48 protein-coding genes and 1 pseudogene (2 of these 49 running past the window's edge) are annotated in these 57,671 nt (G+C 46.1%); 27 read left to right on the forward strand and 22 right to left on the reverse strand.

Annotation, left to right across the window (positions count from 1 at the left end):
• From BIW15_RS05360 to galM, 3 genes are all read left to right on the forward strand, one after another.
• Positions 1-718, forward strand: partial view of a UDP-glucose--hexose-1-phosphate uridylyltransferase gene (locus BIW15_RS05360; RefSeq protein WP_005485008.1) — the 3' portion only. Its footprint begins 335 nt before the window's first position; the window shows 718 of its 1,053 coding nt (coding positions 336-1,053); the start codon falls outside the window, past its left edge; the stop codon is at positions 716-718.
• A gap of 109 nt (positions 719-827) precedes the next feature.
• On the forward strand, positions 828-1,988 hold the full coding sequence (galK, locus tag BIW15_RS05365; protein ID WP_077280660.1) for a galactokinase: 1,161 nt from the start codon (positions 828-830) through the stop codon (positions 1,986-1,988).
• A 9-nt stretch (positions 1,989-1,997) separates the two neighbouring features.
• Complete coding sequence (gene galM / locus BIW15_RS05370) at positions 1,998-3,062, forward strand: galactose-1-epimerase (protein WP_179115227.1); 1,065 nt, start codon at positions 1,998-2,000, stop codon at positions 3,060-3,062.
• A 73-nt stretch (positions 3,063-3,135) separates the two neighbouring features.
• On the opposite strand, the gene BIW15_RS05375 is transcribed toward galM, so the two are convergent.
• The gene (locus tag BIW15_RS05375; protein WP_006742407.1) at positions 3,136-4,161 is read right to left on the reverse strand and encodes a LacI family DNA-binding transcriptional regulator; all 1,026 of its coding nucleotides are present in this window, start codon (positions 4,159-4,161) and stop codon (positions 3,136-3,138) included.
• Positions 4,162-4,373: 212 nt separating this feature from the next.
• On the opposite strand from BIW15_RS05375, the gene BIW15_RS05380 reads away from it, so the two are divergent.
• Positions 4,374-5,444, forward strand: coding sequence for a cellulase family glycosylhydrolase (locus tag BIW15_RS05380; protein ID WP_069495209.1), 1,071 nt, complete (start codon positions 4,374-4,376; stop codon positions 5,442-5,444).
• A 70-nt stretch (positions 5,445-5,514) separates the two neighbouring features.
• Positions 5,515-6,903 (forward strand): MFS transporter, encoded by a 1,389-nt coding sequence (locus BIW15_RS05385; RefSeq protein WP_077280661.1) that lies wholly within the window; start codon positions 5,515-5,517, stop codon positions 6,901-6,903.
• Between the two features lie 89 nt (positions 6,904-6,992).
• Here the strand turns inward: BIW15_RS05385 and BIW15_RS05390 are convergent, their stop codons facing one another.
• A complete protein-coding gene (locus BIW15_RS05390; protein ID WP_020835443.1) occupies positions 6,993-7,991 on the reverse strand; it encodes a substrate-binding domain-containing protein in 999 nt (332 codons plus the stop codon).
• A gap of 176 nt (positions 7,992-8,167) precedes the next feature.
• On the opposite strand from BIW15_RS05390, the gene BIW15_RS05395 reads away from it, so the two are divergent.
• Positions 8,168-8,500, forward strand: coding sequence for a tRNA-binding protein (locus BIW15_RS05395; protein WP_005456696.1), 333 nt, complete (start codon positions 8,168-8,170; stop codon positions 8,498-8,500).
• 145 nt (positions 8,501-8,645) lie between these two features.
• Positions 8,646-9,242, forward strand: a complete 597-nt coding sequence (locus BIW15_RS05400; RefSeq protein WP_015297197.1) for an outer membrane beta-barrel protein — start codon at positions 8,646-8,648, stop codon at positions 9,240-9,242.
• A 37-nt stretch (positions 9,243-9,279) separates the two neighbouring features.
• Here the strand turns inward: BIW15_RS05400 and BIW15_RS05405 are convergent, their stop codons facing one another.
• The gene (locus BIW15_RS05405) at positions 9,280-9,831 is read right to left on the reverse strand and encodes a gamma-glutamylcyclotransferase family protein (protein ID WP_025534310.1); all 552 of its coding nucleotides are present in this window, start codon (positions 9,829-9,831) and stop codon (positions 9,280-9,282) included.
• A gap of 185 nt (positions 9,832-10,016) precedes the next feature.
• On the opposite strand from BIW15_RS05405, the gene BIW15_RS05410 reads away from it, so the two are divergent.
• Positions 10,017-11,201, forward strand: coding sequence for an NnrS family protein (locus BIW15_RS05410; protein WP_077280662.1), 1,185 nt, complete (start codon positions 10,017-10,019; stop codon positions 11,199-11,201).
• A 76-nt stretch (positions 11,202-11,277) separates the two neighbouring features.
• On the opposite strand, the gene BIW15_RS05415 is transcribed toward BIW15_RS05410, so the two are convergent.
• The 5 genes from BIW15_RS05415 to BIW15_RS05435 form a co-directional block, all read right to left on the reverse strand.
• Complete coding sequence (locus BIW15_RS05415; RefSeq protein ID WP_005494158.1) at positions 11,278-12,225, reverse strand: CorA family divalent cation transporter; 948 nt, start codon at positions 12,223-12,225, stop codon at positions 11,278-11,280.
• Between the two features lie 281 nt (positions 12,226-12,506).
• Positions 12,507-14,066 carry a glycerol-3-phosphate dehydrogenase gene (gene glpD, locus BIW15_RS05420; RefSeq protein WP_069494376.1) on the reverse strand — a complete coding sequence of 520 codons (1,560 nt, stop codon included), beginning with the start codon at positions 14,064-14,066 and terminating at the stop codon, positions 12,507-12,509.
• Positions 14,067-14,244: 178 nt separating this feature from the next.
• A complete protein-coding gene (locus tag BIW15_RS05425) occupies positions 14,245-15,036 on the reverse strand; it encodes a DeoR/GlpR family transcriptional regulator (protein WP_005456614.1) in 792 nt (263 codons plus the stop codon).
• A gap of 159 nt (positions 15,037-15,195) precedes the next feature.
• Complete coding sequence (gene glpK, locus BIW15_RS05430) at positions 15,196-16,713, reverse strand: glycerol kinase GlpK (protein WP_005456578.1); 1,518 nt, start codon at positions 16,711-16,713, stop codon at positions 15,196-15,198.
• A 50-nt stretch (positions 16,714-16,763) separates the two neighbouring features.
• Positions 16,764-17,618: an MIP/aquaporin family protein gene (locus BIW15_RS05435; RefSeq protein ID WP_005456607.1), complete on the reverse strand. Its 855-nt coding sequence runs from the start codon at positions 17,616-17,618 to the stop codon at positions 16,764-16,766.
• Positions 17,619-18,513: 895 nt separating this feature from the next.
• Here BIW15_RS05435 and glpT point away from each other — a divergent pair.
• Positions 18,514-19,884 carry a glycerol-3-phosphate transporter gene (gene glpT, locus BIW15_RS05445; protein ID WP_005456512.1) on the forward strand — a complete coding sequence of 457 codons (1,371 nt, stop codon included), beginning with the start codon at positions 18,514-18,516 and terminating at the stop codon, positions 19,882-19,884.
• A 56-nt stretch (positions 19,885-19,940) separates the two neighbouring features.
• Positions 19,941-20,996 carry a glycerophosphodiester phosphodiesterase gene (gene glpQ, locus BIW15_RS05450; RefSeq protein ID WP_077280663.1) on the forward strand — a complete coding sequence of 352 codons (1,056 nt, stop codon included), beginning with the start codon at positions 19,941-19,943 and terminating at the stop codon, positions 20,994-20,996.
• Between the two features lie 75 nt (positions 20,997-21,071).
• On the opposite strand, the gene dapD is transcribed toward glpQ, so the two are convergent.
• The 3 genes from dapD to BIW15_RS05465 form a co-directional block, all read right to left on the reverse strand.
• The gene (gene dapD / locus BIW15_RS05455) at positions 21,072-22,103 is read right to left on the reverse strand and encodes a 2,3,4,5-tetrahydropyridine-2,6-dicarboxylate N-succinyltransferase (protein WP_024702408.1); all 1,032 of its coding nucleotides are present in this window, start codon (positions 22,101-22,103) and stop codon (positions 21,072-21,074) included.
• Between the two features lie 332 nt (positions 22,104-22,435).
• On the reverse strand, positions 22,436-22,732 hold the full coding sequence (locus tag BIW15_RS05460; RefSeq protein ID WP_005482297.1) for a YebG family protein: 297 nt from the start codon (positions 22,730-22,732) through the stop codon (positions 22,436-22,438).
• A gap of 128 nt (positions 22,733-22,860) precedes the next feature.
• The gene (locus BIW15_RS05465; protein ID WP_005482339.1) at positions 22,861-23,787 is read right to left on the reverse strand and encodes a LysR substrate-binding domain-containing protein; all 927 of its coding nucleotides are present in this window, start codon (positions 23,785-23,787) and stop codon (positions 22,861-22,863) included.
• A 109-nt stretch (positions 23,788-23,896) separates the two neighbouring features.
• Between BIW15_RS05465 and BIW15_RS05470 the strand changes: the two genes are divergently transcribed.
• The gene (locus BIW15_RS05470; protein ID WP_020835446.1) at positions 23,897-24,871 is read left to right on the forward strand and encodes a TDT family transporter; all 975 of its coding nucleotides are present in this window, start codon (positions 23,897-23,899) and stop codon (positions 24,869-24,871) included.
• Between the two features lie 76 nt (positions 24,872-24,947).
• Here BIW15_RS05470 and BIW15_RS05475 read toward each other — a convergent pair whose 3' ends face one another.
• Positions 24,948-26,771 (reverse strand): DUF3413 domain-containing protein, encoded by a 1,824-nt coding sequence (locus BIW15_RS05475; protein WP_025536553.1) that lies wholly within the window; start codon positions 26,769-26,771, stop codon positions 24,948-24,950.
• Positions 26,772-27,024: 253 nt separating this feature from the next.
• On the opposite strand from BIW15_RS05475, the gene recC reads away from it, so the two are divergent.
• The 3 genes from recC to recD all read left to right on the forward strand — a co-directional run bounded on the left by recC (position 27,025) and on the right by recD (position 36,665).
• Positions 27,025-30,516 (forward strand): exodeoxyribonuclease V subunit gamma, encoded by a 3,492-nt coding sequence (recC, locus tag BIW15_RS05480; RefSeq protein ID WP_077280664.1) that lies wholly within the window; start codon positions 27,025-27,027, stop codon positions 30,514-30,516.
• 327 nt (positions 30,517-30,843) lie between these two features.
• Positions 30,844-34,518 carry an exodeoxyribonuclease V subunit beta gene (gene recB / locus BIW15_RS05490; RefSeq protein WP_179115237.1) on the forward strand — a complete coding sequence of 1,225 codons (3,675 nt, stop codon included), beginning with the start codon at positions 30,844-30,846 and terminating at the stop codon, positions 34,516-34,518.
• On the forward strand, positions 34,518-36,665 hold the full coding sequence (recD, locus tag BIW15_RS05495) for an exodeoxyribonuclease V subunit alpha (RefSeq protein ID WP_077280666.1): 2,148 nt from the start codon (positions 34,518-34,520) through the stop codon (positions 36,663-36,665). The genes recB and recD overlap by 1 nt, the downstream gene beginning before the upstream one ends.
• A gap of 34 nt (positions 36,666-36,699) precedes the next feature.
• Here recD and BIW15_RS05500 read toward each other — a convergent pair whose 3' ends face one another.
• Positions 36,700-36,888 (reverse strand): hypothetical protein, encoded by a 189-nt coding sequence (locus BIW15_RS05500; RefSeq protein ID WP_011106047.1) that lies wholly within the window; start codon positions 36,886-36,888, stop codon positions 36,700-36,702.
• A gap of 348 nt (positions 36,889-37,236) precedes the next feature.
• Entirely contained in the window at positions 37,237-38,574 is a 1,338-nt protein-coding gene (argA, locus tag BIW15_RS05505) for an amino-acid N-acetyltransferase (RefSeq protein ID WP_005482311.1), read from the reverse strand.
• A 164-nt stretch (positions 38,575-38,738) separates the two neighbouring features.
• Between argA and BIW15_RS05510 the strand changes: the two genes are divergently transcribed.
• From BIW15_RS05510 to BIW15_RS05535, 5 genes are all read left to right on the forward strand, one after another.
• A complete protein-coding gene (locus BIW15_RS05510) occupies positions 38,739-39,194 on the forward strand; it encodes a DUF2850 domain-containing protein (RefSeq protein WP_005456510.1) in 456 nt (151 codons plus the stop codon).
• A gap of 260 nt (positions 39,195-39,454) precedes the next feature.
• Positions 39,455-40,558 (forward strand): murein transglycosylase A, encoded by a 1,104-nt coding sequence (gene mltA / locus BIW15_RS05520; RefSeq protein WP_005456533.1) that lies wholly within the window; start codon positions 39,455-39,457, stop codon positions 40,556-40,558.
• Positions 40,559-40,657: 99 nt separating this feature from the next.
• Complete coding sequence (gene tcdA, locus BIW15_RS05525; protein ID WP_005484934.1) at positions 40,658-41,467, forward strand: tRNA cyclic N6-threonylcarbamoyladenosine(37) synthase TcdA; 810 nt, start codon at positions 40,658-40,660, stop codon at positions 41,465-41,467.
• Between the two features lie 34 nt (positions 41,468-41,501).
• Positions 41,502-41,930 carry a cysteine desulfurase sulfur acceptor subunit CsdE gene (gene csdE / locus BIW15_RS05530; protein ID WP_025501545.1) on the forward strand — a complete coding sequence of 143 codons (429 nt, stop codon included), beginning with the start codon at positions 41,502-41,504 and terminating at the stop codon, positions 41,928-41,930.
• A gap of 309 nt (positions 41,931-42,239) precedes the next feature.
• Positions 42,240-43,160, forward strand: a complete 921-nt coding sequence (locus BIW15_RS05535) for a sensor domain-containing diguanylate cyclase (RefSeq protein ID WP_069540728.1) — start codon at positions 42,240-42,242, stop codon at positions 43,158-43,160.
• Between the two features lie 33 nt (positions 43,161-43,193).
• Here the strand turns inward: BIW15_RS05535 and csdA are convergent, their stop codons facing one another.
• The 4 genes from csdA to BIW15_RS05555 all read right to left on the reverse strand — a co-directional run bounded on the left by csdA (position 43,194) and on the right by BIW15_RS05555 (position 46,791).
• Positions 43,194-44,405, reverse strand: coding sequence for a cysteine desulfurase CsdA (csdA, locus tag BIW15_RS05540; RefSeq protein WP_077280667.1), 1,212 nt, complete (start codon positions 44,403-44,405; stop codon positions 43,194-43,196).
• Positions 44,405-45,004, reverse strand: a complete 600-nt coding sequence (locus BIW15_RS05545; protein ID WP_005456692.1) for a DJ-1 family glyoxalase III — start codon at positions 45,002-45,004, stop codon at positions 44,405-44,407. The genes csdA and BIW15_RS05545 overlap by 1 nt, the downstream gene beginning before the upstream one ends.
• Positions 45,001-45,891, reverse strand: a complete 891-nt coding sequence (panE, locus tag BIW15_RS05550) for a 2-dehydropantoate 2-reductase (protein ID WP_179115228.1) — start codon at positions 45,889-45,891, stop codon at positions 45,001-45,003. Before panE ends, BIW15_RS05545 begins: the two co-directional genes overlap by 4 nt.
• A 108-nt stretch (positions 45,892-45,999) precedes the next feature.
• The gene (locus BIW15_RS05555; protein ID WP_021449946.1) at positions 46,000-46,791 is read right to left on the reverse strand and encodes an outer membrane protein OmpK; all 792 of its coding nucleotides are present in this window, start codon (positions 46,789-46,791) and stop codon (positions 46,000-46,002) included.
• 323 nt (positions 46,792-47,114) lie between these two features.
• Here BIW15_RS05555 and BIW15_RS05565 point away from each other — a divergent pair, with 323 nt between their 5' ends.
• From BIW15_RS05565 to BIW15_RS05585, 4 genes and pseudogenes are all read left to right on the forward strand, one after another.
• Entirely contained in the window at positions 47,115-47,711 is a 597-nt protein-coding gene (locus BIW15_RS05565; RefSeq protein ID WP_005484933.1) for an LON peptidase substrate-binding domain-containing protein, read from the forward strand.
• Positions 47,712-47,803: 92 nt separating this feature from the next.
• Positions 47,804-48,494: pseudogene (locus tag BIW15_RS25255) on the forward strand (2-dehydropantoate 2-reductase); the annotation flags it as partial.
• A 41-nt stretch (positions 48,495-48,535) separates the two neighbouring features.
• Positions 48,536-49,120 (forward strand): RNA polymerase sigma factor, encoded by a 585-nt coding sequence (locus BIW15_RS05580; protein ID WP_005456530.1) that lies wholly within the window; start codon positions 48,536-48,538, stop codon positions 49,118-49,120.
• On the forward strand, positions 49,117-49,776 hold the full coding sequence (locus tag BIW15_RS05585) for a ChrR family anti-sigma-E factor (RefSeq protein ID WP_025509236.1): 660 nt from the start codon (positions 49,117-49,119) through the stop codon (positions 49,774-49,776). The genes BIW15_RS05580 and BIW15_RS05585 overlap by 4 nt, the downstream gene beginning before the upstream one ends.
• An 82-nt stretch (positions 49,777-49,858) precedes the next feature.
• On the opposite strand, the gene BIW15_RS05590 is transcribed toward BIW15_RS05585, so the two are convergent.
• The 4 genes from BIW15_RS05590 to BIW15_RS05605 form a co-directional block, all read right to left on the reverse strand.
• Positions 49,859-51,211: an MFS transporter gene (locus BIW15_RS05590; RefSeq protein ID WP_025788978.1), complete on the reverse strand. Its 1,353-nt coding sequence runs from the start codon at positions 51,209-51,211 to the stop codon at positions 49,859-49,861.
• A 71-nt stretch (positions 51,212-51,282) separates the two neighbouring features.
• Positions 51,283-51,828, reverse strand: a complete 546-nt coding sequence (locus BIW15_RS05595; RefSeq protein WP_005456634.1) for a peptidylprolyl isomerase — start codon at positions 51,826-51,828, stop codon at positions 51,283-51,285.
• Positions 51,828-52,397 carry a YajG family lipoprotein gene (locus BIW15_RS05600; RefSeq protein WP_069497863.1) on the reverse strand — a complete coding sequence of 190 codons (570 nt, stop codon included), beginning with the start codon at positions 52,395-52,397 and terminating at the stop codon, positions 51,828-51,830. Before BIW15_RS05600 ends, BIW15_RS05595 begins: the two co-directional genes overlap by 1 nt.
• A 36-nt stretch (positions 52,398-52,433) precedes the next feature.
• Positions 52,434-53,591, reverse strand: coding sequence for a methyltransferase (locus BIW15_RS05605; protein ID WP_077280670.1), 1,158 nt, complete (start codon positions 53,589-53,591; stop codon positions 52,434-52,436).
• A 274-nt stretch (positions 53,592-53,865) separates the two neighbouring features.
• On the opposite strand from BIW15_RS05605, the gene bolA reads away from it, so the two are divergent.
• The 4 genes from bolA to BIW15_RS05630 all read left to right on the forward strand — a co-directional run.
• Positions 53,866-54,174, forward strand: a complete 309-nt coding sequence (gene bolA, locus BIW15_RS05610) for a transcriptional regulator BolA (protein WP_077280671.1) — start codon at positions 53,866-53,868, stop codon at positions 54,172-54,174.
• Positions 54,175-54,647: 473 nt separating this feature from the next.
• Positions 54,648-55,988 carry a Na(+)-translocating NADH-quinone reductase subunit A gene (locus tag BIW15_RS05620; protein WP_069540720.1) on the forward strand — a complete coding sequence of 447 codons (1,341 nt, stop codon included), beginning with the start codon at positions 54,648-54,650 and terminating at the stop codon, positions 55,986-55,988.
• Between the two features lie 5 nt (positions 55,989-55,993).
• Positions 55,994-57,238 carry an NADH:ubiquinone reductase (Na(+)-transporting) subunit B gene (locus BIW15_RS05625; RefSeq protein ID WP_005456580.1) on the forward strand — a complete coding sequence of 415 codons (1,245 nt, stop codon included), beginning with the start codon at positions 55,994-55,996 and terminating at the stop codon, positions 57,236-57,238.
• Positions 57,228-57,671, forward strand: the 5' portion of a protein-coding gene (locus BIW15_RS05630) for a Na(+)-translocating NADH-quinone reductase subunit C (RefSeq protein ID WP_005456526.1). The gene runs 342 nt beyond the window's last position; the window shows 444 of its 786 coding nt (coding positions 1-444); it begins with the start codon at positions 57,228-57,230; its stop codon lies beyond the right edge, outside the window. Before BIW15_RS05625 ends, BIW15_RS05630 begins: the two co-directional genes overlap by 11 nt.

A 57,671-nucleotide genomic window follows, 5' to 3' on the forward strand; every position in this document is an offset into this window, starting at 1 on the left:
CTTCTCGCCAGATCACAGCAAAACCTTACCGGAACTACCAGTGGATAAAATTCGCGGCGTGATTGATACATGGAATGAGCAAATTGAAGAGCTCGGCAAAGAGTACGTTTGGGTTCAGGCGTTCGAAAACAAAGGCGAAACCATGGGCTGTTCTCAGCCTCATCCGCACGGTCAAATCTGGGCGAACAGCTTCTTACCAAATGAAATTGAGCGTAAAGAGCACAACCTAAAAGCGTACTACCAAGAGCACGGCAGCAACTTGCTGGTGGATTACGTACAAGCGGAACTCAAAGACGGCTCACGCATTGTGGTGGAAACCGAACACTGGCTGGCGGTGGTGCCTTACTGGGCTGCTTGGCCGTTCGAAACTATGTTGTTGCCGAAAACGCACATTCGTCGCATGAGCGAACTCAGCGATGAGCAACGAGACGATTTAGCGCGAGCGATTAAGAAGCTGACCAGCCGTTACGATAATTTATTCCAATGCTCTTTCCCTTACTCGATGGGCTGGCACTACGCGCCGTTTTTTGACCAAGGCACAGACATCGACCATTGGCAGCTTCATGCACTTTTTTATCCGCCACTACTGCGCAGTGCCACGGTTCGTAAGTTCATGGTGGGCTACGAAATGCTGGCAGAAAGCCAACGTGACCTCACCGCAGAGCAAGCGGCGCAGCGTCTGCGTGATGTGAGTGATGTCCACTACAAAGAATGCTAAGTCTTTAAATTGGACTGATTACGAATAACGGGATAGCGCGACTTTACAGATAGAAAGTTAGGCTCAACGCGCTATCCCACACAAATTACTATTTTAAGAGAACGTCCCTATGTCTGAACTTATCCAAAATGTGAAAGCGTCATTTGAGCAAGTGTTGGGCTACGCATCTAGCCATATTATTCAAGCGCCTGGTCGTGTTAACTTGATTGGTGAGCACACCGATTACAACGATGGTTTTGTCCTACCGTGTGCCATTAACTACCAAACGGTCGTGGCGGCGGCAAAGCGTGAAGACAATATCGTGCGTGTGGTGTCGGTCGATTACGGTAACGCAGTGGACGAATTCGATATCACGCAAGCCATTACCTTCCAGCAAGACAAAATGTGGGCGAACTACATTCGCGGCGTGGTGAAGTGTCTTCTGGCGCGTGGCTACCAGTTTACTGGGGCGGATATTTCAGTCAGCGGCAACGTGCCTCAAGGCGCGGGTTTGAGCTCATCGGCGGCGTTGGAAGTGGTGATTGGCCAGACGTTCAAAGTGCTGTTCAATCTTGAGATCAGCCAAGCCGAAATTGCGTTAAACGGTCAGCAAGCTGAGAACGAATTCGTCGGTTGCAACTGCGGCATCATGGATCAAATGATTTCAGCGGAAGGGCGTGAAAATCATGCGATGCTATTAGATTGCCGTAGCCTTGAAACTGAAGCAGTCTCTATGCCAGAAGACATGGCTGTCGTGATCATCAACTCGAATAAAAAACGTGGTTTGGTCGACAGCGAATACAACACTCGTCGTCAGCAATGTGAAGAAGCGGCGCGTATTTTCGGTGTGAAAGCTTTGCGTGATGTGACGATTGAGCAGTTCAACGAGAAAGTCGCTGAGCTGGATGAAATGGTGGCCAAGCGTGCACGTCACGTCATCACAGAAAATGATCGTACTGTGGAAGCGGCACAAGCGCTACGAGCACACGACATGAAGCGTATGGGCGAGCTGATGGCTGAGTCTCATGCCTCGATGCGCGATGATTTCGAAATTACGGTAAAAGAAATCGATACGCTGGTGGAGATAGTCAAAGAGGTGATCGGCGATCAAGGCGGCGTGCGCATGACTGGCGGTGGCTTTGGTGGTTGCATCGTGGCACTTGTACCGCCAGCACTGGTTGATGACGTGAAAGCGGCAGTTGAAGCGAAGTACCAAGCGGCTACGTGCTTAAAAGAGTCGATTTATGTTTGCCAAGCCCAAAATGGTGCGGGTTTGGTTGAAGTGCTGTAAGGAATGATGATGAAAGCCTATTTTCAACAACTAGAACAAGCGATGGCGCAAACGCCGTCGTTTGATGGCCAAACTGCGAATCTGATTCATTTGACCAACGCGAATGGTATGACAGCGTCGTTTATGGATATCGGTGCGACGTGGTTGAGTTGCACATTACCGGTAAATGGTGAAAACCGTGAAGTGTTGTTGCGCTCACCAAATATGGCTGAACACATGAAGCAAGACGCTTACTTCGGTTCCATTGTTGGCCGCTTTGCTAACCGAATTGCGAAGGGGCAGTTTGAGATAGACGGAGAGAAGTATCAACTTGGTATCAATAACGGTGAAAACTCACTGCACGGTGGCCTAGAAGGGTTTGATAAACGCCGCTGGAAGGTTGAAGAGCAAAATGATCAACAGGTCACTTTTTCACTTCGCTCCCCGGACGGTGACCAAGGCTATCCGGGAAACCTCGATGTGAAGGTGATGTACACGCTCACTGACGAGAATGAACTAGCTATCGTCTATGACGCTAAGACCGACAAAACATCGCCAGTGAATTTAACCAATCACGCCTACTTTAACTTGGCTGGTGAGGCGAACCGCGCGAAAAGTTTGGATCATACTTTACAGCTCAATGCTGGGCATTACTTGCCAGCGGATGCGGGGTTAATTCCTACCGGTGAACAAAAGCCAGTTTCGGGTACCAGTTTCGACTTCACCGAGCCAAAATCGATAGGCCAAGAATTTCTTGCCGAGCAAGATCAGAAAACTGCTGGTGGCTACGATCACGCCTTTGTCTTCATGCCTGAAGTGACCGATGGCGTATCTGTCGCTGCGGTTTTAATTGCACCAAAAGAAGATGTGGTGATGAAGGTGAAAACCACCAAGCCTGCCATCCAGTTTTATTCAGGTAATTTCTTAGCCGGTACGCCAGGTGCAAGTAAAACTTACGAACGCTATGACGGCCTAGCATTGGAAACGCAATACTTTCCAGACGGGCCAAACAAACCAGAATGGGGACTCAACAATGGGGTGTTGAGCTCTGGGGATTGCTATCAGCATCAAACTACTTATCAGTTTGAATTTTAGATAGCACTTCTACCCTTTGAACTTGCAGCGGCAGCGATGCTGCAACTCCAACGACTTTGGGTGTTATGGTGGGCTACATGCCCACCTTTTTTGTTTTTGTCGAAGAGGTTCGAACGATGAGCTCACCCTCTACTTTGCGTTTGTTAGAAAGCAACGGCTGCCCTTCAATCAGTGCCATCAACGATTCGATTGCGAGTTTACCCATGTCTGAGTAGGGCAGTTCAACCGACGTTAATGCTGGAAAGCTTTCAGAGGCGATTTGCTGATTATCGTAACCGACAACGGCAACATCCTGAGGAATCTTCAACCCCAACTCCGCTATCGCTTGGTAGCACCCCATTGCCATATAGTCGCTGCCACAGAAAATCGCTTCTGGCGGCTGCTCCATATTCAGTAGTGCCAGTGTTTGCTGGTGCGCTTCTTTTAGCGACCAGTTTGCATCGACTAAATACTCTGAGTTAGGAATGATGTCTGCATCAATGAGAGCCTGACGGTAACCATCGGCACGTTGCTTACTGGCTAGCATCCAACTTTCACCAGACAGCATGGCAATGCGACGATAACCTTGCGCTGTGAGGTGTGAAACTGCTTTGTAAGCTCCAATCATATCGGCCGGCAAAATACTTGGCGTTTCGGTGTGTTCTTCGTTGGTGCAGTTCAGCAGCACAGTCGGTAAGGAAGTTGTGACGCGTTGCTGCTCCAACTCTCGCGTCATACTGGATGCGTAAACCAAACCTGCGTAATCACCGCCGTTGATCTCCGACTCAATCTTGCTTGCCAACACTTCATCATGGCTGTAATTGAACGTCACCAAAATGTAGTCGTTCGACCACGCTTCTTCTCTCGCTGCATTGATGGCATCGATAAATGGGTCATAACTGGTTAAGCCGTTGATCACCAATGCGATCTTTTTAGGGCGTCCCAAAGCATGGGCAACCTTTTTGTTTTTGTAGCCAAGTGATTCTGCGGTTTCGAGCACTTTACGTTTGGTCGCTTCCGCGATTTTTACGGAAGTTGAGCCATTCAATACCAGCGATACGGTCGACTGAGAGACGCCAGCCGCCGCCGCAATGTCACTCATGGTGATTTTTTTAGCCATTCTGCTCTTTTACTTAATTTCGTTAGCTAAAGATATTAGCTAAAGATTAAGTTCGGATCATCCTTTAAAGATGAAGATCACAAAAGTAAGTCAGAGCAACTTAAAAGCTGTGATTTTCACCACGTTTATTCTTTGAGCTCCTAGTCATTAAATTATTAATTAATATATTAGCTAATATTATTAGTTAATAATTTAGCTTTAAGGTGAGTAAGATGAAAAGATGGTCGGAAGAGAAAGCGTGGCAATGGCAAAAAGAGCATGGCTGGCTACGTGGCTTTAACTATTTACCGCGCACAGCGGTTAACTGGAATGAGATGTGGCAAGCGGACTCCTTTGCTCCTGAGGTGATGGAACAAGAGTTAGCTTGGGCGCATGATGTGGGTTACAACACTTTACGTACCAACTTACCATTTATAGTTTGGCAAGCGGATCGCGATGGTTTACATGCGCGAATTGAGCGCTTTCTGGATATTTGCGAACGCAATCAAATCAAAGTGATGCTCACGCCGATGGATGACTGCGGTTTTTCGGGCGACCATCCTTATCTTGGTGAACAAAAAGCGCCAGTACCGGATTTGCACAATAGCCAAGCAGCAGCAAGTCCTGGTCGCAATGTGGTGATGGACAAATCTATGTGGGGTGAGGTCGAAGCGTATATTCGCGACATCATCTCTACCTACAAAAATGACCCTCGAATCGTTATTTGGGATCTCTATAACGAGCCAACCAACCGCATGATTTTCACCACTACGGGTGAGATCGCTTACGACGAAGAAATGGAAATCTTTAGTCATGAGCTGATGGAACAAGCGTTTGAGTGGGCACGTGAAGAAAACCCAACTCAGCCTCTCACCGTTGGCGCTTGGCATGCGCCAAGCATTCTTGACCGAAGCCTGCCGATTTATGAACACCCAACCGATCGCAAAGCGATGGAGCTATCGGACATCATTACTTTCCACGCTTACTTACCACTCGATCTGTTCCATAAAGCCGTTGAAATTGTAGAAAGCTACAACCGACCAATGATGTGTACTGAGTGGCTTGCTCGTCATGCGCAATCGTACATGCACGAACAGCTTCCGGTCTTTAAACAGAAAAACATTGGCTGCTACCAGTGGGGATTAGTGAAAGGAAAAACACAAACGCATCTGCCTTGGCCAGAGATAAAACGTAGCGATGCAAACTATGCGAGTCAATGGTTCCACGATCTGCTTGATGAGCAAGGACAGCCGTATGACGCAAGCGAAGTGCAATTGATCAAAACACTCGCAGAAGTGGATTAATTGCCTGTGAGCCGACTCTGAGAAATGGGTCGGTTTCTTATTTACAATAAAATCAATTGAGACGTGAACAATGACTACTCTACAAAACAAACTCACTAATAAGGAGCTGATGTCTTACTTCGGCTATGGGGTAGGCCAGTGCTTTAGCTTTGGTCTAGTCGGCTCTTTTATTCTTTATTTCTATACCGATATTTTGGGCATTTCTCCAATTGCGGCGAGTACGATTTTTTTGATTGCTCGTGTGTGGGATGCGGTAAACGATCCGCTCATTGCCGGATACATGGACACGTTAGACTCTCGCTTTGGTAAATTCCGCCCTTACATGCTGTTTACGCCGGTTCTGATTGTTCTGGTCACGGTGGCCGCTTTCTATAACATCGATGCTGATACATCGACAAAAGTGATGTATGCCGGTATCACTTACATTCTTTGGGGTACGCTTTACACCATTTCTGATGTGCCGTTTTGGTCTATGTCTTCTGTTATGACGGATGAACCACAAGAGCGAGCAAAAGCGGCAACTTGTGCCATGTTAGGGGTGAATGCGGGTATTGGTGCGACTTTGGTTGTGTTCCCAAAACTGAGCGCTTACTTCGCTGATGGCCGGGCAGATCAGGGTTACTTACCAGCTGTGACTGTGTTGATGATTGCGGGTTTGTTCTTCATGCTGAACGGTTTTTACAACACCAAAGAACGCATCTCGACGAAGAGCTGCGAAAAAGTTACTCTAAAACAAACCTTTCAAGCTGTTCGTAAAAACAAGCCGTTGTTTTTTATTCTGGCAGCGTTTTTCATGAATGTGTTTTTCAATCTAGTGAATGGCCTGTACATTTTCTTCTTCACATACAACATGGGAGATGCAGGGTTAGTCTCTCTGATTGGTACCATCACTTTGGTAAGTGCGATCGCATGTTTGGCTACGCCTGTGCTGACAAAGCGTTTCAAAAAACGTGACATCTTTATTGCGCTGTGTGTTTTAGAGATCATCGCTCGCATTGGGTTCTATTTTACTGGCTATGATAATCCAACGGTCGTGATGGCGTGGTTAGCGGTGATTACTGGCATCTTTATGATGACCAACCCTCTTATCTCGGCCATGATTGCAGACACAGTAGAGTATTCGTACTACCACAGTGGCAAACGTACCGCGGCGATCACGTTCTCGGGACAAACCTTTACAGGCAAACTTTCTGTTGCGGTAGCGGGCGGCTTAACGGGGTTAATCTTGACGATGATTGGCTATGTACCAAATGCGGCGCAAACGGAAACCGCGCTCAATGGCATGTTCTTCTGTATTGCGTTGCTACCCGCATTGGGAGCTCTAGTGCGCATCTTCATTATGTCTCGCTACACATTTACCGAAGACCAACATGCGATTTTACGAGAAAAATTACAGCGTGGTGAGTTTGCGGAAGGCGTTGACGTTAAGTCTGTAAAACCGCACGAAGCCTTGAGCTAGAATCCATATCGTCTCGACAAGTGCTCAAAGAAAAGCCCACTCAATAAACTGAGCGGGCTTTTCGTTTTCAATTTACAGATTATCCACCATCAACAACGCTCGACAGAGTTTCTTCGTACTAAAGTTGGGCTAAAAATAATGGTTTCATCTTCAACTTTTTCGTCACGAGACAGCGCCAAAGCCAAACGGGCGGCGCGTTCTGCCATCATCTCGATTGGGTAGCGAATAGTAGTCAAGCTAGGGTGAACAAAGCGGGCGATCAAGCCATCATCGAACCCGACCATAGAAACCTTACTTGGTACGTCAATGCCATTTTGATCTAACGCTGCCAGTGCGCCAGCGGCCATGTAGTCGTTGTAGGCCACCACTCCAGTAATCTCCAAAGATTTGGTTAACAGGTTGGTCATCGCAACTTCGCCACCATCACTGTTGGGTTCACCGTATTCGATGTAGCTTTTGGAGAGCTCAATACCATGTTCTTTCAATGCGGCTTGGTAACCTTGCAATCGCTCATCGGTATCTTCGATATCGTGGGATGAGGCAATACAAGCGATTTTGCGATGCCCGTGACGAATTAAATATTCTGTCGCGAGGAATGCTCCTTTGCGGTTATCAAGGGAAATACAACGTTCGGCCAGTTCTGGGATATGACGATTGATAAGCACCATACCTTTCACTTCTTGGGCGTAGCCAATTAGCTCCTCATCAGATAAGCCTTTCGAGTGGATGACTATTGCATCGCAACGGCTGTTGATCAGCAATTCTAGGGCTTGACGTTCATCTTCTGGATTATGGTAACCGTTGCCAATCAAGATATGTTTGCCATTTTCGCGCGCGACATTATCGACGGATTTGACCAGCGTGCCGAAGAAAGGATCGGACACATCACTCACCAACACACCCATGGTATTTGTGCTTTGACTCACCAGTGCGCGAGCTGCGGCATTGGGTCTGTAACCCAATTTGCTCATTGCTTTGGTGACCGACTCTACCGATGATTGACTGGCTTTTGGGGACTTGTTGATCACGCGAGAAACCGTTGCGACCGAAACACCTGCTTCTTTCGCGACATCCTTGATCGTTGCCATATAGAACCTTTAGTGGCTAAAAATTTTGACTGAAAGTATTAAACACCCATTGTGTAATAAGTGCAATTTGATAGAGGATTTGCTTTCGGAAATGAGATCTTTACCACTTGTATTTATTAAGCTTACTGATAGTGTAAACGTTATCTTTTTAGTAAAACTTTACTGGGGTTTTAATTATGGAAACTATCGCTTACTCTGATTTTGCCAAACTGGAAATTCGTACCGGAAAAATCATTGAAGTGGCTCGTCATCACAATGCAGACAAGCTGTATATTGTGCAAATTGATATTGGTGAAAAAACACTGCAAACCGTAACCAGCTTAGTGCCTTATTACACCGAGGAAGAGTTGATGGGCAAACAAGTGGTCGTGTTGTGTAATCTTGCCAAAGCCAAAATGCGCGGCGAAACCTCTGAATGTATGTTGTTATGCGCAGAAACGGATGATGAATCCGAAAGTGTGTTGCTAACGCCAGAAAGAGCGATGCCGACCGGGGTGAGAATTGTTTAGAGTTTAATCAAGCAAACGTTTTATTGTTCGTGTTTATGTTTTGTGTCTCATTTTATAAATAAATCAATAGATATATATTCAACTCTATTTATAATCTCCGCGCTTTTAAAACTGTTTAACAGTATGAAAAATATAGGAAATTATAATGAAAAAAGTATTGCCACTATTGGCTTTAGGTGCAGTGGTTGCTTCAGCGTCAGTTCAAGCAAAAGGTAACTGGTATGTTGGCGCAGATGTTCTTAACTCTGATCTTAAAGTTGAAGGACACTCTTACAGCTCTTCGGCGACTGGCTTGGGTATTGCAGTAGGTAAAGAACTGCAATTTTCAAAAAACTTCAAATTGGCTTTAGAAGGTGAATACGTTTACTACGGTAGCTTCGAAGAAAAAAAATCGGGTGCGGGTAATTGGTTAGAAGCGACAGTTGAAGGTTATTCGTTCAACCTTAATGCTAAACCTAAGTACCAATTCTCTGGTACCGGTTTTTATGTTGGTGCCGTCGTTGGTCTTGGTGTAACGGGCGTTGATTTGGAGACAAAGTCAAACCTTTCTAGCCTTACTGGCAAGACTGATGGCAGCGATGCTGGCTTTAACTATGGTGCTGAAGTGGGGTATGAATTTGCTTCAGGCCTGATTGTTTCTGGTGGCTACCGTGCTTCGACAGTAACCATTGATGTTGAAGGTGGCGGCGATCTCGAATTTGATTTTGACAGCCTTTACGTTGGCGTTGACTACAAATTCTAAGTTCGCGTATGCAAACATAGATACTAAAAAGGAGCCATTAGGCTCCTTTTTTGATCAGATTATCAATCAACTCATAATGGTGCTCTTGCACGCCTGCAAGGTTGCCGTATTTGGGTTGGTGGCGGTCATTTTCTTTCGCGTGGTGCCAGCCAATGGTGTGACGCACAAAATGCTCCGCAAATGCATGGGATACCTCCAAGCAACCTGCTAGCACGGTATCAACATAGCTTTGCATGATTGGGCTGTTTGCGCACGGTGGTAGTGGCTCGTCTTTTACGTAAACCCAAATCTCATGTCCTTGGTTAAAGTTCGCGTCCGTTTCGATTTGATCTGGCTGAATTTGAATACGATGATAGCCACGTTCACGGCGATCGAATTCTGCGAGAGCTTCTTCATTCACTTCGAGTAAAACGCCATTAACCTGTCCATTGCCTTGGTTCACAACCAGTGGAGACAGAGTGTAGCTGTCATCAATCTTTCCCCAGTAGCGAACCAGTCCATGAGCAATGACGGGAATGGCTTCTCCCGTTTGTCCTGTTAACTTGCGCGACGCGGAATTGATTAAACTGCCATAGCCAAATATGTACATCTTCGTTGCATCCTTTAACTCATTTTTGTGTCTTGGACTGTTTATACCTAACCAGCCCATGAAGCACAAACTTTACCCCTTAAGTATAATCTTATTTTTTAACATGTATTTTCTATGCATGTTTATGGTAGCATCAACATCGTAGTTGAGTTAACCAGCATCGAGAGACGCTTGAGGGCAAGATAATGCTGAACATCACCGATAAAAAAGTGGAAGAAAAAATCCCCGCATGGCTGCGATTAGGCTTTCGGCCGTTTTTTCTGTTTGGGTCGATTTACGCCATTGTTGCGATTGCGTTGTGGGTGTGGATGTTCCAAACCGGACAGCCAAACGCATTAGCTGTACCGGCATTGTGGTGGCACGTGCATGAAATGTTATTTGGTTTTTCGATGGCGATTGTGGTTGGTTTTGTATTGACTGCTGTACAAAACTGGACGGGCATTAATGGCACCAAGCATTACACACTTTTGGTCATATTTGGCTTGTGGTTAGCACCTAGAATATTGCTTTGGACGCCAGTACCCTTGTGGTTAACCAGCAGCATTGAAGCGGTATTTTTACTGTTTGTTACCTATGAGGTAGGCATTCGTGTTTATCGAGCCAAAGGGTGGCGTAATTTATTTTTTGTGCCTCTGTTCCTTTTGGCCATCTTTGCGAACTTTGCAAGCTACGCGACGATAAAAGGCATGCCGCCGTTTACTTCTTCTGCTGTGTGGCAGGCGATGTTGTGGTGGTTTACGTTGTTATTGTCGGTGATGGGTGGACGTGTGATTCCATTTTTTACTGCTCGTCGATTTAATTTCGAAAAAGCACAACCACTGCCGTGGTTAGATTGGTTCGCGAACTTGCCGTTGGTAATGCTATTTGTGCTGAGCTTTTTCCCCGTGACGTTTGCAGAACTAGGCAATCCGTTGATGCTGTTTGCAGGTGTTGCTCAGTTGGTGCGTTTTGTTCGCTGGAAACCTTGGTTAACCCTCAGCGAGCCTTTAGTGTGGTCGCTGCATGCAGCGTATTTGTGTTTGCCACTAAGCTTAATTTTGCGAAGCGCTTGGGGAGATGCATTTGCTAGCCATAACCTCATTCACCTGTTTGCGATAGGTGCGTTAGGCGGCTTGATTTTGGCGATGATCGCGCGTGTGACGATGGGGCACACCGGTCGCATGATCTACAAAGGGCCAAACATGAGCCTTGCGTTTGCGGCGATTACCGCGGCTGCTTTGGTTCGCAGTTTCGCCGTGATCTTTGACCCAGCGAACATGATGCTGTGGATTGATATCAGTGGCGGATTGTGGATTGTCGCGTTTGGGCTGTTTGTGTGGCGCTTTGGTATGATGCTCGTGACCCCTCGTGTGGATGGTCATCCTGGATAAAGCGTTTAGACTTGAGTGGTAAAAAAGAGGAGCGTGTCGCTCCTCTTTTGGTTTCTGCGCTTTACGGTTTTATCGCTTATTCATCATCCGTTTTGTTCGTGAACCCTAAGCGTTTGAACAGCAACCACTCTAGGCCAAAGATCACAATCAAAGCGATGCAGAACCAAGTGAACGCCATGGAGGATTCTACGCCCGGCATGCCACCAATGTTGATACCAAGTAGTCCTGTTAGGAAGCTGGTTGGTAAGAAAATGGTGGCAACTAAAGTAAACAGGTAACTGTTTTTATTGGTCTTCTCGTCTCGGTTGTGTTTGATTTCGTCTTGGAAAAGCGCTACTTCGCCAAGGTAAAATTCAATCGTTTCGTTGATGCGAGTAATGTTGTTATGCGCAAAGCGATATTGGTGAGGTCTTGATGTTACCAATTCTGACTCTGACTCGATCAAATCACGAATCGCATATTGCTGAGGGCGAATAAAACGTTTGATGGAAATAAGCGCCTTTTGTGCCGCAATGTGGTTGTATGTTGACTCATCATTGACGTCAAACTCGTTTAACGTTTCTTCGATGGTGTCGAGATACAAGTCGATTTTGCCGTTCAACCCTTCGATGATTTGATTCAGTAAGCTCGCCAGGCTTTTCGGCCCTTTGTGCTCTGCTAATGCTTGGCGAATTTCCATGATTGCACGTGATGGGATCTTACGAGTCGAGATCAGTGCGCCCTGAAAATAGAGAATACGGATACTGAGCATGTCTTCCGGCGACGCATTCTCGTTCATGTTGATGCCTCGTAAGATCAGCATGAAGTTATCGTCATCCAAAGGATGGAAAGATGGTCGGCTCTCGTCGGCTAACAGATGATCGACCGTCGCACGTGGTACGTGATTGTCCTCTAGCCAGCCACGAATATCGGGATGAAGCCTTTCACAGTGGTACCAATGATTCGGTTGAATGTGTTCCGCCGCTGTTGTTTCTTGAGTCGCCATTGGGGTTGAGAAATCCCAATGTTCAATCATAAAACCCATTTTCTTTTCCTTGTATGAGCCTATACCCCAATAATCCCCAGATGCTTAACTTAGCGAGAATGACTGAGCGCACTACACGCCGCAACTTTCTCACTCCTTCACATTGAAGTCATGGGGGATAATTATTCAAATGAGTATGATTGCATTTTACGCCAAATGTCTATGAATAATTGTTCTTATTGGTAAGCAAGTGAAGCAATAAGAACCGCACAGTAACAAGGGGAAACAAAAAGCCTGCAACGAGGCAGGCTTTGTCATAGGTGAGGGGGGGGAGGAGCTTTCTAGCTAACCTGAGAAAGGTTGACCACTTTTTGTTGCAACTTTTCTTTCAGGTAGTCGGCAAGTGCCTGTTTTTCTTCGTCGTTCATGTAAAGACCAAGTTTAGTACGACGCCATAAAATGTCTTCGTCGGTTAGCGCCATTTCATGATTCATCAAGTAATCGATCTCGCGTTGGTATACGCCGCCTGCTTGCTCTGAGAACGCTTGGCCAAGATCGGCTTCACTGGATGCGCCTTCCATCAAATCCCACGTTTGCGTACCAAACTGAGTCACATAGCGCAGAATCAGCGCTTGCGGTGCCCATGAGTATTTCACGTGAATTTGCTTCGCTAACTGTTCACGGGTGCAGCTAAAGTTACCACCTGGTAGCGTTTGATTTGCTGTCCAGTTACCACCCATTTGAGGTAGGTACGGTTCCAGTTTCTTCATCGCCGCTTCACCGAGTTTACGGTAAGTCGTTAGCTTGCCACCGAATACTGACAACAATGGTGCTTGGTCGTACTCTGCATCGAGCTCTAGCGTGTAGTCTCGTGTGATCGCTTGCGGTGAGTCAGACTCATCATCACACAGAGGACGTACACCACTGTAAGTCCAAACCACATCTTCACGAGTAAGCTGGTGGACAAAGTGTTGGTTCACGATGTCGATGAGGTAATCAACTTCGTCATCCGAGATCGCCACTTCACGTGGGTCACCTTTGTATTCCACATCTGTCGTACCGATGATTGAGAACTTATCTAGATAAGGAATCATAAATACGATGCGGTTATCTTTGTTTTGAAGAATGTAGGCTTGCGGTTCGTTGTGGATACGAGGAACAACGATGTGCGAGCCTTTGATCAAACGAATGTTGCGAGGGGAGGTTTGCTCCAATCCTTCATCAAAGAACTGTTTCACCCATGGACCAGCAGCGTTAACCAGAGCTTTCGCTTTGCGCTCGAAGCGTTGGTCTGTCGTTACATCATGGATAGTCACATGCCATACGCCGTTTTCACGGTGCGCTTTTTCAACGCGACAGTAGTTACGTACTTCGGCGTGGTTTTCACGAGCCGCCATAACGTTCAGCAAGACTAAACGAGCGTCATCAACCCAGCAGTCTGAGTATTCAAAACCGGTTTTCATTTCTGGTTTTAGCAAGCCAGATTTTGCAAGGTTGACGGTTTTACTGCCTGGTAGAGTTGTGCGTTTGCCCAAGTTATCGTAAAGGAACAGGCCACAGCGGATCATCCAAGCTGGGCGTAGGAATGGGCGATGAGGCAAACGGAAACGCATTGGTAGAGCGACGTGTGGTGCTTTACGTAGAATCACTTCACGCTCTGCGAGCGCTTCCGAAACCAAACGAAACTCGTAGTGTTCAAGGTAGCGTAATCCACCGTGAATAAGTTTAGAACTTGCTGAAGACGTTGCTGATGCAAAATCGTTAGCTTCATATAAACCGACACTCAAACCGCGGCCAGCTGCATCAGCTGCAATGCCAGCCCCGTTAATGCCGCCACCGATAACGATCAAGTCTAAAAGAGTGGATGAGCTAGTTGTGGAAGTATTTTTTTGTATACTCATGAATTTGACCTCTTGGTGAGCGAACGAGCATTTTAGAACATGATTTGATCCTAGCTCAGGTTTCGTTTGTGATCATCTATTATTTTCGTTTGTGAGCGTTTTGTGTGATTTGGGCATAAAAAAACCTCTGTCTAATTAAGACAGAGGTCATTTTGAGGTTCAAATTTGAGCGATTTATCTATTCGGCGTCTGCTGATGTTACATTCGCTTCGACCACTTCGAGGGGAATTGCGGCGTCTTTTAAGATCGCGAGAATTTCTTCTGGTGGCTGTTTGTTAGTAAATATCATGTTCAGTTGCGCGATGTTGCCCAGTTTCACCATGGCATTGCGACCAAACTTGGTGTGGTCGACGGCGAGAAATACGCTGCGGCTGTTGTCGATGATCGCTTGCTTCACGCGTACTTCGTGGTAATCAAAGTCCAATAGGGAACCATCAAAATCGATGCCACTGATGCCGAGAATGCCAAAATCTAGACGGAACTGTTTCACAAAATCGAGCGTCGCCTCGCCTACGATACCGCCATCGCGACTGCGGACTTCACCACCCGCTAAGATGACTTTGATCTCTGGGTTGGGGAAGAGAATGGTTGCCACGTTGATGTTGTTGGTGACTACGCGTAGTTGCTTATGGCTCTTAGTGAGCGCACGCGCGACTGCTTCTGGTGTTGTGCCGATATCAATAAATAGCGTCGCGCCGTCAGGAATGTGTTTCACCACCTCTTCTGCAATGACATCTTTTTCATTGAAGTTAAGCGCTTTACGCGTGTTGTAAGATGTGTTTTCTGAACTGAGAGGGATGGTTGCACCACCGTGATAACGACGAATTTTGTTGTCGTCTGCGAGTTCGTTGAGATCGCGTCGGATGGTTTGTGGGCTGACATTGAATCTTTCTACCAACTCATCCGTGCTGACATAGCCTTGTTTTTTCACCAGTTCAACAATCTGCTGGTGTCTAGGTATTTGCTTCACTTACCACTCCCTTGTGCATTGGTAACGGCCAATGCTTCAAATTCGAAGCGCTATTGTGCTCGAATTTGCGCGTTGTGAGAAGTAAAGGCAGGTAGGAATCGGGGATAAGACGCAAAAAAGAGCGCTCAAATGGCGCTCTTTGTTCGTTTGGGAGAAAAATTAATCGTCTTCGTCGTGCAGTTCAGACCAAGTTTGCGCACATTTCACAGCGCGTTTCCAACCTTTGTAACGACGGTTGCGTTTTTCTTCGTCATCATGCGGTTCGAACGTACGATCAAGCACTGCTTTATCTTGCAGCTCATCAATGCTGTTCCAGTAACCAACCGCTAAACCTGCCAGGTATGCAGCACCAAGAGCCGTTACTTCAGTCACTTGTGGACGGTGCACTTCTGTGTTTAATACATCCGATTGGAATTGCATTAGGAAGTTGTTTGCTACCGCACCGCCATCAACACGCAAGTTTGCGAGCTTGATGCCAGAGTCAGCTTGCATCGCATCCAATACGTCACGAGTTTGGTAAGCGATGCCTTCCAGAGTCGCTCGGATAATGTGGTTTGAGTTCACACCGCGAGTAAGGCCAACAATGGTGCCACGTGCGTAAGCATCCCAGTATGGAGCGCCAAGGCCAGTAAAGGCTGGTACTACATAAACGCCGTTCGATGTGTCCACTTTTGTTGCGAAGTATTCAGAATCTTCTGCACCGTTTAGGATTTTCAGTTCATCACGTAGCCACTGGATAGAGGCACCCCCCATGAACACTGCACCTTCAAGTGCGTAAGCTGGCTCGCCTTTCGGGCCACAAGCTAGTGTGGTAAGCAGACCATTCTTCGAGGTGACTTTCTCTTGGCCAGTGTTCATCAGCAAGAAACAACCTGTGCCGTATGTGTTTTTCGCTTGGCCAGCTTCCACACACATTTGGCCGTATAGCGCCGCTTGTTGGTCACCTGCAATCCCTGCGATAGGAATACGAGTACCGCCTTTACCACCGATGTTCGTTTTGCCGTAAATTTCCGAAGAGCGTTTTACTTCTGGCATCATTGATGCCGGAATGCCCATCTCATCCAACAGCTTTTGGTCCCAACATAGGTCGTTGATGTTAAACAGCATGGTACGTGATGCGTTGGTGTAGTCAGTAACGTGAACGCGGCCTTGAGTCATCTTCCATACTAACCACGTATCGACGGTACCAAACAGCAGTTTACCTGCTTCTGCATCTTCGCGTGCGCCTTCTACGTTATCCAGAATCCACTTCACTTTAGTGCCAGAGAAGTAAGGGTCAAGCACCAAGCCGGTGTTGTCGCGAACGTAATCTTCTAAGCCGCGGCTTTTTAGGTCTTCACAAATGTCTGCGGTGCGACGACATTGCCATACGATTGCGTTGTAGACGGGTTTGCCTGTTTCTTTGTTCCAGACGATGGTGGTTTCACGTTGGTTCGTAATACCAATAGCAGCTAATTGGTCGCTTCGGATGCCTGACTTAGCCAAAGCTTCAACTAATGTAGAGCTTTGTGTTGCCCAGATTTCCATTGGATCGTGCTCAACCCAACCTGCTTGTGGATAAATCTGAGTAAACTCTCGCTGAGCGACGCTTACGATATTGGCGTCGTGATCAAGAATAACAGCGCGAGAGCTTGTCGTACCTTGGTCGAGGGCAACAATGTATTTTTGCTCAGTCATGGTAAGAATCCTTTTGTTTCGTTATTTATATTTTAGTAATTGGCAAGCGGTTAAGCTCGAGCTTCTTCTGTTTCTTCTTCAGTATCACATTGGTTTGGAATGGTACAACCGTGACCTTGGCGAGGGAGGTATGCCGCGATCGCTTTTGGATATAACCAACCACCAAAGCAAGCACCCGCAATAGGAGCAAGAAGGGGAACGATAAAGTAAGGGATGTCTTTAGCGCCGGTCAGTGCGTAATCCCAACCTGCAAAGTACGCGAACAGTTTAGGGCCAAAGTCACGAGCTGGGTTCATCGCAAAGCCAGTCAGTGGACCAAGAGAACCACCAATAACCGCGATCAGAATACCAATCAATAATGGGTTCATCGCGCCACGAGCGGCACCGTTGTTTTCATCACCCAGAGCCAAAATGGCAAACATTAATACAGCTGTAATGACGAATTCCACAGCAAATGCGCCAAAGAAAGAAAGAGAAGCGTGTGGGTAAGTTGAGAAAATACCAGCCGTTGCAAGGGCGTCTTGGCTGCTACGTACAAAGTTGTGTGCGATTTCGTAATCGGTGAAAAGGTTGCTGTACAAGCTGTAAACCAAAGCGGCAGAGAAAAATGCACCTAACATCTGAGCGATGATGTACGGCACCACTTTCGCTTTATCGAAACCATGAAACATCGCTAATGCAATGGTTACGGCTGGGTTGATGTGTGCGCCTGAAACGCCGGCAGTACAGTAGATCGCGATGGAGACACCTAAGCCCCATACAATACTGATTTCCCATTGTCCAAAAGATGCGCCTGTTAATACTAAGGCTGCGACGCAGCCAACGCCGAAGAAGATGAGTAGTCCTGTACCGATGAACTCGGCCAAACATTCTCCGAGCAGAGAGGGGTGTTTGTTGGTTGTCATGTTAAGAGTCCTATAGTTATTTTTGCTTATCTAGCACGATAGTATTGTGCACATATAAACGTTTGCGAAAACAAACGAGCATTAAAAATGAGCGTTTGAGCATGAATTTGTTAACCAAACTCTTCGTTTTTGTTAAATGGCGCATCTTTTGACCAGAAAGGAAACTGATAGAAAGCTCTTTATAGGGATGAGTGAGTCATTTTCAGCGCTCAAATTACCGATGTGAAAACAAATGCACAACTGGTAAGAGGAGTTTTGTGAAGCTGGTTCGTCAATGGTGGATTATCGTTCAATAGTTTGTGTAAAAAGTAATCCCTAAGAGGTAGTTAAAGCCAGATACAGCAAAGGCTTTGGGGGAGATCCTGAAAGAAAATAACTAGAGCGCACGACGATAAAATCGGACTCGCGTAGAACGAGAGTATGATGTGGATTCTGCCTTCCCAAAGTGTGTTCATCGCGCTAAGTGTACGAAATGTGCACCTCAGTAGAACTTGGTTGTTTTTGGACTCTTTATTTCGTTTGAAACTAAACACCAAACTTTTCCTTCACTTTTGTTATTACTGATTTTTCCTTAGCTTAATGCGTCATGCCGCACCATTTATCTCGAATTTGTGTTCCTATTCGAGCCTTTATTTTGTTTAGTTTCGAATGTGAGTGATTAAATGTTCTTTTTTGATCAAGAAAAGATATTAACGAATTCTGAGTAAAGTTGAACGGCTGTCTAATTAATGGTGGCTAATTTGCTGTATTTACTAATAATTAATTCCTATGCAACATTTATCACAGAAATTAAATCCTAACCTCATACAATGCAGAAACTTTCGAACGAATGTTAATTTTGTTTCGTTCGCTCCTTTTGGGTTCTTTACCATCGCATATACATAATGAGGTTCCTATGTTTGGAATATTCAAACCTAAGGCGCACATTGATCGTCTATCCCCAGATAGCATTGATAGCACCTATTCTCGCCTCCGTTGGCAACTGTTCATCGGTATTTTTGTTGGCTACGCTGGCTACTATTTGGTTCGTAAAAACTTCAGTTTAGCGATGCCGTACCTCATCGAGGAGGGTTACAGCCGTGGTGACCTTGGTGTTGCTTTGGCGGCTGTTTCAATCGCTTATGGCCTTTCAAAATTTTTAATGGGCAGCGTGTCTGACCGTTCTAACCCGCGCTATTTCCTCAGTGGCGGTTTGTTGATGTCTGCTCTGGTTATGTTCTGCTTTGGCTTTATGCCATGGGCAACAGGCAGCATCACGGCAATGTTTATTCTTCTATTTTTGAACGGTTGGTTCCAAGGTATGGGGTGGCCTGCCTGTGGGCGAACCATGGTGCACTGGTGGTCACGTAAAGAGCGTGGTGAGATCGTTTCGGTTTGGAACGTAGCGCACAACGTGGGTGGCGGTTTGATTGGTCCACTATTCATTTTGGGTCTGTGGGCATTTAACGATGATTGGCGCACCGCATTTTATGTACCTGCATTTTTCGCCACTTTGGTTGCAGTGTTCATTTGGATGACGGTTCGAGATACGCCTCAGTCTTGTGGTCTACCGCCGATTGAAGAGTACAAAGATGACTACCCAGATGACTACGACAAGTCGCATGAACAAGAAATGACGGCGAAGGAAATTTTCTTCAAGTACGTATTCAACAATAAACTGTTGTGGTCGATTGCGATTGCAAACGCGTTTGTTTACTTGATCCGTTACGGTGTGTTGGACTGGGCACCCGTTTATCTAAAAGAAGCGAAGGACTTCTCGGTAGATAAATCGTCTTGGGCTTACTTCCTATACGAGTGGGCGGGTATTCCTGGCACGTTATTGTGTGGTTGGATTTCGGACAAGCTGTTCAAAGGCCGTCGTGCACCTGCAGGCATCTTGTTCATGGTATTGGTAACGTTGGCGGTATTGGTTTACTGGTTCAACCCTGCGGGCAACCCAACAATCGATATGATGGCTCTTATCGCGATTGGCTTCTTGATTTACGGCCCTGTCATGCTGATTGGTTTGTATGCACTTGAATTGGCGCCGAAAAAAGCAGCGGGTACTGCTGCTGGTCTAACTGGCTTGTTTGGTTACTTAGGCGGTGCGGTGGCTGCGAACGCGGTTCTTGGTTACACCGTGGACCATTTCGGTTGGGATGGCGGTTTCATCATTCTAATTGGTTCATGTATTACTTCTATCGTGTGTTTGACGTATGCGCTTCTAGGCGAACGCGCACACCACGAGCAAAAAGAGCGCGAAAAGGAACAAGAAGCGCTAGCGTAATATTTATTTAAAGAGGCAGTGGAATACTGCCTCTTCGCTTTATCAAGGATATAACAATGAAAACCAAGTCAGTATGTCTCACATTTTTAGCGCTTAGCCTATCTGCTGGCGCAATTGCAAAGCCGCTTGTTATCGCTCACCGCGGTGCTTCTGGTTATTTACCGGAGCATACTTTAGAAGCCAAAGCTTTGGCTTATGCAATGAAACCAGATTACATCGAGCAAGATGTCGTGATGACGAAAGACGACCAGTTAGTGGTGTTGCATGACCATTACTTGGATCGCGTCACGGATGTAGCGGAGCGTTTTCCTGATCGCGCACGCGAAGATGGTCGTTATTACGCGATTGACTTTACTCTGGCAGAAATCAAATCTCTGCGAGTCACTGAAGGGTTCAATATCGACGAAAACGGCAAAAAAGTCGCCGGTTATCCAACTCGATTCCCAATGTGGAAATCTGATTTCACTGTACCGACGTTTGCTGAAGAGATTGAACTGATCCAAGGCCTCAATAAAACGTTGGGTTACGACATCGGTATTTACCCAGAAATTAAAGCGCCTTGGTTCCATCGTCACGAAGGTAAGGACATTTCTAAAGCGGTGCTTAAAGTCTTGAAGCAGTACGGTTACGACTCGCAAGACGACAAAGTCTACCTGCAGTGTTTTGATGCGAATGAACTGCAACGCATTAACAGTGAGTTGATGCCAGTAATGGACATGGATTTAAAGCTCGTTCAGCTCATGGCTTACACCGATTGGAACGAAACTATGGTGTACAAAGGCGATACAGCAATGCCATACAGCTATGATTGGATGTTCGAAGCCGACGGCATGAAGAAAGTGGCGAGTTACGCCGAAGGTATTGGACCTTGGAAGCCGATGCTGGTGGATGATAAGTCCACCAAAGACAATATCATCATCAAGCCGTTGATGAAGGCTGCAAAAGACGCTGGCTTGCAAGTTCATCCATACACGTTCCGTGCCGATCCAGGACGTATTCCTGCGTACACGGACAGCTTTGAAGGCATGATGGATGTGTACTACAACCAAGTGAAAGTGGATGGTTTGTTTACTGACTTTCCAGATAAAGCAGTCAGCTTTTTAAATCAGTAATCAGCACTCACGCATTTTGCTTTAAGCTAAAAAAATCCCCCAACAGTTTCCTGCTGGGGGATTTTCGTATTCTTATTAGTTGTTTTTATGCAGTTCGCTGTTCAGTTCAACCGCGCTCTTGTTTGCAAGACACTCGATTTGACCTGTCACAGAGTTACGACGGAACAGTAGGTCAGAAACACCAGCAAGGTCGCGTGCTTTCACCACTTCGACTTCTTGACCTGCAGAATCTAGCATGCGCACTTTAGAACCAGCAGTCACGTACAAACCTGATTCGATAGTACAACGGTCACCCATTGGGAAACCAAGGCCTGCGTTCGCGCCTAGTAGTGAGTTTTCACCAATAGAAACCACAACTTTACCGCCGCCAGATAGCGTACCCATGATCGATGCACCGCCACCGATGTCTGAACCGTTACCAACAACCACGCCAGCAGAGATACGGCCTTCAACCATGCTCACGCCAGTTGTACCCGCGTTGAAGTTGATGAAGCCTTCGTGCATAACAGTTGTGCCTTCGCCAACGTGTGCGCCAAGACGTACGCGAGAAGTGTCTGCGATACGGACACCAGTTGGAACCACGTAGTCCACCATTTTAGGGAACTTGTCTACGCAATCTACGCTTAGCGTACGGCCAGCTAGGCGAGCTTCGATTTGACGCTCAGCCAGCTCAGGTAGGTCGATTGGGCCTTCGTTTGTCCATGCGATGTTGTGCAGCAGACCGAAGATGCCATCCAGTACTGTGCCGTGTGGCTTAACTAGACGGTTAGAGATAAGTTGAAGTTTTAGGAAGCCTTCAGCAACAGATTGTGGCTGTTCATCCGTAGCTAGAATAACCAGTACAAGCGGTTGTGCTGATTCTGCTGCTTTGGTTGCGAAAGATGCGTTTGCTGCATCGCCGTTTGCTTCGAATGCTGCCGCAAGTTCTACACTTTGTGCCGCAGAGATCTCGATAGCTTGGTTGCCTTGCTCGTAACCTGCTACTGCAGCCAGTGCGTTAACAAGTGTGTCGCTTGGGTTAAGAACTGGGTTTGGGAAAAACGCTTCGATGATTTTACCGTCGCGGTTTTTAGTTGCCGTACCAAAGGCTAGAGAAAAGAAAGCCATAGTTGATCTCCATGTGTTGAGTCTTGTGTCTCGTCTGTTCACTGACAAGAAATAATTACGTTGTCAGCCATCATAAAGAGTGTATTGGGGAGTTTAAAGGGGAGAAATGGAGAAAGTCCGTAGATGGATACCTTTTGTCTTTTCGGAGATATGTCTGTCTGATGAGAAATGTGGCTACGAGGTGGTCTATTGGGAGAGTTTTGCTGAAATTAAGAAAAGGCAGTTTCTTGTCTCGGGTCTAGAAAGAAAGGGCGTTCTTTCATTATGCTCTATGCTTTCAGGCATAAAAAAACGCCACAAGATGCGGCGTTATTTGAAGGGCAGTCATTGGATTATGCTGCGTCTTCTTGCTGTTCTTCTTCTACAGCTTCAAGCTTTTTTGCTTTCTTTGGTGCAGGTTTACGTTTTGCACCGATTGCGTAAAGCAACTCTTCTTTGTTTTGCGCAAGGAACATCGCAAGATCTTCTTGCTTGCCTTCGTCTTCTAGAAGTTCACTTTTACCTAGCAGTGTGAATAGTTCATCTGCCATATCCAGCATTTTGTCGTATGCGTCAGCTTCCGCTTTAGAGGTAAAAGTCATTTTCTCTTCTCCATTGCGTTCTACCACGTACTTGACGATTACAGCCATGGTTGGTCCCCTAATTTGGTGTATTGATACTGGCTTTTTATACAGTTTTTGACCAATCAAGTCTAGCCACAAGCCTCAGAATGAGAGACACGTACAACTAACTGACTAGCATTTAAACTATCTTGGTTTCACTTTGCGGATTTATTCCCCAAAGGAAGGTTGGTTGGTCGTTCCCAATCTTGGCAAAATTCGATAAACGTTTTGAGCAATGGGCTTTGATATTTCTCTTTATGAACCAGTAACCAGAAGCGGCGTTTCATATCTAAAGGCATGTCGAGCAGTTTTACACGACCGTCACGAATAGCAGGTTCTGCAGACAAGCGTGACAAGCAACCTAAGCCCAGCCCAGCAGATACTGAGTTGATCAACGCTTCGGTGGTATTGAGCTGAAAAGCTTCATGCCAATGTTCCAAGCGCGGCGCGACAACGCGCATAAAAAATTCGCGTGAACCAGATCCCGCCTCTCGCAATATCCATTCACTGTTTTCTAGCTCGGTTAAGTTTACTGGCCCTTCGTGCGCGGCTGGGTAATCGGGCGCGCAAATCACGCACATTTCATCTTCGCTAAACTGGGTGGACTGCAATTCAGGGTGAAGTGTTTTGCCTTCAATGAGGGCTATGTCTAACTCGTAATCGGTCAGCATGTCGCAGATTTGTGCGGAGTTAGAAATGAACAGGCTTTGAGAACGATGGTTCGTTTGCTGACGAAATTCGCTAAGCAAATAGGGCGCGACTTGGTTGCCAATGGTGTCGCTGGCACCAATGCGAAGTTGGCCCGATAGCGCTTGGTCACCATCGAAAATGCTCTCGATGTCTTTGGCTCGGTTGAGTAACTCATCCGCCAGTGGCAGTAGTTTTTGACCTTCTTGGTTCAAAATCAGTCGGTTATTAACACGATCAAATAAGTGATGGCCGATCTGCTTTTCTAATTCTGAGAGTGCCATGCTCACAGCGGCTTTCGATAAAAAGAGACTATCAGAAGCCGCTGTGAGCGTTTTGTGCTGCGTGATCGTCGTAAACACTTTCAGTTGTTTAAGAGAAATGTGACTTGCCATACCCCGCCGTTAAGTAATTCTGAACGTTTGTTTTAAATAATTAGATATATCGGAACGAAGTGCAAGCGTATTATACGTCCCATCAAGAGTGAGTCTGGTTGAGGTCATCATGATTCAAAGAACAAAAGCAAAAGTAATGGGAGCGCCAACTCCGATGGCGGGTTTGGCTCTTGGTATTGCAAGCTTAGGCTGGAGTTGGGAAAACTTCGCCGAATTACATGGCTACGGACAGTGGATTAGTGCGGGTATTGCGAGCGTATTGTTGGTTATATTGGCAACCAAGTTTTTGCTACATAACCATTTATTGAGAGAAGATCTTGCTCATCCGGTTGTGGGCAGCGTGGTTCCGACATTTGCGATGGGCACTATGGTGGTATCGAACTCTCTCGGCCATTTTTACCCATTGGCTGGTGATGTACTTTGGCTGATTGCAGTGGTTCTGCACATCGTGTTCTTGGTGAGCTTTGTTTACCATCGCGCCAAAGATTTTGAATTGCACCACATGGTTCCTAGTTGGTTTGTACCGCCAGTGGGTATCATCGTTGCGGATGTGTCTTTCTCTGGCAACCCGATGTTAGCACCAGTGGCACAAGGTGCATTGATGTTTGGTATGGTGGCGTATGCGATCATGTTGCCGATGATGATTTACCGTTTCATGTTTACCCATGAAATTCCGGATGCAGCGAAACCAACAATGGCAATCATGGCAGCGCCAGCAAGTCTATCATTGGCAGGGTACTTAACGGTCACTGCTACACCATCACCAGTGATCATCGCTATGCTATTTGGTATCGCGGTATTGATGACAGCCATCATTTACCTCGCATTCTTTAAATTGCTTAGACTGCCATTTAGCCCAGGCTATGCGGCGTTCACTTTCCCGATGGTGATCGGTGCGACGGCGCTGTTTAAAATGGCGAATTGGATGGAGTTGCAAGGATTGGCTGCGCACTATGTTCAACAAGTGCGAGCCTTAGCTGGTCTTGAGTTGATTGTGGCAACATTTGTTGTCTCTTATGTGGCTTTACAATACATCAACAACTTGTTGATTCAGCCACGCTTGATGCACGCTCATCACGCTTAAATAGCAGATAGGAAAAAGCCTCTTGGTCTTACAAACCAAGAGGCTTTTTTATTTCAATCGGCGTCGATGTTGGACACTAGCCTTTTTTGTAAAATCGCGACATCTCATCCAGAGAATGACGAATGATATCGACAGGAACTTTCTGTTCTTTCTCGACTTTTAATTGGCGATTCAGTTGCTGAGAGTGCCCGCCAGGATTGACCACAAGCATCAGTTCTTTGCCGACCAATGCATAGTTGTAGTAGCTGCCAGCAATATACCAATCGCGAGGGGCAGAGCTATCAAACAAGTTATGACCAACGCTGTATGAACTCGTTGTGCCTTGAACGTCAAACAGCGTATTCATCATGGTTGGCACGACGTCAAAATGGGTCGTGCGGTAATCAATTTGCTCTGGTTGACGATTTGGCATGTACACATAAAGAGGCACATGTACTTGAACGTCACTGTAGTTACCCGTGTGGCCCCAATAGTTCATCTTATGGTCGTTAAACTCTTCACCATGATCTGATGAAATCACCACAATGGTGTTGTCTAAGTCGACGTTTTTCAGCACATCGCCAATCAAGCTATCGATGTAGTACAACGAGTTCTTGTATCGATTGTGGTAAAGCGAAGCGTCAAAATCGTTGTTGAGCAAAATGTGGTCAACGCGTTCCCAGTATGGTTTGAATTTCGCAAATTCAGGTTCGGGAAATACTGTGCCGTGGGCGGCATCGTAGAACAGAAAACCAAAGTACGGCTTGTCGCTGTCCTGCTTTTGGAACTCGATGAACTTGTCTGTTATCTGCTGATCGCGCTCGACAGCTGTTTCCCCAGTTTGTTTCAAGGTCAAGTCCGACACTTTTTTGAATACCGTGCGAGAAAGTGGCGGGCTGGTGAGCGGTGCCGAGCCAAAAATGCCCATGCGGTAGCCTTCTGCTTGCAGCGTATCCATAAAAACAGGAGAGCGTTGGCTTGCGTAAAAGCTTTCCCAGTAGGTCGCTGGCAAGCTGTAAAACAGGCTGAAAATACCCGCTTGAGTTGAGTTGCCGCCGCTCATATGTTGTGTGAAATTCACCGTTTTTTCGGCGAACTTGCTGACATTTGGCATGACTTCCGGCGTCGCATCACTGTAGCGCCACGCGTCAACCAAGATAAACAAAACATTGGGCTGCTTCTCTTTGCTTTGCACTTGAATGGGTGCAAGCGGGTAGTTGAGTGAGCTACGTTCAATATTGGTTAACTCTACGCGGTTCTTCGATGCAATGTTCTCATCCACTAGGTCGTGTTTGTAAATAAATTTACGAGCCGTCAGCGGGTAGTAAAGTGGCCAGTTATTCGAAAACTGACTGACTTCATCGTCGTAAAGCGCATTTTTGTACGCATGAATCATCTGTGTGCTGAGCAATACAGCAAACCAGACGCTTATCAAAACGAACTTAGCTCGGCTTTGTGCCAGTTTATTACTTACCCAAACGGTACAGGCGAGCCCGATCACCAGAACGGCAACTTCACTGACGAAGATAAGCCAACTCATCCACGAAATATCGAAGACATCACCGCCACCTTCGAAAAACATACGGATTAATAGAGCGTTGATGTGAAGTTTGTATTGCTGAAAAACGAGGATATCGACTTTAAACATGATCAATAGACAGATCGCGATAGCGATCACGATGCCTTTGAATGCTCGAGTCGGTAGAAAAGAGAGCAATAAACTCAACAACATAAATGGAAGAGCGATCAAGCCCAGCCAGCCATATTGAGTCGAAACCAAATAGTAACCTTGCAACAAGGTTAGCGGTTCATTCTGATTGTTAGACAACACAAAAGGATAACAAGCGATCGACAGATACACTGCAAAGCAAGCAAAAAAAGCAATCAGCCAAGCGCTGTTGGAAGACAGTTTGCGAAACATACTTTTTATATATTTATAAATTATAGGTAGCAAGAGTATAAAACAGTGTTTTTTATTATGGAATAGTTGCGAGTAATGTCACATTTTGTATGGCTGTGTAAGATTTTGCTTACGCCTTGAAAAGGTGATGTTTTCTGTCCATTTTGAGCGATATGTAACCTTTTACTTTTTTCAGAACACGAGATCACTGCGGGTTTAAATAGGGCTGTGCTAAGCTAGCTAACAGTTTCAATCGGCGCTCGGTATTCCCAATTTGTTTACTGTTTATCACTCCAACCAAGTTGACGTTCTTAAATCACTCCTTGTCGAACTGATTCGAATCAGTCCGCTGGAAAACCCGTTCGAAAAAGAACAAATTCTGGTTCAAAGTCCAGGCATGTCCCAGTGGCTAAAAATGGAATTGGCCAAAGAGTTTGGTGTTGCCGCGAACATTGATTTTCCGCTCCCTGCGACTTTCATTTGGGAAATGTTTACGCAGGTGTTGCCAGACGTGCCAAAACGCAGTGCGTTTAACAAAGAAGCGATGACGTGGAAGTTGATGCATTTGCTGCCGGGGCTTCTCAACCAAGAGGTGTTTTCGCCGTTAGCGCAGTACCTCAAAGATGACAGTGACCACTCTAAGTTGTATCAGCTGGCTGAGAAAATTGCCGATATTTTCGATGGTTACTTGGTGTATCGTCCGGAATGGATCGCAAGTTGGGAAGCTGGGCAGAGTGTGCCAGAGCTGGAAGATGAGCATCCGTGGCAGCCGATCTTATGGCAAGCGTTGTACGATCACACTGTGTCATTAGGGCAGTCTCCATATCACCGCGCCAACCTTTATGAGCACTTTATCGACACGTTAGCGAGTTTTAACGGCAATTTTGACCATTTACCTAAGCGTTTGTTTGTTTTTGGCATTTCTTCGTTGCCGCCTCGCTATATGGATGCGCTAAAAGCCATTGGTGAACACATCGACGTGCATCTGATGTTCACCAACCCGTGTCGTTATTATTGGGGTGAAGTTCGAGATCGCAAATATCTGGCTCGTTTGGCGGCGAAACATCGTCAGCACGTTGTGTGGCAGGACGATCACTCGGAAGTGCAAGGTGAAACTGAGCAACTGAAAGGTTCATTGGAAGATAACGTGATCGATGAGCTGCACACCGATGTGGTCGGAAACAGTCTGTTGGCGTCCATGGGTAAACTCGGGCGTGACAATATGTATCTGTTGTCTCAGCTGGAGTCTCATGAAATTGAAGCGTTTGTTGATGTTGAGCGCGACAGTCTACTCCATCAATTGCAAGCGGATATTCTCAATCTTGAAGAACATCAAGATGACCAACAGATTGAAAACAGTCATCACAAACAAGTGGTTCGCTTGGGTGATAAATCACTCAGCCTGCACGCTTGCCACAGCCCGATGCGTGAAGTGGAAGTGCTGCATGATCAACTATTGGCGATGTTCGATGCTGACCCAACGTTAAAACCGCGCGATATTATCGTGATGGTCGCGGACATCAACGCTTACAGCCCTGCGATTCAGGCGGTCTTTGGTAACGCACCGGGTGAGCGTTTTATTCCCTATTCGATTTCTGACCGAACCGCCGATCAAGAGAGCCCAATTCTGGCCGCATTTATGCAGTTGGTGAACTTACCCAATACGCGCTGTTTGGCATCAGAACTACTCGAACTTCTGGAAACTCCGGCGATATTAAAGCGTTTTGAACTCAGCGAAGATGATTTCTTACAAGCCAAACAATGGGTTGAAGAATCGGGAATTCGCTGGGGGTTGGATGCCAATACCGGACGCGAATTTGAACTGCCGGAAACCCGTCAAAACACGTGGCAATTTGGCATTCAACGCATGTTGCTTGGCTACGCGATGCCAGAATCCGCAGGTTTGTTTGAAACCGAGCAAGGCAGTTTATCTCCGTACAACGAAGTGCAAGGCATGGGCGCAGAGCTTGCGGGCAAGTTGGCACACTTTATCCAACAAATTAGCACTTATCGCAGCAAACTTTCTCATGTTCAGACTATTGATGGTTGGCGAGAGACTTTGGTTTCACTGCTGGATGACTTCTTCTCAGTTGAGTTAGAAGGCGAAATGGCGCTCAAATCCATTCGCGATACGCTCAGCCAACTCAAAGAGCAATTAGCTGATGCCGCATTTGATGATGCGTTATCGCCGTCGATCATCAGCCAATACCTTCAAAACAAATTATCTGGCACACGAGTCAGCCAGCGCTTCCTAGCTGGTCAAGTGAACTTTTGTACCCTGATGCCGATGCGCTCTATTCCGTTTAGAACCGTTTGTCTGCTGGGGATGAATGACGGCGTGTACCCGCGTTCCATGCCGCCAGAAGGCTTTGACTTGATGACGGGAAGAGCCAAACCGGGCGACCGTTCGCGCCGAGATGATGACCGTTACCTATTCCTCGAAGCGATGTTGTCTGCACAGCAAACGCTCTACATCAGTTATGTTGGCCGTTCAATCCAAGACAACACCGAGCGAGTGCCTTCGGTTCTGGTTTCTGAGCTGATGGAATACTGCCACCAAAACTATTGTTTAAGTGGTGATGAAGCGTTGCCCGTTGATGAGTCTGGCGACAACTTATTAAATGCGTTGGTGAATACCCACGCCATGGTGCCGTTTAGCCCAAGTGCGTTCCAAGGCATGCACGCCAGCTACGCGAAAGAGTGGATTCCAGCAGCATTGACTCAAAGTAGTCAATCGCAAGGCTATGTTCGTCGTGATTTTAATCGGGCATTAGACGACTATCTGTTAGGAGCGACGTACCCACTTGAGCTCGACTTAGTCGAGTTGCAACGTTTCTGGCGCTTACCTGTGCAGTATTTTTTCAATCGTCGTTTAAAAGTAATCTTTGAACCGCCACTGCCGGTGATGGAAGACGACGAACCCTTTGTTTTAGGTGGTTTGGAAAGCTATCAAATGCGTGATGAGCTGTTAGAAACCTTGCTTGAAACGACATTGATGCAGCCAGAGAAAAAAACAGAGGTGCTTAAACACTTTATGAGTCAACAGCGCGCGCAAGGCAAACTGCCGGTGGGGGCGTTTGGTGATATCGAGTTTGAAACCAACCGAGTTCAGGCGGAAGAGCTGGTGGACAAACTGGCGTTTTTATCTGGTGCGCCTCAAGACGATTTGGAAATCGACCTGACGTTTGACTCCTTATTTGAGCGAAATGAAGGCGAAGAGAAAAACGTTCGCCTGACTGGTTGGCTAACTCAATGCTACCAATCCGGTTTGATTCGCTATCGAAGCGGTAAGATTCGCTCGCAGGATTACCTTGCAGCGTGGATCGATCACCTTGCCATGTCGGCGTCGGGTCATGCTAAGAAAACCCACATCATTGGTTACGATCGTAAAGAAGGCGCTCTGCATTTGATCTACCCAGAAATTGCCGATGTGCAGTATGCCAAACATCTACTGACTGAATTAGTTCGCTTATTCTTCGAAGGCATGACTAAGCCTTTGCCTTATTTCCCGAAAACGGCGTTGGCTTGTGTTGAAGCGGGCTTTAGCCGTGGTCAGTGGGTCGATGACGAAGAGAAATCTTTGAAGAAAATGGCTGACGCATTCAATGATGGCTTCATGAGCCCGGGCGAAGGCAATAATGCGTACATCTCTCGAATTTGGCCTGCTTGGAATGATGAGTTGGCCTCAGAAGTTCGTTTGCTGACAGCATTAGTACTGCAAGGTGCGCGCTTAGCGGTTCAAGACGCTGATGACGTAAAAGCGTAATAAAGACAGTTGGATAAAGAGAAGGAAGAGTAGGGTGGCCGCCAGAAAATCATTATTTTTTGTAGGGCGTTCGCTGTACGGCCACAAGGTCAGAGGGACCATGATACTTTTGTTTAATTCATTTGAGTTGTGCCGCCAAAAAGGTTTGGCTTATCTCGTGGGGCGCATACTAACGGTACGTCTTATGGATAACCGTGAGAAAGATCTCACAAAGCTCTAAATTATCCAACTTGTTAAACATATTAATAGAATTTTTAACTATAGATCACATTTATTAGGTGATACGTCCTAGTAAATAATCCGGAGAGATTCAGCGTTATGGATCAAATGTCAGGTGCAGAGTGCCCTCTACATACGTTAGACCGCACAGAGCAACCTCAACCAACGCCACTAGAACCGATGACGTTTCCTCTGCACGGTGCGAGGTTAATCGAGGCATCAGCAGGTACAGGTAAAACCTTCACTATTGCAGGTTTATATCTGCGTCTTTTGCTTGGTCACGGCAGCGCGGAAACTCGACATCGCGTACCGCTTACGGTCGACCAAATTCTGGTCGTAACCTTTACCGAAGCGGCAACTGCGGAATTACGCGATCGTATCAGGGCAAGAATCCATGATGCGCGAATCGCGTTTGCGCGTGGACAGAGTTCCGATCCGGTGATCCAACCTTTGCTTAATGAGTTTGACGATCACAAGCAAGCCGCAGAAATTTTATTGCAGGCAGAGCGTCAGATGGACGAGGCGGCGGTCTACACCATTCACGGTTTTTGCCAACGTATGCTAACGCAAAATGCGTTTGAATCTGGCAGCCGATTTAACAACGAGTTTGTGACCGATGAAAGTCACCTAAAAGCGCAAGTTGTAGCCGATTACTGGCGTCGCAATTTCTACCCGTTGCCATTTACCTTGGCTGGAGAAATTCGCCAGCTATGGGGCTCTCCATCTGCGTTGTTGTCTGACATCAGCAATTACTTAACCGGTGCGCCGTTAAGCCTTTCTGTTCCTGCAATGAAAGGCAGTTTGGCTGATCTTCATACTGAAAATCTGAAAAAAATTGATGGATTAAAAGCACAGTGGCGAGAAAGCCAAGATGACTTCTTAACGCTGATTTCAGATTCAGATATTAACAAACGTAGCTACACCAAAAAGTCTCTGCCGACGTGGTTGGAGGCGGTAAACGCTTGGGCGGCAACGGAAACTACAGGTTACGATTATCCAGACAAGCTGGAGAAATTCGCGCAAAACGTCTTGTTGGAAAAAACACCGAAAGGCAGTGCGCCGCAGCATGCGGTATTTGAAGCCATTGAAACATTTCTTGCCAATCCAATCAGCTTAAAAGCGCCACTGCTTGCGCATGCGATTGAGCATTGTCGTGTGATGCTGGCCAACGCGAAAAATCAAAAACAGTGGCTCTCTTTCGATGATTTGCTGACGCAACTTTCTGCTTCTATCGATACGGACGAAAGCGAGCTTTTAGCGGCGCGTATTCGTACTTTGTATCCTGTCGCAATGATTGACGAGTTCCAAGATACCGATCCGCTTCAATACAGTATTTTCAGCCGTATTTATCTGAACAACCCGGAATGTGGTTTGTTTATGATCGGTGACCCCAAGCAGGCGATTTATGGCTTTCGTGGCGCAGACATTTTCACTTACATCAAAGCGCGTAACCAAGTAAGTGCCCACTACACGTTAGGAACCAACTGGCGTTCTAGCGCAGATATGGTGCAGGCGGTAAACCAAGTATTTGCTTTGCCAGACAGTCCATTTATCTATGATTCAGATATTCCGTTCTTACCCGTTAAGTACAGTCCCAATGCCGAAAAACGCATTTGGACTATGGGTGGCCAAAAGCAACCGGCGCTGACTTATTGGTTGCAAGACGCGGACGATAAACCGCTACCAAAAGGCGAGTATTTGACTCGAATGGCAGAGGCAACCGCAAGCCAAATCCAAGCTATTTTGACGCAGGCTCAACATGGGCAAGCGTATCTGGTGAATGGCGAAAAACAGAAAGCGGTTCAAGCGGGCGATATCGCGGTGTTGGTTCGAACAGGTAGTGAAGGTCGAATGATCAAACAAGCGCTAGCAGACCAAGGTATTGCCAGCGTGTACCTGTCTAACCGAGACAGTGTGTTTACCAGTTCAGTGGCGCAGGATTTACAGCGTTTGCTGCAAGCGGTGCTGACGCCAGAAAATGACCGTGCGCTGCGTGCAAGTCTTGCCTCTGAGCTGTTTGCCCTCGACGCAGCAAGTTTGGATGCGCTTAATAACGATGAAGTGGTGTGGGAAAACGCCGTAAACGAATTCAAAGAATATCGCAAACTTTGGGTTCAACGTGGTGTGCTGCCGATGTTGCGCGCGGTGATCAGCAAACGCCATATTGCCGAGCGATTACTAGAAGAAGGCGCGAGTTCACAGGGTGAGAATGGTGAGCGAGTACTTACCGATTTAATGCACATTGGTGAACTGCTTCAACAAGCCAGTAATGAACTGGATAGCGACCACGGTCTGCTGCGTTGGCTCGCTCAGTCTATCAGTGATGCGGAAAACGGTTTGGGTGGCAGTGATGACCAAATCCAACGTTTAGAATCGGAACGTAACTTAGTGCAGATCGTAACTATTCACAAATCAAAAGGTTTGGAGTATGACCTCGTATTTCTGCCGTTTGTGTTCAGCTATCGAGAAGCCAGCGAAGCCAAATATTACGATGCAGCCAATGACCGCACGGTACTGGATATCACTGGCAACGATGCGTCCATTAAGCAAGCGGATAAAGAGCGTTTGGCGGAAGACTTACGCTTGATATACGTGGCGTTAACGCGTGCTGTGTATGCGTGTTTTATTGGAGCCTCGCCTTTGCGCAATGGCCGTTCGACCAAAGAGCCAACCGGCGTACACCGCAGTGCGATTGGCTATTTGATTCAAAATGGTCAAGAAGGTGGCATTAACGATTTGTACCAAGGTTTAACAAAGCAACAAGACGAGCTTGATTGTGTCGTTGTGGCCGATCCGCCGCAGAAACTCGAAGAGAAGTACGTAGCGCCACAAGAAGAAATACACGATCTTAGCGCGAAAGAGCTGCAAAACCCTATCGACAGAAACTGGCGCATCACCAGTTATTCTGGCTTGGTCAAGCAAGGCTCTCATCACGCCGAGCATGATGCCACGATTGAGATTACGGGTTTTGATATCGACTCATCTGAAGAGCAAGACGAAGCGGATTTGGTGGAGCCAGAGCGTTCTATTTTTACCTTCCCTCGCGGTGCGCGTCCGGGTACGTTCCTGCACAGCCTGTTTGAGGAAATTGAATTTACTCAGCCAGCCACGACGGAAGAGAATACACAAATCATCCTTGGCTTGATGGAAAGCGAACAGCTCGATGAAGAGTGGTTGCCCATTTTACAGCAATTGATTGATACCGTACTCGCTACGCCGTTGGATGGTAAGTCTTTGCTGCTGAATCAAAAAGCACCGTCGCAACGTTTGGTGGAGATGGAATTTTTGTTGCCGATTGAAGTGTTGTCTGCACCGGCGTTAAACCGAGTCATTCAACGTCACGATCCGTTGTCGGCGAAAGCGGGGGATTTAGGTTTCCAAACCGTGCAAGGCATGCTCAAAGGTTTTATCGACTTGGTGTTTGAACATCAAGGTAAATACTACGTGCTTGACTGGAAATCGAATCATCTTGGCGACGATGTAACGCACTACCATGGTGAGGCTCTGAAATCGGCGATGGCTGATCACCGCTACGATTTGCAATACCAGATTTATGCGTTAGCACTGCATCGTTTCCTACGCAGCCGATTGGCAAATTATCGATATGAGCAGCACTTCGGTGGTGTGTATTACTTGTTCTTGCGCGGTATGGATGGGCAGAGTGACCACGGCATTTTTGCCGCGAAACCAACCTTAGACTTCTTACAAGAGATGGATCGTTTGATTGATGGTCAAATACTTGAAACGCGCTCAACTCAAGCCGGGCAGATGGAGCTACTTTAATGACGACAAATCACAATCTTCATTCTGACCAAGATAGTCTATTGGTAGTGCTGGAACGTTTGGCGCACAAAGGTGCTCTTCGTCAGCTCGACTACCAATTCGCTTGTTTTATTGATTCTCAAACGCATGATGAACAGTCGGACAGTCAAGCATTGGCGTTTATCGCGGGTGTTGTCAGTAGTGAGCTCGGCAAAGGACATATCTGTCTGCCTCTGTTCGATGCACAAGGGCAATCTACGGATTTAGCCAGTAAGCTAGGGCTGTTTGGTGAGTCGGCATTGGCGCTCAACACACAGTTGCAAGGCATAGACTGGATTCAAGTATTAAAAAATTCCACCGTGGTCGGCGCGCAAGGAGAAGCCTTACCGCTGATGTTCGATGGCGAGCGTCTGTATCTGCACCGCTATTGGCATTATGAAGTGACACTGGCGGAAAAGCTCAATCAGTTGGGCGCCGCAGTTAACTTGCAACCACAAGAGTTTGCGCGATTATCGGAGTTGCTCAACCATCTGTTCGCACGCCAATACCATTTTCTGTTTAACGCGTTGGGCAAAGCAGTAGAAGCGGGAAGCAGCAACCAAGTGTTGCGTCAACAATTGGTGTGTGATCACCTTGATGTGGTCGCAAGCGAATCGTTGGATTGGCACGCCATTGATTCCGTGCTTAGCAATGCGCGCAAGGTTCAGGATTTGCAGCAACTGGATGAGCTGGTGCCACTTTCAGCTTGTGTGAACTGGCAAAAAGTCGCGGCGGCGGTTGCGTTAACTCGTCGATTTGCTGTGATTTCTGGTGGCCCTGGTACGGGTAAAACGACGACAGTAACCAAATTGCTTGCTGCTTTGATTGAACAGGCGACGCACGAGAAAAATCTAACCATCAAGCTGGTGGCCCCGACGGGGAAAGCGGCGGCGCGATTAACCGAGTCCATTGGTAAAGCAGTGCAAGAACTGCCAGTTTCTCCGGAGCTAAAAGCTAAAATTCCGACTGAATCGAGTACCTTACATAGGTTGCTGGGCGCGATTCCTAATAGCGCAGAATTTCGTCACAACAAGCAAAATCCACTGCATTTGGATATTTTAGTTATCGACGAAGCGTCGATGGTTGATTTACCAATGATGTACAAAGTGGTCGATGCCTTACCGAAGCATGCGCGGCTGATTTTGTTAGGTGATAAAGACCAACTTGCCTCAGTTGAAGCAGGGGCTGTGTTGGGTGATATCTGTTCGTTCCATGCATTGGGTTATGGCAAAGAGCAGGCGTCAGCCATCGCAAAACTGACGGGTTTCGATACTTTAGCCCATACGGGGAACAGTGCCTCCAGCATTGCCGATAGCTTATGTATGCTGCAAAAGAGCTACCGATTTGACGCTCGCTCAGGCATTGGTCAGTTGGCAAAAGCGGTTAACTCAGGTTCTGCTGCGAGCGTAGATAACGTCTGGGCGCGTGACTTTTCCGATATCGAACATTTCGCACTAAGTAGTCAACATTACAACCAAATGATGCAGACGTTGGTGCAGGAATACGGTCGTTACCTCAAACGCATTGGACAACAGGAAACTGATCCTAAAACCGGAGAGCCAGAGTCGCTAACGCACAAAGCCAAAGCGGTGTTAGATACCTTCAACCAATGCCGACTGCTGTGCGCGATCCGTGAAGGTGACTTCGGTGTGGCTGGGCTAAACCAACGCATTGAGAAAGCGCTCGCGGCGCGCAAGTTCATTCAAGTTCAGGATGAAATTTGGTATCACGGCAGACCTGTCATGGTTACGCGTAATGATCATGGTTTAGGTTTGTATAACGGTGATATTGGTATTTGCATGCGAGATGACAGTGAAGAAGAACCGCGTTTGAAAGTCTTTTTCGAGTTACCTGACGGCAGTGTGAAATCGGTCTTGCCAAGCCGAGTACCTGAACATGAAACGGCTTACGCCATGACCATCCATAAATCGCAAGGCAGTGAATTTGATTACACCCTGATGATTTTGCCACCAGACTTTAGCCCGATATTAACCCGTGAGTTGATTTACACAGGCATTACCCGCGCGAAAAAGCGTTTAGCTCTTTACGCCGAACTCAATGTTCTGAAGCGAGGCATTAAGGTGAAAACTACTCGCGCGAGTGGGCTAGTACAGCGGCTTACTAACTAAAACAAGAAGACCGAGCTTATGGCTCGGTCTTCTTTTATGTACGTTGTGCAAAGGCATCGGTAAACGATACGCTGCGTATTTTGTATTGCTGTTGATAAGTAAGGATAAAGTCTCGAATGGCGTCATTCACCGGAAAAACACAGTGAACATCTAGGCCTTCTAAAAACTGATTGTCAGCCATATCCCAGAAACTTTGAAGCGAATTACAAATGATTGTTCTCATAACAGTGCTCGTCTCGGCTTATTGAAAGTCAGATTAACAACTGTCCTTGGTGTGCAATGCGGGCTAACTAGTTATCGACTGCCCAGCATTTTAGGGTGAAGGCTACGTATCATCACCTAGATCCATTTGCATTGGTTAAAAACCAATCACTAGCGCGCAGAGTATAGCCAACAGTGTGTATATTGAAAAGGTAAAAATGGAACTAAAATCAATGTAATGCTTTGCATATCTAAATTGATGGTATTACTGCTTATGAACCATGGTTTTATTATTGAGATAGTCGGAGCATGGCGTTCCAAACCTCGGATTGAGGATTCAGAACGCACATGTTAATGATGTTGAGTTTGTTTATAAGTCTAACGCTAAGATTTTGGACTTACGCTGAAAGTTGTACAGCCCTTGCTTGGCTCCTGGCAAGTAATCGACTCCAACTTCGTAGAATCCTTGCTCTCTAAACCAATGCAGACTGTGGGTAGTAAGGACAAAAATCTGGTTGATGTTTTCTGATTTTGAACGATGCTTCATGTAGTTCAGCAGCAACAAACCTCGGTTGCCATCCCGATAGTCTGGGTGAATAGCAACACAGGCCATTTCAGCTTTTCGTTCTTCAGAATATGGGTATAAAGCCGCGCATCCGATGATTAAGCCATCTTTTTCAATGATGGTGAATTTACCAATCTCTTGCTCTAGCTGTTCTCTCGAACGCCTGACCAAAATACCTTGTTCTTCTAATGGATGAATCAATTCCAAAATGCCGCCGATGTCATCAATACCAGCTTGACGAACTTGCTCTGCGCTTGCCATGACGACTTGAGTTCCGATACCGTCAAACGAGAACAACTCCTGAATCAAAGCCCCATCTACTTTGTAGCTGATGAGATGGCTACGTGGGACGCCAGCGCGACAAGCGGCGATGGAACCTTTGAGGAAACGCAAAGTGCCCGTGTTGTAATCGGAATCTGAAGCGTGGTTTTCTGAAAGCGTTTTAATGACGTGCTCTGCCTCGATAGGCAGCAACTCTGCGACGGCATTGCCATTGTCGTCAATCACGCCTTGTTCTGAGCAGAAACCAATCAGTTTGTCTGCGCCTAATTTGATCGCCAGTTGCGTCGCGACTTCTTCAGAAAGTAAGTTAAAACATTCGCCTGTCACGGAGCTCGCAATGGGGCCAAGTAGCACAATAGAGCCTTGGTCGAGCGTACGATTAATCGCGTCGGTGTCAATGCGGCGAATGCGTCCACTGTGGCAGTAATCGACACCGTCATCTACGCCAAGTGGCTGTGCAATGACAAAGTTGCCACTGACTACATTCAGTTGTGTGCCAGCCATTGGGGTGTTGTTTAAGCTCATTGAAAGGCGTGCGGTAATGGCTAGTTGAAGCTGCCCAGCAGCTTGCATAACTACCGATAGTGCCGCTTCATCGGTAATTCGGATGTTTTTGTGGTATGGCGTAGTAAGGTCTTGTTTTTCAAGTAATTGATTGATTTGTGGACGAGCGCCATAAACGACAACGACTTTGATGCCTAAACTGTGCATCAAAGCAATATCATTGATTATATTGCCAAAATTATTATGGGCGACCGCTTCACCTCCCAGCATGATCACCATGGTCTTCCCACGGTGAGCGTTGACGTAAGGGGTTGATTGGCGGAATCCTTTTACGAGAGCGGTACTACGAATTTTCACTACAGCCATTCCTTGTGTTTATTTATGCTTAAATAATGTCTTTTTATTCAATTAATGGCAAGGCAATTTTTTGGAATAGAGCACAAACATCTGGAGTACGGTGCTTTGTCCAGTTTGGTTATGGAGGTTACAATACGCGCGTCTATTTCAAATAAGTGAACCTCATGTCTTCAGTTGTAAATAAGAATGCTGCGATCACTGCTCAAAACGAGTCTAATTCATCCACAAAATCGTCACTTCGCAAGTGGGCGGAACGTTCTCTCATGCTAATGGCAGTGCTGGGTACGGTCATTGTTTGTATGCTGTATGGCGATTTGATCACTCGGTACATTAACCCTCCCATCTCTAAATCAATAATTTATGGCCGCTGGGTTGAGCAAGATGTAGCCCCTTACTCGAGGGAAGAGTTTGTGCTTAGTGAAAGGGGTGTGACCGTTAATGGCTCGACCATTGCAACCGATTTTGAATTTGATGGCGATTCGTTCTCATACAAAGTCGGTTCGACCGTACGCCATTTTGATTTTGTCGGAAAACAACATACAGAAATGAAGTTGGATGCGCGAGCGCACTATCTTCCGGTCTTTCGTCTTGAAGGGCACGCTGGCATCGCCGTTCGTTAAATATTGTGTTTTCTATTTGAGCATTCGCCATTGCGCGAGTGCTCAACATTCCTATCTTTTTTATATCCACATCAGTTCAGACATTGTCTGGACAATTTCGTAAATATTCTCCTGTTATCATGTTGTTCGTCCCGAAATGGATGATTTAACAACAAGTAAACGGATTGGCTTAGTGTTGAAACATTTTGTCGTCGCTTTTCAATTGCGTCGCTTGCATTTGTTTGCCATCCTTTTGCTATTCTTTTTTACGGAAAAATCACGTGTTAAAAAAACTCCTTCCTATTATTTCTTTGAGTCTGCTATTTGGTTGTGCTCAACAAAATGATCGCGCTCAGCAATATCTCGATGGTGAGTTCCCTCAGATCCTAAATAAAGTGGATGTAGTTGAGTCCAACAAACCACGCGATTTTACTGAGTTTAATAAGCAAGCTGAGCAAGTGGTGATGAAGTCACCATCCATGGCGAAGATTTACCAACCGCTTTACCAAAGACTGAGTGAGTGGGCGCAGCAAAGCGGAGACACCAGCGCGTTGAGTGCGTTTGGCATTCAAGCTGCGCAATTGGGTGGTGGTGATAAAAAAGGTAATGTGTTGTTTACCGGATACTTTTCTCCCGTGATGGAGCTTCGTCATACACCAAACGACATTTTTAAGTACCCAGTTTACGGTAAGCCGAACTGCACATCAGATTGTCCGACTCGCGCGGAGATCTACAATGGGGCATTAGATGGCCAAGGTTTAGTGCTTGGTTATGCGCCAAATCGTATTGACCCGTTTATGATGGAAGTGCAGGGCAGTGGGTATGTGCATTTTGAAGATGATGATACGTTGGAGTACTTTGCGTACGCAGGGAAAAACAACAAAGCTTACGTCAGCATTGGCCGCATTTTGATTGAACGTGGTGAAGTGCCGCGTGAAAAAATGTCCCTCAAAGCGATTAAAGAGTGGGTGATGGACAACGACGATGCGACAGTGCGCGAGCTGTTGGAGCAAAATCCTTCTTACGTTTTCTTTGCACCAAAAGCGGAAGCGCCTGTAACAGGCTCGGCTGGTATTCCGTTGTTGCCAATGGCCGCTGTCGCGGGCGATCGTTCTATCTTACCAATGGGCACGCCAATCTTGGCGGAAGTGCCGTTGTTGAATGCCGATGGTACGTGGAGCGGCGCTCACCAACTGCGCATGCTGATCGTGTTAGACACAGGTGGTGCGGTAAAACAAAACCATTTGGATCTGTATCATGGCATTGGTGCGAGAGCAGGGACAGAAGCTGGGCACTACAAGCATTTTGGTCGAGTGTGGAAACTTGGGTTGGAAAACTCACCAACTCAAGCGCCTTGGGCTTTACCGCCAGAAAAGCTACAATAGCCATCCAAGAAAGAGGAACCCCCTCTTATCTAGACATTTCATCAAAGAGTGCGTATAAATCGCACTCTTTGTTTTTCTATCGATCATCTGGACTTCAATATGCGTGAACTCGATACCCCTGCATCTGACAGTTACAACCAACGCTTTGGCGGCACACGTCGTCTTTATGGCAATAGTGAAGTGGACATTCTTCGCGCTGCACACGTTTGTGTGATTGGTATTGGTGGTGTCGGTTCATGGGCGGTGGAAGCGCTGGCTCGTACGGGGATCGGTGAGCTGACTCTAATTGATATGGACGATGTTTGTGTCACGAACATTAACCGCCAAATTCATGCGATGACGGGTACCGTTGGTCAAAGCAAAATTGAAGTGATGGCCGAGCGCGTCAAGTTGATCAACCCGGAGTGTAAAGTTAATCTGATTGATGATTTCATTACGCCAGACAATCAACATGAGTACTTAAGTAAAGAGTTTGATTACGTGTTGGATGCGATTGACAGCGTAAAAGCGAAGGCGTCTTTGCTGGCGTATTGCCGCAGCAACAAGATCAAAGTGATTACCACAGGTGGCGCTGGTGGTCAGGTCGATCCAACGCAGATCATGGTCGCTGATTTAACGAAAACGATTCAAGATCCTTTAGCGAAGAAAATCAAAGACACTTTGCGTCGTCATCATAACTTCCCTAAGAATCCGGCTCGTAAGTTTGGTATTGATTGCGTGTTTTCAACCGAGCAGCTGAAGTATCCTCAAGCAGACGGTTCAGTGTGCGGTGTGAAGTCGACAGCGGAAGGTCCAAAACGCATGGATTGTGCTAGCGGATTTGGTGCGGCAACTGTCGTAACCGCGACGTTTGGCTTTGTTGCGGTATCGCGAATTGTTGAGAAGCTGATTCAAAAACACAAGAAGTAGTTCAGCCAAAAAGCATCAAACAGAAGGGCACATTATGATCGATTTTCCTGCATCTCCATTTGGAACAGAAATCACCAGCGAAGATATTGTCGCAACGATGCAGCAATTTAAAGGCTGGGAAGATCGTTACCGTCAGGTCATTCAGTGGGGTAAAAAGCTGCCACAAATGCCAGAAGAGCTGAAATCAGAACAAGTTACAGTATCGGGTTGCGAAAGCTTGGTGTGGTTAGTGAGCCAAGCGCAAAATGGCGTGTGGCATTTTTGTGCAGACTCCGATGCGCGTATTGTACGCGGATTAATTGCGTTGGTAATGGCGGCTTATGACGGTAAAACGGCCGATCAAATTCAAGCGTTTGACATTGATGCTTATTTTGAGCAGCTGGGACTCATCGCGCATTTAAGCCCATCACGTGGTAATGGCCTGAAAGCTATTGTTGAGCAGATTAAGCACACTGCCGTGTAATGAGCCATTTCCCCAATTTTTAAAAAACGCCGAATAGCTTAGCTGTTTGGCGTTTTTTGTATCTGAGTTGAGACGCTTTTTGCGTGTGAATAAAAAATATGCAAATAGTCGACTATTTTGACTTTAATTGACCTTTCTATTGATCCAGATTCATTATATTGCCCACTTGGTTTTTATAGACTCAATTGTATTTAAAATTTGTCTATATTAGATAATAGACATATGCCCCATTCGCTTCTACTCCCCAATGTTGAAACACATTTGGAGGCGATTGGGTTACTTAGATACAAACGCTAGGAACCTCCCTGTATGCAATTCACCTTGGAACATGCGCAAGACGTGTTATCCGGAATGCCTGACCCCACTTTTATTTTGAGTGAAGATGGTATCTATATTGATGTTTTTGGAGGAACAGACAAAAAAGCCTATCACGATGGAAGCAATTTGATAGGTAAGACGCTGCACAGTGTACTTGAGAAAGAGCAAGCCGACTGGTTTATCGAACAGATCAATCGGTCACTCAATCAAGACAGTATTGTGACGATCGAGTACAAGATGTGCGCCGACAGCATTCAGGGAATAGATGCGAACAGTGGGCCAAAAGGCGACCTCTATTACGAAGGGAAAATCTGTCCGCTCACTATAAACTATCAAGGTCGTCGCGTTGTTCTCATTCTTACCCGCAACATTTCCAACCGCCACCGAGTCGAAACCCTTCTTCGCCACCAAAGCCAAATTGACGCTCTCACAAACATCTACAATCGACGTGTTTTTTTCGAAAAGCTCACAGAAGAAGTCATTAAATCTCAAACTCTTGACTACCAATCTGCTCTATTATTGTTTGATTTGGATTTTTTTAAAGTTATCAATGATAAACGTGGCCACGATGCGGGAGATTATGTCTTAGAGACATTAGCCGATTTGGTTTCTCACTTATTGGTTAAAGACGAGATTTTTGCAAGAGTCGGAGGGGAGGAGTTTGCGATTATCCTGCCAGAAACCTCTCTATCGGCGGCGAAAGAAGTGGGAGAGGAAGTACGTTCCCATATTCAAAATTGCCAGTTTGAATTTGAAAAGATTGAAATTCCGGTCACGGTGAGCGTAGGCGTGGTCAAAATAGGCAGAAATGAAACCACCAAACGCTTGTATGCGCATGCAGATAAAGCGCTTTATGCTGCGAAAAGAAATGGCAGAAATTGCGTGGCGACTCTGGATAGGCAGATGGAGTAACCTTGTTGGTTACTCCAAGTCGAAAGGTGGGCGTTATAACATGTCGACGGCTTTCTCTACGGCGGCGATGAGCCTATCCACATCTTCTGCCGTGTTATAAATACCAAAAGAAACGCGTACCGTTCCTTTGACGTTTAGCGCATCCATCAATGGGTGAGCGCAATGGTGTCCTGCTCGTACCGCAATGCCTTGTTGATCGAGCAGCGTCGCCATGTCTTGGTGATGAACGCCGTCCATTACGAACGTCAGTACAGAGGCATTCGGTTGATAGCCTAGAATATGGATGTCATCCAACGCGTTTAGTGCTTGGTAGGCCTTATCCTGAAGCGCATGGAGATGATCCTCGACTTCGTGATGGTCAAAACCTTGGTACCACTCAATGGCTTTCGCTAAAGCAATCGCGCCCGCTACGTTTGGTGTGCCCGCTTCAAATTTGCCAGGAAGTGCTGAAAAGGTCGTTTTCTCGAAAGAAACGCGTTCAACCATTTTGCCGCCGCCGTGCCATGGTGGCATAGCTTCTAACAACTCTAGTTTGCCGTATAGGACGCCAATACCTGCTGGCGCATAGAGCTTGTGACCTGAGAAAACGTAAAAATCGATATCTGATGTCGATAAATCTAGCTGCTCATGCACGATGCCTTGTGCGCCATCAACTACAACTACCGCACCAACGCTGTGCGCTAGCTCGGTGATCTTTTCGATAGGTTGGCGTGTGCCTGTTACGTTGGTTATTTGTGCGCACGTGACGATTTTGCATCGCTCAGAGAGCTTTTGTTCAAACGCCTGCAAGTCAAACTGGCACTCGGGTGTCATTGGCACTTTCACGATTTTCGCGCCAGTTTGTTCGGCTACAATCTGCCACGGCACGATGTTGGCGTGGTGTTCCATCTCGCTAATCAAGATCTCATCGCCCGGTTGTAAGGTGCTGCGAGCGTAAGTTTGTGCAATTAAGTTAAGTGCTTCGGTTGCACCTCGCGTCCAAATGATTTCTTTAGAGCTGTTTGCACCAATAAACGTTGCTACGGCTTCGCGAGCGGCTTCAAACTGGCTAGTGGCGTTTGCTGTCAAACTGTGGCTACCACGATGCACGTTAGCATTTTGTGCACTATAGTAACGGCTAATCACATCGATCACGCACTGTGGCTTTTGTGTTGTTGCTGCGCTATCAAGGTAAACTAAAGGCGATTGGTTTACGTCTTGATTTAGGGCCGGGAACTGTTCGCGTACAGCGTTTACGTCAAACATTACTCTTCACCAAATTCGTGATAATGCAGTGTTGGGATAGTGACTAGCGGTTCTGCGACCATCCATCCATGCTCTTTACCGGAAAGTTTGATAATGATTTCCATTGCAAACTCAAGTGCGGTTCCTGGTCCCTGACTTGTCAGTAGGTTGTGATTCACATCCATGGTGACACGTTTAGCTCGCCATTTGTCTTCAGGAATATGAGATTGGAAGCTTGGATGGCATGTCATCAACGCATCTGGGTACAGGTTGTGGTGCTGCAAAACCAAAGCAGGAGCTGCACAAATTGCCGCCACCAGTTTACCCTCGTACATGTGCTGTTTGAGGATTTCAATCATGACGGTACTGTCGCGGAAAGTTTCTGCTCCGCCAACACCGCCAGATAATACAATGGCATCAAACTCGTCATCGGCAATATCAACCAGCTTGCAATCCGCGGTCAGTGTTACACCGCGAGAGGCTTTCATTGTCAGTGCACCATCAAATGCAGCACTTGCAACTGTAACGTCATAACCCGCGCGAACCATCAAGTCGATAACGGTGACGGCTTCCATTTCTTCGGTGCCCGGAGCGATTGGCACTAAGATTTTCTTACTCATTCTTCTGTCCAGCTTTGTTCTATTTGTTTGATGCGTTGGTAAAGTTCTAAATTCTCAGGCGTGTTGATGCGATGTTTCTCTGCCGCTTTTAGCAAGTACCCAGTGATAAAATCAATTTCGGTCGGGCGCTGATGAAACACGTCTTGCCTCATTGAAGAATAGTTCTCAGACGTTGCCCGCACCACTTGCATAATGGTCTCGAAAAGTACGTCGAACTGCGTCGCAATGTTTTCCTTATTCATCACTTCGACAAGTTCTTTCGTGATGCTTTTCAAGGTGTCTTGAAAATCACCGTGTGCAAGGTCGCCATTTTTACATTGATGCAATGCTGTAAGCGGGTTGATTGCACAGTTTATGGCGAGTTTGGTCCACAACGCGGCATTGATGTTTGGGTTCCAAACAACTTCTGGTAAAGCGTGCTGCATAACATCTTGCAAAAACTGGCAATGAGCGCCAGACGCATTAAAGCCGCCAACTTGAGTGATGCCTTGCCCCGTGTGCATTACGTGCTCTTTATTCGGCTTATAAGCACCATGGGTTGTGGTTGCGATAACGACGGGATTTGCGGATAGCATCTCTTCTACCTGCTCGGCCGTACCCATACCATTGTGCATAAGCATAACAATGGCATCGCGATGAATGTGCTCAATAAGAGGTTTGAGTGCAGTGATCACTTGCCACGCTTTCACCGTGACCAAAATCAAATCCGCTTGTTGTAAAGAGGGAATATGTTGGTTAGGAAACTCCATTGTAGGTGAGTCATCAAGCGTAAGGGAGTGTTGCGGCTCAGACGTTCTGCCCCACACTGATACTTGGTGTCCTGCCAACTGAAATTTTGTTGCCCACAGTGAGCCAATGGCCCCCGGACCTAAAATGAGAATATTCACCAAACGCTCTCAGTAAAAAGGTTTGCTGCAAGGATAATGAGGGGAGAGAGGAAAGCAAATAAAAATGGCGCCAATTGGCGCCATTTTTGAGGAAACTTATCGGTTCAATTAGAACTTGTAAGTTACTGCGATGTAGTGACCGAAGCCAGTTGAATCTACACCATTAACTTCTTTGATACCGTAGATGTTTTTGTAGCCTTTTAGACCGTAACCAACAGCAAAGCGATCAGAGTGCCAGTAGATACCGTTGAACATAGCACCGCCGTAGCTAGATGAAGAGTACTCATCTTTCATACCAAATTGCCAGTCGATGTAACCTTGGTAAGAAATAAATGAACCGTTCTCGAAGAAGTAGAATGGTTTGAACCAGTTAGTCGAGATTTGGTAACCGTTCCAATCTTTCTTGTTGCTATCGTAAGTACCGTATAGGTTTAGACCGATTTTACCTAACCAAGGTACCATCACGTCAGAACCTAGACCGATTTTTTGTGAGTTAACTTCAGAAGCACCGCCCCACTCCATTAGAGTAGAAACGTATAGTTCTTGAACTGGGCCGAAAGACAAGTCTTTACCAGTTACAGCATCTAGAGACATACGTGGAGCAAACTTCATGAAGATTTTTTCTTTGCCAGATTTATCGCTGCCTGGGTCAGAAGCTAGGTTGAATACGTCAACGTAACCGTAAAGGTCGAAAATACCAGAGCGGCCGCCGAATTCCATTTCTAGGTAGTCGTGGTTCGAACCATCAGGGAAACCAGGAAGTTCGTTGAATGCACCCATTAGGTTAAATTGCATCCACTTGTAATCGTTTTTGTGGATATCGCCGTCAGAGTAATCTGCAGCTAATACTGGAGCTGATGTAGCCGCTAGAAGGCTAAGAGCTAAAAGTGATTTACGCATAAGGGGACTCTCTATGTTTGTAATGATTCAGAACACGCAATCTGTGCTGCGCTTTCCAATTGGCGGGAATAATAGCGATAAAAATCGCAAATGAAAGTGATAAAGGGTGCAAAAATGAACGTTTTTAGTGAGGTGTGTCACGAACTTATCTTTATTTACGGAACTTTTTGTTTGTTGCATTAACTTGCAATAAATATGTGATTTAGATCGTTTGCGTAAGCGATTTTATGACTTTTTAAGCCAGTCGATTAACCAACACAAATCGTTAGTGATCCGAGTGATAAGGCGTTCGTATGAATCGGAGAACCAAAGAGGACGTTTGAATGAAAGAAGTCATGTTATTCCCGCTCACCTCGGTTGTACTACCCGAAGGCAAGATGAATCTGCGTATTTTTGAACCTAGATATAAGCGTATGGTGAAAGAGTGTAGTCTGCAAAATGTGGGGTTTGGTGTTTGCCTAGTAGGAAGCGAGGGTGACCCTAAAGACGTGGGAAATGTTTCATCTATCGGAACTTTGGTCAGGATCGTTGATTTTGAAACACTCAGTGATGGTCTTCTTGGTATTACAGTCGCTGGTGAGAAACGCTTTGTTATCAAACGAGTTCGTGCGGACTCGGATGGTTTACGCCATGCAGAAGTCGAATGGTTAGACAATTGGCAACATCCAGACAACTCACCAGATTTTTTCTATTTAAGCCAGCAGTTATCCCATATTTATGAAGAGTTTCCGCAACTTGGAAACCTTTACCAGCATCGTTTTTACGATGACTCAGCTTGGGTTACCCAGCGCTGGCTTGAATTACTTCCTTTAGACTGCAATCTGTTCGAACAGCTCGTTGGCGCAGAGGACTGTATTCCTGCGTTGCAATTTCTGTCAGAAGCCATAGAAGCCCCGACTAACAAAGAGGCAAGGATATGAAAGGATTGAGCTGAGTCTGAGCAGAGCCGCTGCAATATTGGCAATGGCTTTAGGTTTAGCCGCTTGTGGTTCATCAGACACTGACACAATCGAACATTCCAGCAGGAGACTATCAAGTTAGATTAATCGTGGGCGACTCCGTTGTTTTTGATTCGGGTGCAGTCGCGCTTTCTGCTAACTCCAATTTGACCATTGCTGCTATTAATACTGGTGATTCAAGTAGCTCTTTACCAGTTAAGCACCTCGTTCTTGATGGTTCCTCCTCTTCTATAATTGAAATCACAGGAAACCAAGCTAAGTTCGAGTAGGGCATCTTGTCGATGGCACTACGAGTCATCCGATAATTGATGTTGATGGACTAAGGGTTGATGGCGGGAAAGATGACAGCGTATATGCTGTCGGAGTTGTAAGCCCTTTTATTGCGATAGAGTCTTTAATGGTGAAGACATGAGAAGAGCGGTGGCAACCAGTGCGACGTTAAACGTGACTCATGCGGCAGCCAACCCAGTAGCAGAGATGGTTGATATCTACCTCACAACGTCAGTAGGGATAGAGGGCAGTGATCCAACCATCACAAACTTTGCGTATAAAGAAAGTGCGAAAGGATTGTATGTTGCGGCAGGCACTTACTACGTAACTGTCACCGTCACCGTCGCAGGCAACCCTGACGCGGTCGATTCGCTACCAGTAGACTTAATGAATGGTGTTGTCTACCAAGTGGTTGCTATTGATGACGGAAACAATGGTGGCTTCAATCTTCTCGTTGATGACATCACCGATTAGGAAGAAGGGACGTGAGAGCCTCCCTATAGTAAAGGCTGATTATGATGAGTGATAGCCCACAAAAATTGGGGCGAAATGAATGGAACGCTTACATGGATAAAGTAAAAGCCAAAGATAGAGAGGCTTTTGCGTTCGTATTCCGTTTTTATGCACCCAAGCTAAAACAGTTTGCCTACAAGCACGTTGGTAATGAGCAAGTTGCTATGGAGATGGTTCAAGAAACCATGGCAACGGTCTGGCAAAAAGCTCATCTTTACGATGGAAAGAAGAGTGCGTTATCGACGTGGATATACACGATTATCCGCAACTTGTGTTTTGACTTACTCAGAAAACAAAAGGGTAAAGAGCTTCACATCCATTCTGATGACATTTGGCCATCGGAATATTATCCGCCAGATTTGGTTGATCATTATTCTCCAGAACAAGACATGTTGAAGGAACAGGTGGTGAAGTTTCTTGATATTTTGCCTAAAAATCAGAGAGACGTATTGCAAGCGGTTTATCTCGAAGAGCTGCCACATCAGCAAGTTGCGGAACTTTTTGACATACCGCTAGGTACGGTGAAGTCTCGGTTAAGACTCGCAGTAGAAAAGTTAAGGCACTCAATGCATACGGAGCAACTATGAACAAACATCCAGATAACAACTTGTTAGAAGCATACGCTTCGGGCAGCATTGATGCGGTTTCTGGTCTTGTGGTCGCCACACATTTAGAGACGTGCTCAAAGTGCCGAGCGTATGTAAACCAAGTAGAAGCAAGTCAAGCAAACACAGTGAGTGAAAGTCCATTAGAGTATTCACCTGAGTTTGATGACATGTTTAATGACATTATTAACGCAGAACCTGTGAACGACAATGTGGTGATTCAAGATACAGCTTTCGTCAATGTCGCAGGTAAAAGCTTCGAGCTTCCAAAAACGTTAGTGCGCTTTTCTGATTTGGTGGGATCGTGGCGAAGCTACGGTGGGAAAGTTTTCAGTGCACAAATTGATTTGGGTGAAGATGCTCGAGTGAGTCTGATGTACATCGGCGAAAATGTACAAATCCCGCAACACACGCACAGAGGGTTGGAATCCACACTGGTTCTGCATGGTGGATTTAGCGATGAAGACGGGCAGTATGAAGAAGGCGACTTGATGATACGTGATGCCTCAGTCAAACACAGCCCATTTACTCAGGAAGGTGAAGACTGTTTGTGTTTAACGGTGCTCACTGAGCCAATGATTTTCACGCAAGGTGTTGCACGAATCTTCAACTTGTTTGGCAAAGGGCTTTACCCGTAAGCTTCGAACGCCGCGTTTTGTATAGAAAAAACCACCGTATTGTGCGGTGGTTTATTATTACTTTTGCGCAAATTTGCGGTCGTTAGTGCTTATGCCGCGCTTTTTCCAAAAGATCCGTAAAGTAATGACGCAGTGAATACAACATGATCAAGCTTGGGACCACCATTACGGCTGTGAGAATGAAAAACGTGCTCCAGTCATTTAGGTAGTCAACCAATTCACCGCTGAATGACGCTAGCGTGGTTCGTCCAAAGTTTCCTAGCGACGCAAGCAATGCATATTGAGTGGCAGAGAACGCTTGCCCGGTTAAGAGAGTCAGAAACGAGACAAAGGCCACGGTGGAAAATGCCGTCGTAAAGTTATCAACGATGATGGTCGCTAAATACAGATGCTCGTTAGGGCCAACAGACGCTATCCAAGCAAACATCAAGTTACTCGCTGACATAGCAATGCCGCCAATCATCAAACCGCGCACGATACCAAACTTCACATTGAACATACTGCCAACGAGAGTAAAGAAGATGGTGGCTCCCCATCCGATCAACTTCGAGTAGTAGCCAATTTGTTCGTTGCTAAAGCCAATGTCTTTGTAGAAAGCAATCGACATGCGGCCCAGGAATGCTTCGCCAATCTTAAATAAGAAGACAAACAGCAACAGGGTTATCGCGACGCGAACACCATTGCGGTTGAAGAAATCGAGGAAAGGCTCAACAACGGTGACCGTAAACCACGCCACAAGTTTTGAACCGACGACTTCTTTGTGTCTTTGTTCCGCTTCGGATTGGAGCTTTTCACGTTGTGTGACTGGTTCGCCCACTAACAAAGTGAACACCATGAGTACCACAACAACGGCTGCCATACCGTAATACACACCGTTCCAGCCGATAGTATCGGCGTTAACAAACGCCAAGTATCCCGGCAATGAGTAGCCTGTCCACCATCCGATGACTGCCATAGCCGAAGCTTGTGGCAACTTAGATTCTTCCGATTTTGGAAAAGTATCAATTCGGAAAGCGTCGATGGCGATGTCTTGTGTTGCCGATGCCGTTGCAATACACAAGGCGAGCAGAGAGGCGAAAATGAGATTTTCCGCAGGATTGACCCCTGCAATGAATAATGTGGCAACTAGCACAATGCTTTGACAGAAAAAGATCCAACTGCGTCTTTGTCCAAGCAGAGGATACAACAGCGGTAACTTCACTCGGTCGACCAAGGGAGCCCACAGAAAGTTGATCGCATAGACCGCAAAGACACTACCAAAATAGCCGATTGCGGAAAGGGTCAAGCCAGCGTCTTTCAGCCAACCAGACATGTTTGAGCCGATAAGAACCCATGGAAAGCCGCTAGAGCAGCCCAACATGAAAACCCACATGAGTCGCTTATCAAGGTAACTTTTTACCGTTTCCAACCAAGTGATGGAAGGTAATGAAGACATAAATCAATCCAATAAAATGAAGCCATGGAACGAGAAAGCCCTTCGAATATTCAAAGGGCTTATGGATTTGGCTATTTGAGTAGCGTTGCTTTAGTAATGACGATTTGCGTCTCTGGTACATCACGCATTCGACCTACTGTAGTGGTCGGCTGCTGTGCCATTTTTTCGATAACGTCGAATCCTTCAGTCACCTCACCAAATACCGCATAACCAGGTGGGCGAGCGCCATAGTTTAGGAAGTCATTGTCGACGAGGTTGACGAAAAATTGGCGAGTTGCAGAGTCTGGTGCATTGGTGCGTGCCATTGCGATGGTTGCACGGTCATTGTTCAGACCATTGTTTCCTTCATTTTTGATTGGCGCGTATGTTTTCACCATCTGCATGTCTTGGTTAAAGCCGCCACCTTGTGCCATGAATCCTGGAATAATACGATGGAAAATCGTACCTTCGTAGCTGCCGTCTTCGACATATTTCAGAAAGTTAGCCACTGTGATTGGCGCTTTTTCTTCATTCAGCTCGACGGTAAATGAACCTAACGTTGTTTCAAACGCCACTTTTGGCCCTGCCCAAACACTGCAGCTAAGTAATGCTAAAGAAAGAATCGCTTTGCGTAACATTAGAAACGCTCCTGCATGTACTGACGAAGCTCTGGGTCGTTAGCAATTTCTCTAAGCGTTAACGTCACTACATCATTCAGTGTTTCTTCAATATCAGAATCTGAAGCGCTTAAAGTGCCAGAGCGTTTTGCAGTGCCTGTATAGGTTTTCACCAATTTGCCTTGTGGTGTTTCTGCTGTGATCTCTAGTATCACTTTGGCATCCATTTGGTTTTCCATCACGGAATGTTTGACGTTCACTAGCGCTTCTTGAACATTCAGTTCAATTGCGTTGTTGCTGTTTAAATCAGAGTGGAAACCTTGAGATGAGAACTGTTTCTCTAAAGCTTCTTCTAATGCAATGCGTAAGTTTTGTTTCGCATGAAGCGGTAGAATGTTTGAACGACCGTTATCAACCAAAGCTACGTACTGCGCTGCGCGCACGTCTTTGCTGGTCAAGCTGTATGTTTTGCCTTGTACAATAGGATTGGTGCTCAAGGTGCTTTCAGGCATTAGGTTCAGTTGCGGTTGTTGTGGCGCTGAACATGCAGCAAGCAATGCAACCGAAGCCGCGAGTAACAGTTTTTTCATTTTATTGTTCCTTGTAAACATTTTGCTCGGAGAGCTCTATTGTTTTGCGCTTAATTTAGCAGGATTTTTTGTTGCCTGTAAAATCACGAACTTATTGTTAGAAGCGATGAGTTTCACATTCTTATCGCCAAACAGACGTTTCAACTTGGCATCGTAGCCGAGGTGACGGTTTCCTATGACGAGTAACTTGCCATTTTGGTTCAAAATTTGTTTTGCATCACAGAACATTTGCCATGCTATATGATCGGTAATGGCTTGTTGCTGATGGAACGGTGGGTTACACATGATTAAATCGCAACTGTCAGGTTTGAATCCATCCAAACAGTTATTGGCCACGCACTGAATGTCGCGACCTTCGCCCAAGTTATCCAATAAGTTCTGCTTGGCAGATTCAAGCGCCATGAAGCTTTCATCAACGCAAGTCAGTCTTACATTTGGATTGAGTCGACCTGCTTTTACCGATAAGACGCCGTTACCGCATCCCAAATCGATAATGTGGTTGATTGAGGCGTCTTGAGGAATATGTTGCAGCATAAAACGCGCACCTAAATCTAAGCTTTCTCCTGAATAGACATTTGGCAGGTTTTTAAGCTGAATGTGTTCACCTTCGACATCCCAAGCCGTGATTGGATCTACTTCAATTCTTGGTTCTGCATCGGCCTGAGAAAAGACCAGTCGATGCTTTTTCCACGCCAGTGACGTTTTAGTCTCTCCAAGGTATTTTTCGAACAATTTTAATGTAGACGTATGGATTTCTTTGGCTTTGTTTACAGCAATAACAGGGCAAGCGGTTGGAAGCATCTTGCGAAGTTGGCTCAAGATCCAAACAAGATGACGATTACTTTTAGGCAGCTGGACTAACACAAGATCTGTATTCGCAGGAATACTGTCCATTGTGGTCAGAAATGCCACTTTATTACATTGATTGTCTTCAAGATTTTTTTGAGCACCTTTGTGAGAGACGAAAGAATCGCTCATAAAAGTGACATGATGTTTTTCAGAAAACCAGCAAGCGAGGGCACCAAAGTTGTCATTGATAATAACGATGTTTTGATGGTCGGGTAATGCCATTTCTTCGACGTGATTGATCAGGTACTCATCACCCGCATCCCAAGCTTGAAGCGTTTCGTTAGAACGCTTAGGAAAACGATGAAGCGTGAGGCTTCTACCGTGAAGATTCAATTCGGTTTTCATAAGTAAACGTAGGTTGATTCAATAAACTAGTGATTATTGTCGCAAATGATGGCTTACGTAGATACAAAAAGCTGTCAAATTTTCTATTTAACTCGCCGAAATAGCGTAAAGTGGCAAGCTTGTGGCTCGTGCTTTAAACGCATCAGTGCTGAATGGGCTGAACCTTTGCCAGTATTAACGCGAAACAAAGTCGCAAAATGGAAAGAGTATCAAGTCTCCACCTCTTTAGGAGTTGGGTATATACTTATGGCATTTGCATCATTGAGGAAAGAATATGATCCAAGAAATCATAGAGAAGAAGTTACATAGTGAGCTGCAACCAAGCTACTTAAAAGTTATCAACGAAAGTTACATGCACAATGTGCCGCCTGGCTCGGAAAGTCACTTTAAAGTCATTGTTGTGAGTGACTTATTTGCCGGTCAGAGATTGATTGGCCGTCACCGTCAAGTTCATCAAATTCTTGCCGATGAGCTAGATAATCATATTCACGCGCTTGCGATCCATACTTACACCGAGGAAGAGTGGAAATGTGAGCAAAATGGTGCACCAGACAGTCCAATGTGTATGGGAGGAGGGCGTTAACCCCTTTCAAACCAGACGTTTTTAGAAAGATGGCTCAGGCCATCTTTTTTTGTTTTACATTTTGTGTGGGACAAAAATGTGGCACAAATGTTGGTTAAAAAATGTGTTAACAGCGTTTCAACAAATGAATATAAATTAAAGCATATTTCAGGCTGTGAATATTTCATTTCCATAAGATATGTGTGGAATATGTCATTTGTGCGTTCGGTCAAAGTTATGACTAATATTTGACCTTTTAGACCTGATTCTATCGAAATTACCCCTCTATTCTGATGATTGGTCATGGCATCAAGTTCCTAAAAAATGCTAGACTACCGCACCTGATAAATCTCTCATATTTCATGTGACGAGATTTTTAATAGGATGTTGCGATTTTGATGTTTTAAACAACATCAAAACCGGACACTGATGTCGTGTCTAAAAGTTACGCAATCAAAAGAATCTTTTTCCCGATAAAAGTAGTGCAAGTGCGTATGATTACAATAAAGAAGGGCTTGGATCTTCCTATCGCAGGAACTCCATCCCAGGTGATTAATGATGGTAAGACCATCAAAAAAGTCGCCTTGCTTGGCGAAGAGTACGTTGGCATGCGTCCTACCATGCATGTCCGCGTTGGTGATGAAGTGAAAAAAGCGCAAATTCTTTTTGAAGACAAGAAGAACCCTGGCGTGAAATTTACTGCACCAGCAGCCGGTAAAGTGATCGAAGTTAACCGTGGCGCTAAACGTGTCCTTCAATCTGTAGTGATTGAAGTGGCAGGTGAAGAGCAGGTGACATTCGATAAGTTCGAAGCCGCTCAACTATCTGGTCTAGATCGCGAAGTGATCAAGACTCAACTGGTTGAATCTGGCCTTTGGACCGCTTTACGTACTCGTCCGTTTAGCAAGGTTCCAGCAATCGAGTCTGCTACTAAGGCTATTTTCGTAACTGCAATGGATACTAATCCTCTTGCAGCTAAGCCTGAGTTGATCATTAACGAACAACAAGAAGCATTCATTGCCGGTCTAGACATTCTTTCAGCCCTGACAGAAGGCAAGGTTTACGTATGTAAATCTGGCACTAGCTTGCCACGCTCTTCTCAGTCTAACGTAGAAGAACACGTCTTCGATGGCCCTCACCCAGCAGGTCTTGCTGGCACCCACATGCATTTCCTATACCCAGTAAATGCAGAAAACGTGGCTTGGAGCATCAACTACCAAGACGTTATCGCGTTCGGTAAGCTGTTCCTAACAGGTGAGCTATACACAGACCGTGTTATCTCTCTAGCGGGTCCAGTGGTGAATAACCCACGTCTGGTTCGTACCGTAGTGGGTGCTAGCCTTGACGACCTAACAGATAGCGAACTGATGCCTGGCGAAGTTCGTGTGATCTCTGGCTCAGTACTAACAGGTACTCACGCTACAGGTCCACACGCGTACCTTGGCCGTTACCATCAGCAGGTTTCTGTATTACGCGAAGGCCGTGAAAAAGAACTGCTCGGCTGGGCTATGCCTGGTAAGAACAAGTTCTCAGTAACTCGCTCATTCCTTGGTCACCTATTCAAAGGTCAGTTGTTCAACATGACAACATCGACTAATGGTAGTGACCGTTCAATGGTTCCAATCGGCAGCTACGAACGCGTAATGCCATTAGATATGGAACCTACTTTGCTACTTCGCGATCTATGCGCGGGCGATAGTGACAGTGCTCAAGCACTGGGCGCTCTAGAGCTAGACGAAGAAGATTTGGCATTGTGTACCTTTGTTTGTCCTGGTAAGTACGAGTACGGTCAACTACTTCGTGAATGCCTAGATAAGATCGAGAAGGAAGGGTAATTTCCATGGCTCTTAAAAAGTTTCTTGAAGACATCGAGCATCACTTTGAGCCTGGTGGTAAACATGAAAAATGGTTTGCCCTGTACGAAGCTGTCGCTACAGTTTTCTACACGCCAGGTCTAGTAACAAAGAAAAGCTCACACGTTCGTGATAGCGTTGACCTAAAACGTATCATGATCATGGTTTGGTTTGCGGTATTCCCAGCAATGTTCTGGGGTATGTACAACGCAGGTGGCCAAGCTATTGCAGCTCTAAACCACATGTACGCTGGTGATCAACTAGCGACAGTTATCGCAGGTAACTGGCACTACTGGCTGACTGAGATGCTAGGCGGATCGATTTCTGCTGATGCAGGCGTCGGCAGTAAGATGCTACTAGGTGCGACGTACTTCCTACCAATCTACGCAACAGTATTCCTTGTTGGTGGTTTCTGGGAAGTGCTTTTCTGTATGGTGCGTAAGCACGAAGTTAACGAAGGTTTCTTTGTAACTTCTATTCTTTTCGCACTTATCGTTCCACCAACGCTACCTCTATGGCAAGCGGCACTAGGTATTACATTTGGTGTTGTTGTTGCTAAAGAGATCTTCGGTGGTACAGGTCGCAACTTCCTTAACCCTGCACTTGCAGGTCGTGCTTTCCTATTCTTTGCTTACCCAGCGCAAATCTCGGGTGACGTAGTTTGGACTGCAGCTGATGGCTTCTCTGGTGCAACTGCTCTTAGCCAATGGGCTCACGGCGGTAGCGGCGCGTTGATCAACAACATCACTGGCGCTCCTATCACTTGGATGGATGCTTTCATCGGCAACATCCCTGGTTCAATTGGTGAAGTATCGACTCTTGCCCTAATGATCGGTGCAGCGATGATCGTTTACATGCGAATCGCTTCATGGCGCATCATTGCGGGTGTAATGATCGGTATGATTGCAGTATCGACACTGTTTAACGTGGTCGGTTCTGACACCAACCCAATGTTCAACATGCCATGGCACTGGCACCTAGTTCTAGGTGGTTTTGCATTCGGTATGTTCTTCATGGCTACAGACCCAGTATCAGCTTCATTTACTAACAAAGGTAAATGGTGGTACGGCATCCTAATCGGTGCAATGTGTGTGATGATCCGTGTAGTTAACCCAGCGTACCCAGAAGGTATGATGCTGGCGATTCTATTCGCGAACCTATTCGCACCTCTGTTCGACCATGTAGTAATTGAGAAGAACATCAAGCGGAGACTAGCACGCTATGGCAAGTAATAACGACAGCATTAAAAAGACGCTGGGTGTTGTTATCGGGTTGAGCCTTGTTTGTTCAATCATCGTATCAACAGCAGCAGTAGGTCTGCGTGATAAGCAAAAAGCTAACGCTGTCCTAGATAAACAATCAAAGATTGTTGAAGTTGCTGGCATTGAAGCAAATGGTAAGAAAGTACCTGAGCTATATGCTGAATACATCGAGCCTCGCTTGGTTGATTTCGCAACAGGCGAATTCGTTGAAGAAGCGGCTGATGGTTCTAAAGCAGCTAACTACGATCAACGTAAAGCAGCGAAAGACAACGCGACGTCTATTAAGCTTACAGCTGAGCAAGACAAAGCTAAGATCATTCGTCGTGCTAACACGGGTATCGTATACCTAGTGAAAAACGGTGATGACGTTTCTAAAGTTATCATCCCGGTTCACGGTAACGGT

This window comes from Vibrio sp. SALL6, assembly GCF_002002385.1.
Lineage (GTDB): Bacteria > Pseudomonadota > Gammaproteobacteria > Enterobacterales > Vibrionaceae > Vibrio > Vibrio parahaemolyticus.

Excerpts from the sequence above, each read along its gene's own strand:
- galK (WP_077280660.1), top strand. The coding sequence starts at position 828 with ATGTCTGAACTTATCCAAAATGTGAAAGCGTCATTTGAGCAAGTGTTG.
- galM (WP_179115227.1), top strand. The coding sequence starts at position 1,998 with ATGAAAGCCTATTTTCAACAACTAGAACAAGCGATGGCGCAAACGCCG.
- BIW15_RS05375 (WP_006742407.1), bottom strand. The coding sequence starts at position 4,161 with ATGGCTAAAAAAATCACCATGAGTGACATTGCGGCGGCGGCTGGCGTC.
- BIW15_RS05380 (WP_069495209.1), top strand. The coding sequence starts at position 4,374 with ATGAAAAGATGGTCGGAAGAGAAAGCGTGGCAATGGCAAAAAGAGCAT.
- BIW15_RS05385 (WP_077280661.1), top strand. The coding sequence starts at position 5,515 with ATGACTACTCTACAAAACAAACTCACTAATAAGGAGCTGATGTCTTAC.
- BIW15_RS05390 (WP_020835443.1), bottom strand. The coding sequence starts at position 7,991 with ATGGCAACGATCAAGGATGTCGCGAAAGAAGCAGGTGTTTCGGTCGCA.
- BIW15_RS05395 (WP_005456696.1), top strand. The coding sequence starts at position 8,168 with ATGGAAACTATCGCTTACTCTGATTTTGCCAAACTGGAAATTCGTACC.
- BIW15_RS05400 (WP_015297197.1), top strand. The coding sequence starts at position 8,646 with ATGAAAAAAGTATTGCCACTATTGGCTTTAGGTGCAGTGGTTGCTTCA.
- BIW15_RS05405 (WP_025534310.1), bottom strand. The coding sequence starts at position 9,831 with ATGTACATATTTGGCTATGGCAGTTTAATCAATTCCGCGTCGCGCAAG.
- BIW15_RS05410 (WP_077280662.1), top strand. The coding sequence starts at position 10,017 with ATGCTGAACATCACCGATAAAAAAGTGGAAGAAAAAATCCCCGCATGG.
- BIW15_RS05415 (WP_005494158.1), bottom strand. The coding sequence starts at position 12,225 with ATGGGTTTTATGATTGAACATTGGGATTTCTCAACCCCAATGGCGACT.
- glpD (WP_069494376.1), bottom strand. The coding sequence starts at position 14,066 with ATGAGTATACAAAAAAATACTTCCACAACTAGCTCATCCACTCTTTTA.
- glpK (WP_005456578.1), bottom strand. The coding sequence starts at position 16,713 with ATGACTGAGCAAAAATACATTGTTGCCCTCGACCAAGGTACGACAAGC.
- BIW15_RS05435 (WP_005456607.1), bottom strand. The coding sequence starts at position 17,618 with ATGACAACCAACAAACACCCCTCTCTGCTCGGAGAATGTTTGGCCGAG.
- glpT (WP_005456512.1), top strand. The coding sequence starts at position 18,514 with ATGTTTGGAATATTCAAACCTAAGGCGCACATTGATCGTCTATCCCCA.
- glpQ (WP_077280663.1), top strand. The coding sequence starts at position 19,941 with ATGAAAACCAAGTCAGTATGTCTCACATTTTTAGCGCTTAGCCTATCT.
- dapD (WP_024702408.1), bottom strand. The coding sequence starts at position 22,103 with ATGGCTTTCTTTTCTCTAGCCTTTGGTACGGCAACTAAAAACCGCGAC.
- BIW15_RS05460 (WP_005482297.1), bottom strand. The coding sequence starts at position 22,732 with ATGGCTGTAATCGTCAAGTACGTGGTAGAACGCAATGGAGAAGAGAAA.
- BIW15_RS05465 (WP_005482339.1), bottom strand. The coding sequence starts at position 23,787 with ATGGCAAGTCACATTTCTCTTAAACAACTGAAAGTGTTTACGACGATC.
- BIW15_RS05470 (WP_020835446.1), top strand. The coding sequence starts at position 23,897 with ATGATTCAAAGAACAAAAGCAAAAGTAATGGGAGCGCCAACTCCGATG.
- BIW15_RS05475 (WP_025536553.1), bottom strand. The coding sequence starts at position 26,771 with ATGTTTCGCAAACTGTCTTCCAACAGCGCTTGGCTGATTGCTTTTTTT.
- recB (WP_179115237.1), top strand. The coding sequence starts at position 30,844 with ATGTCAGGTGCAGAGTGCCCTCTACATACGTTAGACCGCACAGAGCAA.
- recD (WP_077280666.1), top strand. The coding sequence starts at position 34,518 with ATGACGACAAATCACAATCTTCATTCTGACCAAGATAGTCTATTGGTA.
- BIW15_RS05500 (WP_011106047.1), bottom strand. The coding sequence starts at position 36,888 with ATGAGAACAATCATTTGTAATTCGCTTCAAAGTTTCTGGGATATGGCT.
- BIW15_RS05510 (WP_005456510.1), top strand. The coding sequence starts at position 38,739 with ATGTCTTCAGTTGTAAATAAGAATGCTGCGATCACTGCTCAAAACGAG.
- tcdA (WP_005484934.1), top strand. The coding sequence starts at position 40,658 with ATGCGTGAACTCGATACCCCTGCATCTGACAGTTACAACCAACGCTTT.
- csdE (WP_025501545.1), top strand. The coding sequence starts at position 41,502 with ATGATCGATTTTCCTGCATCTCCATTTGGAACAGAAATCACCAGCGAA.
- BIW15_RS05535 (WP_069540728.1), top strand. The coding sequence starts at position 42,240 with ATGCAATTCACCTTGGAACATGCGCAAGACGTGTTATCCGGAATGCCT.
- csdA (WP_077280667.1), bottom strand. The coding sequence starts at position 44,405 with ATGTTTGACGTAAACGCTGTACGCGAACAGTTCCCGGCCCTAAATCAA.
- BIW15_RS05545 (WP_005456692.1), bottom strand. The coding sequence starts at position 45,004 with ATGAGTAAGAAAATCTTAGTGCCAATCGCTCCGGGCACCGAAGAAATG.
- BIW15_RS05555 (WP_021449946.1), bottom strand. The coding sequence starts at position 46,791 with ATGCGTAAATCACTTTTAGCTCTTAGCCTTCTAGCGGCTACATCAGCT.
- BIW15_RS05565 (WP_005484933.1), top strand. The coding sequence starts at position 47,115 with ATGAAAGAAGTCATGTTATTCCCGCTCACCTCGGTTGTACTACCCGAA.
- BIW15_RS05580 (WP_005456530.1), top strand. The coding sequence starts at position 48,536 with ATGATGAGTGATAGCCCACAAAAATTGGGGCGAAATGAATGGAACGCT.
- BIW15_RS05585 (WP_025509236.1), top strand. The coding sequence starts at position 49,117 with ATGAACAAACATCCAGATAACAACTTGTTAGAAGCATACGCTTCGGGC.
- BIW15_RS05590 (WP_025788978.1), bottom strand. The coding sequence starts at position 51,211 with ATGTCTTCATTACCTTCCATCACTTGGTTGGAAACGGTAAAAAGTTAC.
- BIW15_RS05595 (WP_005456634.1), bottom strand. The coding sequence starts at position 51,828 with ATGTTACGCAAAGCGATTCTTTCTTTAGCATTACTTAGCTGCAGTGTT.
- BIW15_RS05600 (WP_069497863.1), bottom strand. The coding sequence starts at position 52,397 with ATGAAAAAACTGTTACTCGCGGCTTCGGTTGCATTGCTTGCTGCATGT.
- BIW15_RS05605 (WP_077280670.1), bottom strand. The coding sequence starts at position 53,591 with ATGAAAACCGAATTGAATCTTCACGGTAGAAGCCTCACGCTTCATCGT.
- bolA (WP_077280671.1), top strand. The coding sequence starts at position 53,866 with ATGATCCAAGAAATCATAGAGAAGAAGTTACATAGTGAGCTGCAACCA.
- BIW15_RS05620 (WP_069540720.1), top strand. The coding sequence starts at position 54,648 with ATGATTACAATAAAGAAGGGCTTGGATCTTCCTATCGCAGGAACTCCA.
- BIW15_RS05625 (WP_005456580.1), top strand. The coding sequence starts at position 55,994 with ATGGCTCTTAAAAAGTTTCTTGAAGACATCGAGCATCACTTTGAGCCT.